This is a genomic window from Viridibacillus soli, from assembly GCF_016612995.1.
Lineage (GTDB): Bacteria > Bacillota > Bacilli > Bacillales_A > Planococcaceae > Viridibacillus > Viridibacillus soli.
The window spans coordinates 1-57,671 of the sequence record NZ_JAEOAH010000013.1 but is presented as its reverse complement, the minus strand read 5'-3'; the positions used below and the strand labels follow the sequence as shown (position 1 = coordinate 57,671).

General features: G+C 34.0%; 60 protein-coding genes, 1 tRNA gene and 3 pseudogenes (1 of these 64 running past the window's edge). 15 read left to right on the top strand and 49 right to left on the bottom strand.

Annotated elements, in window-relative coordinates; all coding sequences use genetic code 11:
• Positions 1-322: the 5' portion of a M42 family metallopeptidase gene (locus JFL43_RS10905; protein WP_200749088.1), read on the bottom strand. 746 nt of this gene lie to the left of the window's left edge; the window shows 322 of its 1,068 coding nt (coding positions 1-322); its start codon is at positions 320-322; its stop codon lies off the left edge, out of view.
• Between the two features lie 102 nt (positions 323-424).
• On the opposite strand from JFL43_RS10905, the gene JFL43_RS10900 reads away from it, so the two are divergent.
• Positions 425-2,002 carry an ATP-binding protein gene (locus JFL43_RS10900; protein WP_200749087.1) on the top strand — a complete coding sequence of 526 codons (1,578 nt, stop codon included), beginning with the start codon at positions 425-427 and terminating at the stop codon, positions 2,000-2,002.
• Positions 2,003-2,045: 43 nt separating this feature from the next.
• On the opposite strand, the gene JFL43_RS10895 is transcribed toward JFL43_RS10900, so the two are convergent.
• A complete protein-coding gene (locus tag JFL43_RS10895; RefSeq protein ID WP_200749086.1) occupies positions 2,046-3,437 on the bottom strand; it encodes an aldehyde dehydrogenase in 1,392 nt (463 codons plus the stop codon).
• A gap of 192 nt (positions 3,438-3,629) precedes the next feature.
• Between JFL43_RS10895 and JFL43_RS10890 the strand changes: the two genes are divergently transcribed.
• Complete coding sequence (locus JFL43_RS10890; protein ID WP_198517885.1) at positions 3,630-3,782, top strand: hypothetical protein; 153 nt, start codon at positions 3,630-3,632, stop codon at positions 3,780-3,782.
• Between the two features lie 60 nt (positions 3,783-3,842).
• On the opposite strand, the gene JFL43_RS10885 is transcribed toward JFL43_RS10890, so the two are convergent.
• Positions 3,843-5,105, bottom strand: a complete 1,263-nt coding sequence (locus JFL43_RS10885) for an MDR family MFS transporter (RefSeq protein ID WP_200749085.1) — start codon at positions 5,103-5,105, stop codon at positions 3,843-3,845.
• Between the two features lie 201 nt (positions 5,106-5,306).
• On the opposite strand from JFL43_RS10885, the gene JFL43_RS23195 reads away from it, so the two are divergent.
• The 4 genes from JFL43_RS23195 (at position 5,307) to JFL43_RS10870 (ending at position 8,548) form a co-directional block, all read left to right on the top strand.
• Positions 5,307-5,888: a YhgE/Pip domain-containing protein gene (locus JFL43_RS23195; RefSeq protein WP_325166668.1), complete on the top strand. Its 582-nt coding sequence runs from the start codon at positions 5,307-5,309 to the stop codon at positions 5,886-5,888.
• Between the two features lie 87 nt (positions 5,889-5,975).
• Positions 5,976-7,475 (top strand): YhgE/Pip domain-containing protein, encoded by a 1,500-nt coding sequence (locus JFL43_RS10880; RefSeq protein ID WP_325166667.1) that lies wholly within the window; start codon positions 5,976-5,978, stop codon positions 7,473-7,475.
• A 136-nt stretch (positions 7,476-7,611) separates the two neighbouring features.
• Positions 7,612-7,684, top strand: a tRNA-Val gene (locus JFL43_RS10875).
• A gap of 240 nt (positions 7,685-7,924) precedes the next feature.
• Complete coding sequence (locus JFL43_RS10870) at positions 7,925-8,548, top strand: hypothetical protein (protein ID WP_200749084.1); 624 nt, start codon at positions 7,925-7,927, stop codon at positions 8,546-8,548.
• 48 nt (positions 8,549-8,596) lie between these two features.
• Here the strand turns inward: JFL43_RS10870 and JFL43_RS10865 are convergent, their stop codons facing one another.
• From JFL43_RS10865 to JFL43_RS10855, 3 genes are read right to left on the bottom strand one after another with little or no spacing between them, the layout of a single operon-like run.
• Positions 8,597-8,737 carry a hypothetical protein gene (locus JFL43_RS10865; protein WP_200749083.1) on the bottom strand — a complete coding sequence of 47 codons (141 nt, stop codon included), beginning with the start codon at positions 8,735-8,737 and terminating at the stop codon, positions 8,597-8,599.
• Positions 8,734-8,907 (bottom strand): hypothetical protein, encoded by a 174-nt coding sequence (locus JFL43_RS10860; protein WP_200749082.1) that lies wholly within the window; start codon positions 8,905-8,907, stop codon positions 8,734-8,736. Before JFL43_RS10860 ends, JFL43_RS10865 begins: the two co-directional genes overlap by 4 nt.
• 19 nt (positions 8,908-8,926) lie before the next feature.
• A complete protein-coding gene (locus tag JFL43_RS10855) occupies positions 8,927-9,748 on the bottom strand; it encodes a helix-turn-helix domain-containing protein (protein WP_200749081.1) in 822 nt (273 codons plus the stop codon).
• 181 nt (positions 9,749-9,929) lie between these two features.
• Here JFL43_RS10855 and JFL43_RS10850 point away from each other — a divergent pair, with 181 nt between their 5' ends.
• Positions 9,930-10,154 (top strand): helix-turn-helix domain-containing protein, encoded by a 225-nt coding sequence (locus JFL43_RS10850; RefSeq protein ID WP_234447730.1) that lies wholly within the window; start codon positions 9,930-9,932, stop codon positions 10,152-10,154.
• Between the two features lie 24 nt (positions 10,155-10,178).
• Here the strand turns inward: JFL43_RS10850 and JFL43_RS10845 are convergent, their stop codons facing one another.
• Both JFL43_RS10845 and JFL43_RS10840 read right to left on the bottom strand, forming a co-directional pair.
• Entirely contained in the window at positions 10,179-10,538 is a 360-nt protein-coding gene (locus tag JFL43_RS10845; RefSeq protein ID WP_200749080.1) for a hypothetical protein, read from the bottom strand.
• Complete coding sequence (locus tag JFL43_RS10840) at positions 10,535-10,756, bottom strand: WYL domain-containing protein (protein WP_200749079.1); 222 nt, start codon at positions 10,754-10,756, stop codon at positions 10,535-10,537. The genes JFL43_RS10845 and JFL43_RS10840 overlap by 4 nt, the downstream gene beginning before the upstream one ends.
• A gap of 465 nt (positions 10,757-11,221) precedes the next feature.
• Here JFL43_RS10840 and JFL43_RS10835 point away from each other — a divergent pair, with 465 nt between their 5' ends.
• Both JFL43_RS10835 and JFL43_RS10830 read left to right on the top strand, forming a co-directional pair.
• Positions 11,222-12,055: a hypothetical protein gene (locus JFL43_RS10835; RefSeq protein WP_200749078.1), complete on the top strand. Its 834-nt coding sequence runs from the start codon at positions 11,222-11,224 to the stop codon at positions 12,053-12,055.
• A gap of 24 nt (positions 12,056-12,079) precedes the next feature.
• Positions 12,080-12,295 (top strand): hypothetical protein, encoded by a 216-nt coding sequence (locus tag JFL43_RS10830; RefSeq protein ID WP_200749077.1) that lies wholly within the window; start codon positions 12,080-12,082, stop codon positions 12,293-12,295.
• Positions 12,296-12,463: 168 nt separating this feature from the next.
• Here JFL43_RS10830 and JFL43_RS10825 read toward each other — a convergent pair whose 3' ends face one another.
• From JFL43_RS10825 to JFL43_RS22560, 12 genes are all read right to left on the bottom strand, one after another.
• Positions 12,464-13,261, bottom strand: a complete 798-nt coding sequence (locus JFL43_RS10825; protein WP_200749076.1) for an N-acetylmuramoyl-L-alanine amidase — start codon at positions 13,259-13,261, stop codon at positions 12,464-12,466.
• Position 13,262: 1 nt separating this feature from the next.
• Positions 13,263-13,664, bottom strand: a complete 402-nt coding sequence (locus tag JFL43_RS10820) for a phage holin family protein (RefSeq protein ID WP_200749075.1) — start codon at positions 13,662-13,664, stop codon at positions 13,263-13,265.
• A gap of 114 nt (positions 13,665-13,778) precedes the next feature.
• The gene (locus JFL43_RS10815; protein ID WP_200749074.1) at positions 13,779-14,078 is read right to left on the bottom strand and encodes a hypothetical protein; all 300 of its coding nucleotides are present in this window, start codon (positions 14,076-14,078) and stop codon (positions 13,779-13,781) included.
• A 141-nt stretch (positions 14,079-14,219) separates the two neighbouring features.
• Positions 14,220-14,936 carry a DUF4145 domain-containing protein gene (locus JFL43_RS10810; protein WP_200749073.1) on the bottom strand — a complete coding sequence of 239 codons (717 nt, stop codon included), beginning with the start codon at positions 14,934-14,936 and terminating at the stop codon, positions 14,220-14,222.
• Between the two features lie 94 nt (positions 14,937-15,030).
• Positions 15,031-16,215 (bottom strand): siphovirus ReqiPepy6 Gp37-like family protein, encoded by a 1,185-nt coding sequence (locus tag JFL43_RS10805; protein ID WP_200749072.1) that lies wholly within the window; start codon positions 16,213-16,215, stop codon positions 15,031-15,033.
• 34 nt (positions 16,216-16,249) lie between these two features.
• The gene (locus JFL43_RS10800; protein WP_200749071.1) at positions 16,250-16,474 is read right to left on the bottom strand and encodes a hypothetical protein; all 225 of its coding nucleotides are present in this window, start codon (positions 16,472-16,474) and stop codon (positions 16,250-16,252) included.
• A complete protein-coding gene (locus JFL43_RS10795) occupies positions 16,471-17,790 on the bottom strand; it encodes a phage tail protein (protein WP_200749070.1) in 1,320 nt (439 codons plus the stop codon). The genes JFL43_RS10800 and JFL43_RS10795 overlap by 4 nt, the downstream gene beginning before the upstream one ends.
• Positions 17,791-18,412: 622 nt before the next feature.
• A complete protein-coding gene (locus JFL43_RS10790; protein WP_200749069.1) occupies positions 18,413-19,516 on the bottom strand; it encodes an acyl-CoA dehydrogenase family protein in 1,104 nt (367 codons plus the stop codon).
• A gap of 5 nt (positions 19,517-19,521) precedes the next feature.
• Entirely contained in the window at positions 19,522-19,995 is a 474-nt protein-coding gene (locus JFL43_RS10785; protein WP_200749068.1) for an SRPBCC family protein, read from the bottom strand.
• 20 nt (positions 19,996-20,015) lie between these two features.
• Positions 20,016-21,263 (bottom strand): aspartate aminotransferase family protein, encoded by a 1,248-nt coding sequence (locus tag JFL43_RS10780; protein WP_200749067.1) that lies wholly within the window; start codon positions 21,261-21,263, stop codon positions 20,016-20,018.
• An 893-nt stretch (positions 21,264-22,156) separates the two neighbouring features.
• Entirely contained in the window at positions 22,157-23,173 is a 1,017-nt protein-coding gene (locus JFL43_RS10775) for an SDR family oxidoreductase (protein WP_200749066.1), read from the bottom strand.
• 66 nt (positions 23,174-23,239) lie between these two features.
• Entirely contained in the window at positions 23,240-23,347 is a 108-nt protein-coding gene (locus tag JFL43_RS22560; protein ID WP_325166666.1) for a DUF5367 family protein, read from the bottom strand.
• A gap of 2,335 nt (positions 23,348-25,682) precedes the next feature.
• On the opposite strand from JFL43_RS22560, the pseudogene JFL43_RS10765 reads away from it, so the two are divergent.
• Positions 25,683-26,330 (top strand): annotated as a pseudogene (locus JFL43_RS10765) (HAD family hydrolase).
• A 61-nt stretch (positions 26,331-26,391) separates the two neighbouring features.
• Here JFL43_RS10765 and JFL43_RS10760 read toward each other — a convergent pair.
• Both JFL43_RS10760 and JFL43_RS10755 read right to left on the bottom strand, forming a co-directional pair.
• Positions 26,392-27,021, bottom strand: coding sequence for a DUF2306 domain-containing protein (locus JFL43_RS10760; protein WP_200749065.1), 630 nt, complete (start codon positions 27,019-27,021; stop codon positions 26,392-26,394).
• A 153-nt stretch (positions 27,022-27,174) separates the two neighbouring features.
• A complete protein-coding gene (locus tag JFL43_RS10755; protein WP_200749064.1) occupies positions 27,175-27,402 on the bottom strand; it encodes a hypothetical protein in 228 nt (75 codons plus the stop codon).
• Positions 27,403-27,709: 307 nt separating this feature from the next.
• Between JFL43_RS10755 and JFL43_RS10750 the strand changes: the two are divergent.
• From JFL43_RS10750 to JFL43_RS10740, 3 genes and pseudogenes are all read left to right on the top strand, one after another.
• A pseudogene (locus tag JFL43_RS10750) lies at positions 27,710-28,222 on the top strand (transposase); the annotation flags it as partial.
• Between the two features lie 420 nt (positions 28,223-28,642).
• On the top strand, positions 28,643-29,422 hold the full coding sequence (locus JFL43_RS10745; RefSeq protein WP_200749063.1) for an SDR family NAD(P)-dependent oxidoreductase: 780 nt from the start codon (positions 28,643-28,645) through the stop codon (positions 29,420-29,422).
• Between the two features lie 107 nt (positions 29,423-29,529).
• Positions 29,530-30,102, top strand: a complete 573-nt coding sequence (locus tag JFL43_RS10740; RefSeq protein WP_200749062.1) for a TetR/AcrR family transcriptional regulator — start codon at positions 29,530-29,532, stop codon at positions 30,100-30,102.
• On the opposite strand, the gene JFL43_RS10735 is transcribed toward JFL43_RS10740, so the two are convergent.
• The 6 genes from JFL43_RS10735 to JFL43_RS22550 form a co-directional block, all read right to left on the bottom strand.
• Positions 30,103-30,534, bottom strand: a complete 432-nt coding sequence (locus JFL43_RS10735; RefSeq protein ID WP_200749061.1) for a hypothetical protein — start codon at positions 30,532-30,534, stop codon at positions 30,103-30,105.
• Positions 30,528-30,947: a hypothetical protein gene (locus JFL43_RS10730; RefSeq protein WP_200749060.1), complete on the bottom strand. Its 420-nt coding sequence runs from the start codon at positions 30,945-30,947 to the stop codon at positions 30,528-30,530. Before JFL43_RS10730 ends, JFL43_RS10735 begins: the two co-directional genes overlap by 7 nt.
• A 706-nt stretch (positions 30,948-31,653) precedes the next feature.
• A complete protein-coding gene (locus JFL43_RS10725; protein ID WP_200749059.1) occupies positions 31,654-32,124 on the bottom strand; it encodes a hypothetical protein in 471 nt (156 codons plus the stop codon).
• Between the two features lie 104 nt (positions 32,125-32,228).
• On the bottom strand, positions 32,229-32,504 hold the full coding sequence (locus JFL43_RS10720) for a hypothetical protein (RefSeq protein ID WP_234447729.1): 276 nt from the start codon (positions 32,502-32,504) through the stop codon (positions 32,229-32,231).
• A 112-nt stretch (positions 32,505-32,616) separates the two neighbouring features.
• Positions 32,617-32,937, bottom strand: coding sequence for a DUF3221 domain-containing protein (locus JFL43_RS10715; protein WP_200749058.1), 321 nt, complete (start codon positions 32,935-32,937; stop codon positions 32,617-32,619).
• A 69-nt stretch (positions 32,938-33,006) separates the two neighbouring features.
• Entirely contained in the window at positions 33,007-33,297 is a 291-nt protein-coding gene (locus tag JFL43_RS22550; RefSeq protein WP_200749057.1) for a helix-turn-helix domain-containing protein, read from the bottom strand.
• 607 nt (positions 33,298-33,904) lie between these two features.
• On the opposite strand from JFL43_RS22550, the pseudogene JFL43_RS10705 reads away from it, so the two are divergent.
• Positions 33,905-34,072 (top strand): annotated as a pseudogene (locus JFL43_RS10705) (alpha/beta hydrolase family protein); the annotation flags it as partial.
• Positions 34,073-34,252: 180 nt separating this feature from the next.
• Here the strand turns inward: JFL43_RS10705 and JFL43_RS10700 are convergent.
• From JFL43_RS10700 to JFL43_RS10600, 21 genes are all read right to left on the bottom strand, one after another.
• Positions 34,253-35,062: an N-acetylmuramoyl-L-alanine amidase gene (locus tag JFL43_RS10700; RefSeq protein WP_200749056.1), complete on the bottom strand. Its 810-nt coding sequence runs from the start codon at positions 35,060-35,062 to the stop codon at positions 34,253-34,255.
• A gap of 1 nt (position 35,063) precedes the next feature.
• Complete coding sequence (locus JFL43_RS10695; RefSeq protein WP_200749055.1) at positions 35,064-35,315, bottom strand: phage holin; 252 nt, start codon at positions 35,313-35,315, stop codon at positions 35,064-35,066.
• Between the two features lie 11 nt (positions 35,316-35,326).
• Positions 35,327-35,683, bottom strand: coding sequence for a hypothetical protein (locus JFL43_RS10690; protein WP_053417648.1), 357 nt, complete (start codon positions 35,681-35,683; stop codon positions 35,327-35,329).
• 455 nt (positions 35,684-36,138) lie between these two features.
• The gene (locus JFL43_RS10685; RefSeq protein ID WP_200749054.1) at positions 36,139-38,058 is read right to left on the bottom strand and encodes a discoidin domain-containing protein; all 1,920 of its coding nucleotides are present in this window, start codon (positions 38,056-38,058) and stop codon (positions 36,139-36,141) included.
• A gap of 66 nt (positions 38,059-38,124) precedes the next feature.
• A complete protein-coding gene (locus JFL43_RS10680; protein WP_200749053.1) occupies positions 38,125-38,700 on the bottom strand; it encodes a hypothetical protein in 576 nt (191 codons plus the stop codon).
• 10 nt (positions 38,701-38,710) lie between these two features.
• Positions 38,711-39,748, bottom strand: coding sequence for a hypothetical protein (locus tag JFL43_RS10675; RefSeq protein ID WP_200749052.1), 1,038 nt, complete (start codon positions 39,746-39,748; stop codon positions 38,711-38,713).
• 11 nt (positions 39,749-39,759) lie between these two features.
• Positions 39,760-43,251, bottom strand: a complete 3,492-nt coding sequence (locus tag JFL43_RS10670) for a hypothetical protein (protein ID WP_200749051.1) — start codon at positions 43,249-43,251, stop codon at positions 39,760-39,762.
• A gap of 14 nt (positions 43,252-43,265) precedes the next feature.
• Positions 43,266-44,987 carry a hypothetical protein gene (locus JFL43_RS10665; RefSeq protein WP_200749050.1) on the bottom strand — a complete coding sequence of 574 codons (1,722 nt, stop codon included), beginning with the start codon at positions 44,985-44,987 and terminating at the stop codon, positions 43,266-43,268.
• 1 nt (position 44,988) lies between these two features.
• A complete protein-coding gene (locus JFL43_RS10660) occupies positions 44,989-46,371 on the bottom strand; it encodes a hypothetical protein (protein WP_200749049.1) in 1,383 nt (460 codons plus the stop codon).
• A gap of 4 nt (positions 46,372-46,375) precedes the next feature.
• Positions 46,376-46,774 (bottom strand): Low copy number virion structural protein, encoded by a 399-nt coding sequence (locus JFL43_RS10655; protein WP_200749048.1) that lies wholly within the window; start codon positions 46,772-46,774, stop codon positions 46,376-46,378.
• Complete coding sequence (locus JFL43_RS10650; RefSeq protein WP_200749047.1) at positions 46,774-47,259, bottom strand: hypothetical protein; 486 nt, start codon at positions 47,257-47,259, stop codon at positions 46,774-46,776. The genes JFL43_RS10655 and JFL43_RS10650 overlap by 1 nt, the downstream gene beginning before the upstream one ends.
• Before the next feature lie 11 nt (positions 47,260-47,270).
• Positions 47,271-48,920, bottom strand: a complete 1,650-nt coding sequence (locus JFL43_RS10645) for a hypothetical protein (RefSeq protein WP_200749046.1) — start codon at positions 48,918-48,920, stop codon at positions 47,271-47,273.
• A complete protein-coding gene (locus JFL43_RS10640) occupies positions 48,917-49,639 on the bottom strand; it encodes a hypothetical protein (protein WP_200749045.1) in 723 nt (240 codons plus the stop codon). The genes JFL43_RS10645 and JFL43_RS10640 overlap by 4 nt, the downstream gene beginning before the upstream one ends.
• Entirely contained in the window at positions 49,636-52,569 is a 2,934-nt protein-coding gene (locus JFL43_RS10635; RefSeq protein WP_200749044.1) for a hypothetical protein, read from the bottom strand. Before JFL43_RS10635 ends, JFL43_RS10640 begins: the two co-directional genes overlap by 4 nt.
• Positions 52,559-52,930 carry a hypothetical protein gene (locus JFL43_RS10630; protein WP_200749043.1) on the bottom strand — a complete coding sequence of 124 codons (372 nt, stop codon included), beginning with the start codon at positions 52,928-52,930 and terminating at the stop codon, positions 52,559-52,561. The genes JFL43_RS10635 and JFL43_RS10630 overlap by 11 nt, the downstream gene beginning before the upstream one ends.
• A gap of 32 nt (positions 52,931-52,962) precedes the next feature.
• Positions 52,963-53,385, bottom strand: a complete 423-nt coding sequence (locus tag JFL43_RS10625; RefSeq protein ID WP_100796233.1) for a hypothetical protein — start codon at positions 53,383-53,385, stop codon at positions 52,963-52,965.
• 44 nt (positions 53,386-53,429) lie between these two features.
• A complete protein-coding gene (locus JFL43_RS10620; protein ID WP_100796232.1) occupies positions 53,430-54,263 on the bottom strand; it encodes a chitobiase/beta-hexosaminidase C-terminal domain-containing protein in 834 nt (277 codons plus the stop codon).
• A gap of 289 nt (positions 54,264-54,552) precedes the next feature.
• Positions 54,553-55,032: an RNA polymerase subunit sigma-70 gene (locus JFL43_RS10615; RefSeq protein ID WP_200749042.1), complete on the bottom strand. Its 480-nt coding sequence runs from the start codon at positions 55,030-55,032 to the stop codon at positions 54,553-54,555.
• Between the two features lie 89 nt (positions 55,033-55,121).
• Entirely contained in the window at positions 55,122-55,325 is a 204-nt protein-coding gene (locus tag JFL43_RS10610) for a hypothetical protein (RefSeq protein ID WP_100796230.1), read from the bottom strand.
• Between the two features lie 304 nt (positions 55,326-55,629).
• Positions 55,630-55,809 carry a hypothetical protein gene (locus JFL43_RS10605; protein ID WP_200749041.1) on the bottom strand — a complete coding sequence of 60 codons (180 nt, stop codon included), beginning with the start codon at positions 55,807-55,809 and terminating at the stop codon, positions 55,630-55,632.
• Between the two features lie 171 nt (positions 55,810-55,980).
• Positions 55,981-56,253, bottom strand: coding sequence for a hypothetical protein (locus JFL43_RS10600; RefSeq protein ID WP_100796229.1), 273 nt, complete (start codon positions 56,251-56,253; stop codon positions 55,981-55,983).
• 713 nt (positions 56,254-56,966) lie between these two features.
• On the opposite strand from JFL43_RS10600, the gene JFL43_RS10595 reads away from it, so the two are divergent.
• Complete coding sequence (locus JFL43_RS10595; protein WP_200749040.1) at positions 56,967-57,323, top strand: helix-turn-helix domain-containing protein; 357 nt, start codon at positions 56,967-56,969, stop codon at positions 57,321-57,323.
• Positions 57,324-57,671 lie beyond the last annotated feature (348 nt).

Genomic DNA, 57,671 nt, shown 5'->3' with positions numbered 1-57,671 from the left:
TTGTACAATATTCTCCTTCAACAGCATTCCAGTTGAATCCGCCAACCATAGACATTTTCAATCGACCATTTGGTTTCACTTCTTTTACCATGGCTCCTAAAGTATCTGTATGAGCTGTTAAGAGGCGATGCTTAGAATCGTCTTTCCCTAATATTGTAGCGATTATAGCACCTTTATTCGTTTTTTTATATGATACGCCCATTTTCTCTAGTAAGCCGGACATAAATTTCATAATGTCTGCTGTATAACCAGATGGGCTTGCAATATTCGCTAATTCCCTTAATAATTCAACTGTTTCTTGTTCTTTAAAACTGCTCGTCATTGCGAAAGCCTCCCTTATTCTTTACATCATATCAAAATATGACATTTTACGACATCGACAAATCATGTATGATGGTATTATAACCAAATTCGAGGTGTCTTTATGAAGCACTCTACTATTTTACGCAAAAGAAATCAATTTGTACTGTTTTTATTTACAGCTGGAACAATTATTCATGCCATTATAAGCATCATTGGCTTATTGAACTACGTTGTGCCGTTTCCACTTATCACTAGCATCTATTGTGGTCTTTTACTTATTTTATCAGCACTGCATTTGAATGAATATGTTATGCGAACCCTATTAATTATTGGCCTGAATGGCTCTAACCTAATTATGATATTGCAATCAGACTATATTTATCATTTAATCTTTCTTTTTCTACTACTTTTTTTACTTCCAATATACCAATCAATTTGGATCAATATAACGATGATTATTATTACAATCATTCAAATCATTTTATTAATAGAATATCACTATTTATCATTCCGTGGTTCTATTAATGATGCGGATATTACTCTCTTTATTTTAATACTATTCTTCCTCGGTGCAATCGGCATTATACAAGGCTTTTATATTAATTATTCTTGGAAGAAGATAGAGACGCATTCCGATTCTTTAGAAAAAGCTTTCTTATCTAAAGAAGGCTACTTAAATTTATTTTTTGAAAATGCTAAAGATAGTATTGCCGTTTTTGATTTAGAAAATAAAATTATTGCGATCAACCCGGCCTTTGAAAAATTATATGGTTGGAAGCCTGAAGAATGTATTGGCAAAGCTATACCTCTTGTACCGCCAGAGTATGTAAATGCAGCAGTTGCACGAAGCAATCACCTAATGAATGGCGGTAGCTTTGATTTGCTCGAGTCAAAAGATATGAAAAAAGACGGCACCTATTTTGACGCACAAATAACGTTATCGCCTATTTTTGACTATGATGGTGAAATTATTGCGACATCCATTATTACACGAGATATTTCGTATAAAAAAGAAGCAGAAAAACTAATCATTCAATCAGAAAAGCTAAAAGCAATAGGAGAAATTGCTGCAGGGGTTGCACATGAGGTTCGCAACCCACTTACTGTAATCTCTGGCTTTGTACAAATGATGAATAACGATAAGAATTCACCTTATGCATTTTATACAAATCTAATTGAATCAGAAATCGATCGTATTAACTTAATTATAGGAGAGTTTTTAGTACTTTCTAAACCACATGCAATGCAACCAAAGGAATTTAAAATCGATAAAGTCATCACAGATATTTTGACTTTATATCGACCCGAACTACAGTTAAGAAATATTTCACTCACAGAAAATTGGCATGCGAATGATTTAACTGTGAAAGGCGATGTCAATCAAATCAAGCAGGTCTTCATCAATATTATAAAAAATGCAGTAGAAGCGATTGAAAAGGAAGGCGACATTATAATAACGATTGACAAAACAAGTAATCATTTCTTTACCATTTGTGTGACTGATAATGGCAGCGGGATGAAAAAAGAAGTGGTTGAAAATATTTTCAAGCCTTTCTATACGACAAAAGAAACAGGTACTGGTCTTGGCATGATGATTACAGAGAAGATCATTTTAGAACATGAAGGCCAAATTACGATTAATAGCGAGTATGGCAAAGGCTCTAGTATAACGATTAAACTACCTTATATCAAAGCATAAAAAAGGGCAACCACCTACATGCAAGTGGTTGTCCTTTTAGCTTTTACCTCAAAATCGTTTTCACTAATTTTACCTTTTGCTTATACGGCGGGAACAGTAAATTATTTGCAAGCTTTGTTGATTTTTTCAAAATAGATTTTGGATGTGTAAAGCATTCAAAACTCGCTTTACCATGATATGCATTGACACCCGAATTACCGACGCCTCCAAATGGTAAATATACGCTAGCTACATGCGTAATCGTATCATTCACACAACCACCACCAAACGGTAATTCCTCAAGGAAATATTGTATCGCTTTCTCTGTTTCAGAGAAGAAATATGCCGCTAATGGCTTTGGATATTGGCGCACTTGATGAATTGCTAGTCGCAAATCATCGTAGACGATAATCGGCAAAATGGGTCCAAATAGTTCATCTTCCATAGATGGACTATTCCACGTAATATTTTGCAATACAGTCGGCTCAATATATAAATCATCACGGTCAGATTTCCCACCAAATAATACCTGGTCTTGCTCCCGCTCTAGAATACTTTGCAAACGATCAAATTGGCGCTTATTTATAATACGACCGTAATCCAGGCTTTCTCGTGCGTCTTTACCATAAAATTTTTGTAGCGTTTTTTTCAAATTTCGAATGAAGGGTACTTTCACTGATTCATGCACTAGGATATAGTCTGGAGCGACACATGTTTGGCCTGCATTCGTAAATTTTCCCCATGCAATACGCTTCGCGGCCACTTCTAAATTGGCTGTTTGATCGACAATTGCAGGGCTTTTCCCGCCTAGTTCAAGCGTATGTGGCGTTAAGCGTTCTGCTGCTGCTTTCATCACGATTTTCCCAACAGCCACACTACCTGTGAAGAAAATATAATCAAACGACGCATGGATTAATGCAGTGGTTTCATCCTTCTCCCCTTCGACAATACGTACATAATCCATTTGGAACGTTTCTTGCACTATTTTCTTAATAATTTCTGCAGTAAATACCGACGATTCAGATGGTTTTACAATCGCTGTGTTACCCCCAATAATGGCGCCGATTAATGGCTCCATGACAAGTTGGAATGGATAATTGAATGGCCCGATAATGAGCACAGCACCATATGGCTCTCGGACGATAAAGCTCTTCCCAGGCTGAAAATGAAGTGGTGTTGGTACGGATACAGGCTGCAGCCATTCTTCCAAATACTTTTGCATATAACCAATACTATCTAGTACAATTCCTACCTCAGTGGAATACGCCTCGAACTCACTTTTTCGTAAATCTTTATGTAATGCTTGTAAGATTTCCTTCTCGTGTCTAACAATAGAAGCTTTTAATTTTTTTAATTGCTCTTTACGAAATGCCAAACTCTTTGTTACGCCTGAAAAGTAAAATTTCCTTTGTTCTGCAATCATAACTTCTACATCTTGAGCACTAAAATTAGCCATAAAAAAACCCTCCATTTTAATCGAAATATTTATCTAATTTTGTTCATATGCTTGCATAAATACATCATGATTTATCCATACTAAAATTGTTACATAACTTCATAAGAAAAAGAGCCTTATCTGACTCAAATTGTACCATTTTCAAGAAGGTAGCTGTCAAATGTTGAAGACTTCTGAAAGGGGGAATGTTACATGTTGAAAACAGACACATGGTGGGAATCTATTTTCACAGGGCCTTTATCACACGGCTTACATCCACAAAAACAAGAGGAATTAGAGGATGAATCATTTTTATTCTTTCAATACAATGATGCAGCCTCAGAAGAAAAGGATCAGCCATCTTGAACGAAATGTAGCAAAGAGAGCTGTCTGTTTCATACAGACAGCTCCTATTTTATATATATTTTAGTGTGTTTTTCGAGCGAATAAATGAAACATGTAATAATAAAGGCAAGCACTGATGACAGCAATTACTGCTAGAATAATGAAAGTCCAGTAATAGCCAACCCACACTGCCATTGGAATCGACATTGGTGCAATCATTCGGCCAATTGTATAACGTAAGCTCGCTGCCGCAAAATATTGACCCCTCATATGCTCGGGTGCTAATTTTGATATAAAACTTTGCTGAATGCCAGTCACCATAATTTCAGCTAAAGTAAACAATGTCATAGCAATAATAAACACAAAGAAGTAGTTTGTCGACGCAAAAATCAACATTGAAATAGCATAGAAAATTGATGAACAAAAGAACACATTTTTCTCTTTAAAACCCAGCATAATCCGCGTGATCCACACCGTAAAGAGCGCCACAATTAACCCATTTTGCGAAATAATAAAACCAAATGCACTCTCCCCTGTCATTATCCACTCTTTTCCAAAAAACACTCCTAAAGACTGCTCTCCAATAACATCCATAGAATAGACTGGCAACAATAAATCCAACTGCATAAAAGTCTGAGCAATTAATATGCCCGATACAATAAAAAGCATGAATAGTTTATCTTGTAAAATAACGCCATAATCTTTAATTTGTGTAGAGATAGCCGCCATCATACCTGAGGCCTTTTCTTTCATCTTTAAAGACATTTCAATTGGTAAAGTTTCATGCGCAAATTTATATAAAACAAACCCTAAAGCAATACAAACAAAGGCTGCAGTTACTATTAATCCAAAGCGATATTTGAAGAAGAAAATACCACCTAAAATAGGTCCAATGACAACCGCAATATTATGCATTGTATAAAAAATCGCAAATACATCACTTCGATATTTTTCAGGCACTACATCTGCCACCATCGCTTCACTAGCCGGCCAGTAAAAAGAGCCAAATACACCTGCAATAGAAAAAGCGATAAAGCCAAGAATTGGTGATGTTAAAATGGGAGAATTTGCGAAGGCAAACAATAAAAAAGCTGCTCCCTGACCATAAGAAGAGATAATCATCATCGTTCGTCGGCCAAATCGATCCGCACAATAACCGCCAATTAAATTGGCAGCGACCGAAAATACTTGGGACACAACTAATAGCAAACCCGCTGTACTTTTACCAAACTCCTCAGCAAAGTAAATCGCTAAAAACGGAAAGAACATCCAGAAGGTGATGTTCATAAACGCTTCTCCAATTAGTCTCACTTTTAAACTTCGATCCCAATCTTTAATCTTCATGAAAAACCTCTCAGTTGTTTTTTGATAATCATAACACTTTCTAAAATTAAAATGTCAGAACATTCAACAAACCCCTAGTTATTCATTCAAAAAACTATACTAATGCTCAAATATATCGCTAGTACTCCTTAAAAGAGGGTATGACTTATTTACATATACCATCATCTATACTCTTACAGTTTTTTAGAATGGAGGCCTGACATGAAAAAGGTATGGAAAATTTATACGACGGACATTAAAAGTATTTTCTCAAACTGGGTAGCAGCAATTCTTTTAGGTGGACTCATTATTTTGCCGTCATTATATGCATGGCTAAACATAGCTGCTTCATGGGATCCCTATGCACAAACCGATCAAATTCCCGTCGGCATTGTTAATGAAGATACAGGTGCAACGATACAAAATAAAGCTATCAATGCTGGTGAGGAGCTAGTTAAAACGTTACATACCAACCATGAAATGGACTGGCAATTTACAAATCGAAAAAAAGCAATGGAACATGTTCGAAATGGAGACTACTTTGCCGTCATTATCTTTCCAGAAAACTTTTCAAAAGAACTTGCTACAGTCGTTTCAGGCAATCCTAAAAAGGCTGAAATGGAATATTACGTAAATGAAAAAATCAACTCAATTGCACCGAAAATCACCGGAAAAGGAGCTAGCGTTCTAGCTGAAGAAATGAGCAGCAAATTTATCGGCTCAGTAAACGGCACAATCTTCGACATATTCAATCGTATTGGAATTGAAATGCAAAATAACTTACCCGATATCGAAAAATTATAAGATTATGTATTCACATTAGAAAAAGACTTACCCGGTATTCATACTGAACTGAAAAAAGCACAAAAAGATGCCAATTCAGCAAGTCGTATGATTGACAATGCTCAAAGTGAAATCCCACAAGTCAAAAAACTGACGGAAGATGGACTAAAAACAATTGAAAATACAATCAATTTCCTAAATAAAGCTGAAGGTCGTCTCAATGAAATGAGCCCTAGAATCAAACAAGATTTACAAACCGTCCAACAAATTTCAACTAATGTGAATACACTGTTGGAACAACTACAAAATACAAAAATTGATTTTACAGAGGTCAATAATGCAAAAGCTACTTTAAACAAACAAGTATCAAGCGCTATTGAAAAAGTTTCTAGCGTAAATCAAGCTTTAGTAGACTTAAAGCAATTCAACGATGAAAATGGCATTCTAGATCAAACAAAACTTCTAGATACAGCGATTCAACGCACTAAATCGTTACAAGCTGTATTAACCGAAGCACAAACAAATGCACGCAATATTAATGAAGTACTTGGTGGTAAAGAGCAAGATATTACCAATACCATCAACTCATTACAAAATATCGCTGCAACTACAACCGTCAGTCTTGATGGCTTCATAAAGAAGTATACTCAATCAATCGAGCCGACCGTCTTTTCTGCAATTAATAACGTTCAAAACACATTATCTACCGCAAAAAATAAGTTAATTGTTATCCAAACGCAGTTACCGGAAATCGAGCGTATTATCCATAATACTGACGGTTACCTCTCTGATGCACAATCTGGACTTAATACAGCAATTGGCCAGTACCCTTATGTCAACACGAAGATCAAAGAACTCGCCAATAAAATCCGTGACTTTGAAAAAGAAACTGATATAAATAGCGTCATTCAACTACTTAAAAATAATCCAAGCGCCGAGCAATCTTTCTTTGAACAACCAATCAAGCTAAATGAAAATGCCCTCTTCCCTATTAAAAACTATGGCACTGGTATGACACCTTTCTACACGGTTTTAGCAATTTGGGTTGGATGCTTGCTCTTAATATCACTACTATCCGTAGACGCTAAAAACACAGGGGAATTTACCGTACGTCAAATATATTTCGGTAAACTATTAACATTTTGGACAATCGGCATACTGCAAACACTGATTATTACAATGGGTGACCTTTTCATCCTGAAAGTATCCGCTCATAATCCTGTCTGGTTCGTGCTATTTTGCTTAGTCATCAGTCTCGTATTTATGAGCGTTGTATACACATTAGTCTCTGTTTTCGGTGACGTCGGGAAAGCACTGTCAATCATTCTTCTTGTATTACAACTAGCCGGTTCAGGCGGAACTTATCCTGTAGCTTTACTACCAAAATTCTTTCAAACGATTAACCCTTACTTGCCTTTCACGTACGCCATAGAAATGGCAAGAGAGGCAATCGGCGGTATCATTTGGAACAAAATTATCGTAGATGTTATCGTCCTCGGAGTAGTACTCATACTGGCACTCGCACTTGGTGCCACCTTCAAAAAACGTTTGAATGTTATCACTACTCGGATGCTACAAAAATCTAGAAAATCTGGTTTATTTCATTAATAAAGCAGCTTGTTTGGTTGTCATACCCAAGCAGGCTGCTTCTGTTTTATGATGAAAACAATGATTGACTTTTCTTATTTACCATCATATGATAATAAGTAATTCTTACATAGATTCAATAATCTTAAATTCTCCCGATTCCTTAGCTCAGCTGGGAGAGCGCCACCTTGACAGGGTGGAGGTCGCTGGTTCGAACCCAGTAGGAATCATAATGGATAAACATTGATAACACGCTGTTTCTAAGTAATTTTAGACAGCGTGTTTTCTTGTGTTTACACATACTCGTGACCAAGTTGTGACCAATTTACAAATAATAGATTTAGACCGTTCATCCGAACGGTCTTTTATTTACCTTCTATCTTAATTACACTTTATTGAAAAGGTTAGTGACAATTCACCTATTTACCTCTATAGTTAAATATAAACATTTATAGAAATAGATACTCTAAATGAAAAAAACTTGGTTATTAGCGCCTATGGCTGCTGTGCTATTATTGGCTGCATGTGGGGGTGCTGAGAAAGAGACAAAAAAAGAGTCAACCGATGTTAGTGCTGATGCAAAAGAACAAACAGCTAATCCAAAAGTCGATTCAAAAGAAGTGGAAAAAGAAACTACTAAATCCGAACTCGGGAAATTAACAGTCGTATACAAGAATAAAGAATTAAAAAAATCCGTAAAAAATGGGCCGGTAAACTTAGATGTTAATGCCATCCAAATCGCTACATTAGAACCTTCTGAAGCATACAAAGATTCATTTGACGGGAAAGAAAAAGTAACTATAGCCACTGTCGAAATGGCTGTTGAAAACACAGTAGATGATACAACTCATTTTTATCCCGATCAAGCGACTTTAACCACTGATACAGGTGAGCAAGTTGAAGCTAGGTTGATTTTATCTGACAATATAGGAGGAGACTTCCTTGGTAAAATTAAAAAAGACGGGAATGTTATTTTTGTATTGAAATCAGAACCTGAGAAAATCGGAAAAGTTACTCTGCATATAGATGGTGCAAGTGATGAATCGTATGTAAGTGTAGGTAAAGATATTAAGATGGAGATCCCTATCAAATAAAACCAAAGGCCACTCATTGCGAGTGGCTATTTTTCTGTCCACCACATCTTATATAAATACAGCCATCAAAGCGATCAACGAACTTAACGGTAATAGCGAAAGCCACATCCATTCTTCTGTTGCTACATCCCCAGGAACGATATCGTCATCTACAAAGAAGTAAAAAATACTTAATAGTAGATTTCTCATCTCCCTTTCTCCTCACACTTTTGCATAACTGCACTTAAAACAAACAGTTCTAATAAATGTTTTTTTCTATAGCCTTTCGTACCTTCGTATTGCTTAGCGTACTTATCAAAAGCTATTTGTACATCAATACCAATCGATGTCAGGACCTCTAAATCCACATTTACTTTCATAATCCACACTCTCCTTCTATTATATATCCCATCCATCCACAGCTATCGACATTGCCTTAATACTTCGTGTCACACGCTTGATTGCTGTATACACGACAGATTCTAAACATTCTACTTTCCCACGCTTGTACGCGCTCATAACGGATAATAATGCCTTACGATATTTACTTTCTTGATGTTCCATGACAATTGATTTATCCACAGATGCTTTTGCTTTATACACTACCCCTGCTAGGCTATACAGCTTGTTGTGGTTGAAAAATGGTGCTAACACTCTTACTGGTGATGGCAACTTATCCAACAAACCTTCTTTGAGCGCTGATTGTTCTTGTTCTTTACGTTCTTGCTCTTTTATTCCCTTATCTTGAACAGCCGCACTTGTCGGCAACTCACGATTCTCTGTATCTCTTGTATTATTAATATCTCTTAAACTAGTTTTTGCAGGAGCTTCTTTGGGCAGACATTCCGGTAGGACATTTCCATTCTCATCATCTGTGGACGGTGCTAGAATAACGATTGCGTTAGTTGATTGGCGTTTATCACCGTTGTGCCGTTTAGTCGAGTGCTGCTTGATAATGCCCAAGTCCTCTAGTAAATTACACGCTCTACGAACAGTACGAATGTTTATATCTAACTCTGTAGCTATGTCAGATTTAGCGCGGTAAGAGACTCCTGGGTATACGCATGAGTAACGCGCTAATACATCCAATACATTTCTTGTGGAAGGAGTTAAAATTTCTGCATGTAGATCTCTATGTTGAATAACTGCAGCATTTAAGTCTTCCACAGATTTAAATGATTGTAATTTTGCATAGTTTTCACTCGTATTTAATAAATCCATTTGTCTCGCACCTCGCTTTCACTTTTCGTATTTTAATTTAATTTAACGAAATCAAAATACGCTATATACATCTTAAATACATAATACGATACAAAAATTCGTTAGTCAAATGTAAATTGTGTAATTGAGTTAAATATTATATAATTGTAGTACGAGAAATATATGTAGAGAGGTGATTTTGTTGGCGAAGGAAATAAAGTTAAGATTACGTGTATTGCTAGCGGAGCGTGAGTGGGAACAGAAAGATTTAGTAGAGAGAACGAATTTAACTAACCGTGCGGTGAGCGATCTATATAACGAAAAAACTAAAAGTTACACTAAAAATACTCTAAGCGAATTAGTAAATGCTTTTGAAATAACCGACATGAACGAACTATTTAAAATAGTTGAAACAGAAAAAGAGTGACGGCCACTAATCGGCTATCACTCTTTAAATTTCTCTATAATCCAATCCAAGTCTCTTCTTAACTTCTTCATTTACTTTATTCCTAAGTGCAACTACAGAGTATCGCCTTTCCTCATCATTACCTTTTGTTTTGATACTGTAAGCAATAAAATATTCATCAATCTTTTTCGTGCCTTCTAGCACCTTGAAGCCTTGCATCCCTAATGTTCGGTTCACATCTCTTAGATCTCTGTGTAATTTCTTTAACTCCTCATCTATCCACGCTGTAAAAGCAAAATTAGTTTTTAATTGGTCCAGATGTTTTTTATCACGTTCTAATGTACGCATAGTAAGTTCTAATATAATTGCTTTGTGAACGTGAATCTGCTGGTCTTGTGACATCATACTACTTCATTCTCCCTATAGATTTGTGGAACAGCTGCAAGAACATTATCAATAATAAAAGTACGTTTCGCTTGTTTTGCAAAACAGTATGCTTGGAACGATTCAGCTGTCATTTTAATGATCTTCACACGCCTTTTAGTTATCTCTCCACCTTTCGACATATACATTAAATCAATAACTTGGTTACGCTGCATAGCTTTGATTAGCTGTTCTTTCATGATGTTCACTCCTTTTTTTATTAGTATATAGAACATTTGTTCTTATGACAAATAAAAACCCGGTCGCTATTGATAGCAATCTGATTAACATTTTCTAATGTTGATTTAACAAAATCTATTTCTAACTGTTCATTAAACTTTATATTTTCTTGATTTCCTAACTGATAAAAAGTTGTTAATTCTTTATCAGAACAAGCAACTAATAGAATAGTAAAAGAAGCTATTATTTTTAAACTCAACATTTCCCCTATAGCTAATTTCCATTAATCATATATTTATAGTAATATTTGGTATATAATATATTTATTAAGTTCTTCATCCTATTTGTTTTATTAGACTGTGTATTGTGATGACGTATTTAATTTAATTACAAAAGATAGAGGTGATAAATGAGGATGCACTAAAATTGATAAATCCAATAGCGCAAGAAGGATAGTAGAAAGAAAATATTAGGAGGGTTAAAAAATGAGGAAAGGTAAATTTTTCACTGCATTTCTAATTGTTATATTCAGCTTATTATCATTTAATATTCTTGGGGCGAGTGCTGCAGAAAATGACGGACTAACAGAAGAACAAATGGCTCACATGAGACAATTAGGTTTTATTGAGGAAATTATTTCAAAAATGACGATTGACGAATACAAAGAATTTGAAAATGCAATACCTACGGAACCTTTCAAGCAAGAAACTACAGTCTATAAAATCACTTCTGATTCCAGAGGTATTACTGAAGTTAATGCTTATAGTGAAGAAGTAGCTGAGCAGTTAATTAAAGAAGAGGAAGTCGAGGAATCACTAATTAAACCGTTTACTTATGATAACAATGAAAATAGTTGGTTATCAATGACTACAACCAGTACAAAGTTAGGTAGCGGAAAAACTATGTTACACAATAACTTTTTTTGGATGACACAACCTGATATTCGCTTAGTAGATATGGTAGGATTAACTTACAATAGCAACGTAGTAATCGATCCTTCTACTATCAAATTTTCTTATAAGTATAGTGATAAATCTGGTAATACGCACAGCAAATCATATAAAAGCATAGATCGTAATGTAAATGGTATTGCTGTTCTTTATGATATCATCGTAAAAGGTTATGATCATAACGGTTATGTTTCTGTAGAAGTGTCAAAGGCCAACTCAAAAGATATTTCTGCGAACGCATTTGGTCACTATACTCATACGATTTTTAGTTTTAATATGGCAGTTTCAATTAGATCCCAAGACATTGCTTTAGGCTTAACAACAGCTGAAAAGAAAATGACTAATACTGCTATCAAATTTAATTTCTAACATTTTTTATAGGGGGAAAAATGAATGATTATTGACGTCATTATTGCCGCATCATTTATATTAAATCCTCTCTGCGCTTTGCTATTTAGTTTAAATCTATGTTTTCTAATTATCAAAGTTTCTAAAAATCAATATGAGCATATTAAAGGGAATATAATATTAATTTGTATTTCTAGTTCGTATATTATTTTTAGTTTGACATGGTTGTTTGCTGCTTTAGAAAACAGTTTAGCTTTGTAAAAAAAGATTGATTAAAATCATCTCACCTCAATAGATTTCTTAGAGGTGAGATGATTTTTTATTAGATATTTATGTTGATATCACTATAAAGCTTGTGAAGAAACATTGCATGAGAGCATTCGAGAAATCGTTTTACGTGTTACGGTCCAACTCGAATTGTCTCACAGACTACACTTTTTCTACATATTCCTTTTTCGCTGTGATGTACAGACCGCTCTTTGTCTTTAAACGATACGCATTACTAGTCTTAACAATATCGACAATTGTATACTTCTCATTTACTTTTAATGCCTGTACCTTTTTTGATTTACCGAATACTACTCCGTTATATGCTAAACAAGCTTTTTTTATGCGGTATAAGCCTGTACCCTTTTTGTAGTACCCTTCATTATTATTTGTGGACGGCTTGCTCACTGGTTTTGATACAGTCGTCACTTTCACCCCTAAATGATCTGCAACCGCATCCGCAATTGCTTCACAGATTGAATCAAAGCTCTCTTTATAAATTCGTACATCTTCCACAGATGATACAAAGAAAGGTTCCAACAATACAGCTTGTTTTTTTGTACAGCGTAAAAATGCTAATTCTTTACGTTCCTTAGCACCTCTATTTTTAAAGCCTGTAGCCACACATATTGCATCTGTAATTTTTTTGGCCAAACCAACTGCATCGTAATAGAGAGTTTCACAGCCAATACCTTCTGTTTTTCGAACAGTTGAATTAAGATGGAATGATAAATCTAAATCACGTTCCTTAGAATTGTGGAAGGCAACAATTCGGTCAAGGTTAGTGCTCTGATTTTTTGAAACCATATCATAAAACTCATGGACTGCAATACCTTTCGCTCTCAATAGCTTAGCTACTTGTTTTGCGATTTTCCACGCTTCCGTTACTTCGTCCACAATATCTTTTGCTCCTGTACATGGTCCGTAATGGCCACCGCTGATTGCTACTGTTTTTGTCATATTAATTTTCTTTCCCTTCTGTTTTAGATTTCACCATTGATAACAAATCGGATACAAACGGAGGCATTGGCGCGCCCATTTTTACACCATTTTCTGTGATACTAATAAATTCGATAGCAATATAAGCGATCGCAATACCATCACCCACATGTTCAGAGCCAAACAAAATACTTTCGACCAAGTAAACAGCCGCAATAAGTAATAAAATGTATAGTTTGCGAGCAAAACCTGTTGTGCCGATTCGGCTATTTAGTTGCTTATTTACAAATGCGGCAATCAAACCTGTAGCATAATCAAGCGCCATGACTGCTAATAAAATACTCACTGCCATTCCCACCCCATCGACTAGATATGAGACTAAAAATCCAACTGTACCTGTAATTCCTGCAATCCATTTTTCCATTCTTACACCTCTTTTTCTGCATAATAAAAACGCACCCTATATGTGGATGCGTTAAAAATCTGTATATAAAAAGCACACCCGATTTGGATGCGCTTAAATATTTACCTTTAATTTTTAATCAAAAGCATAAAACTCACATTTCCATTCATGAAGCATATACATATCTACTGTTTGTTTCAGATATTTAATATCATCAGATTCAATAGAAAGAGGATCTAAATATACAAAACATTCATTACGTTCGTAATCAATAAATACACTACTTACTTCTACTTCCTCATCTCTTTCAAACGCTGTCGAATAGATAAAGTCTCCTTTGCGTGGAATAACATCTGATTCAAAGGTTTTTGTGACTGATCTTGAATTAACAGCATTATCAAATAAAATTATTAATCTAGATATTGTAATTTCCAACCGTATCCCTCCTCTCTATCTACTAAATTTCGACAAAGAGTGAGAGTTTACCTTTAATAAATTTCTGTGCTTTTTGACAATAAAAATAACTGCATAATAAAAACGCACCCTGTATGTGGATGCGTTGAAAATTTGTATATACTAAACTAAAGAATACTTTTCTAAATCAAATATATTATGAAGAACATTTTCAATAATCTCTAAACCCGATTTAACCGCTGTTCTTCTCGGGACTTTTAACTCATGGGCTGTTATATTTCCAAATAATCTAATTTGATGTAGAATTTCAGATTGTTTATTTGTTATTACTCCAGCTGTTTGTAAACCATTAATTTTCCCTTCTAGATTTGCTCGTGTTGTCTCATTTCCTTGTTTATCTCGAACCTTTTCTCCATGTTCATTTAATGTAAAACCTTCTTTTACATCTAATTCTTTACACACACCTTCCACTATCATTCTCAATCCTACAGCGCATAATAAATAATGCCTTGAATTATAAGAAGAGACTACTTGGTTATATAAATCATTAATCAAACTAGGAACTTTTTCGAATTCTTTTATTTCACGTCTAATTTCTTTATATTCTGATAGTTTTGCAGGTTCTTCAGGATATACGGACTTTTCAGTATAATATACCCAGTCACCATCCTCATCATAATCCAGCATAGTCTCGTCCCCATATTCTCTTAGAAATGCAATTGTGTCGCATCCGAGACATTGAATAATATAAAAATGCTCTTCAAATTGGAATTCTTCATCATCGCCATCTACAGAATGTTTAATTAGATATCCATGATTTGTCTTTTGTTCACATGCCTTACAATAAATTTTCTCGTCAATTTTCTCTTGTATCGCCATAATATCACTCTCCTTCACCTTCTATATTTCGACAGAAGGGAGGCTTTTCCTGCTTATTTTAACAATAAAAATAACGCTAGCCGATTGACTTCATTTACCTTCTAACCTCACCACTTATCTGCCCCAACTCCTGCTTAATCTTTTTAATCAAAGTAGGACGATTATTTCCGAATGTACCTTCAAGTTGGAATCCAGCAGGCTCATAAACTTCTTTGACCTCTGTAATCCGTGCATCCAACGTCACTCCCCATTCTTTATTTTGATTGGTAACGATATCACCTAGATCATAATCTATCCCATACTTAAATGGGCTGTTAGTCAGTATCTGGCCTTCTAGATAATGCTCTTGTAAAAACTCCTCCATCTGTTGCTGCCCACGATTTGTTAAATCAGCAATAATTTCTTTTTCTGGTCGTGGTACTTTTTCGGTAGTCTTATTCCCTTCTAGGTCAGTGACTTCCACATCATCTTCTTCTGGTATGTCCCTTGCATCGATAAATACTTCATGACGGTTTAATCCTGCATCTGTACCAAGCTCTATGACACGTCTATCAACACCTTCACCTTGTCCTGCAACATAAGCGATATTCTTATAGTTCAATTCACTTTCTGTATAATGTAATGATTTCAGTGATTCAAACTGTGGACTGAAAATGACAGGCGGTAGAATACTTTGTCCGGCTATTAAATTTCTACCTTCCATCACATCAAATACAAATTTCTTGCTGTGGATGTCCAAAGAAACATCCCACCCTAAACCTGTTGTTAATGAGATAGCCGCCTCTTCTTCAGCTAAATTTTTATAGCGAGAGGACCAAGAAACTGATGGACCACGATTCAAGTTTGGTGCAATTACTAATTGTGGCATCGTCCGTCTACCATCCACGGGATTGACAATGTTCTGATTAACATAATGCTTCATTACCGTTTCAGCATTGCTTTGCTTGTTATCATAACCAGTGTGTGGAGGTGGGACAGTAATCCTTTGTGCAATAACAGACTTCAAAGACCATCCTTTAATAAGCCAGTTTTCCGTGATTTTACCGCCTTGGTCTAATTCAATTTCTCGATGCTTAATCATAAAAACCTTATTAAAATCGTTTCCGACTAAAATAAGGTTTCCTCTTTGTAATTTATCTGCATCTTTTTTATATCGATTCATACGGATTTCGATTTCACCTATGGTATGCCATCGACGGATGAAAAACATGGATTCGTAGTTGTCGATTTCAGCTAGGATATCGATGGATTCTGATAGAATTCTGATTGGCTTTTTCATTTCATCACCTTAATTTTTGACATAAAAAATACGCTTATTCAGCGTTATGTTTTGATACTTGGTGTTCAATTGTCGTAATCATTTCATCCTCTTTAGCCGCGAAAGGTAACTCACTTGCCATAAAACGGAACTGACTTTCATTTCCTTCTACAATAGCAACAATACGTCTAGCATAGTAATGATCTTCCACTGCTCTTGTTGGTTGTCCGATAACCGGATTTTTAAATTGTAATTTTGATTCTTTTAATGTGATATTCATTGCATTACCTCCTCAAATTCTGTTACTTCTGTTAGTTCCTCCACCTCGAAAACGTTCGTTTCACCCAACCAAGATTCACCTATTTCTCTCTCTACACCTTTAACATACCAATCTTGGACGTTATCATCATTCCGAGTGCCGATGATAAGAACCTTATATAATCCTATTTTTTCACATGTTACTTTCAAAATATCTCCCTCAACAACACCGAAAGCTCTACCAAAATGTAAATGAGGATTAACCCAGACATCAACGTTAGCATTTAAATGTTCGAAGTAATCGGGTAACTGCAATTCTACAACCTGCCCATCTTCTCTTGCTTCTACTGTATAACGATAAAGCGTATCGCCTGTTGTTGGCGATTCTACCGCACCATGTCTAATTACATGAGTATGTTTTTTATCTGGATGCGGATGTGGAATTTCAAAGTTTTTAGTTCCTGATACTGATAGAGACCCTGGTATTTTCCATTTTGTAGTGGAAAAATCAGAAGATGACCCTCCCAGAACACCTTCATTAATGTTCAAGGCAATTGCGTTAGTGCCTAGCGCAACAGTTGCAAAAGCACCGGTTGTAGCTCCTGCACCTATCGCTACCCTCTGACCAAATGCATCACCCACTGCGGATGCACCTTGACCTAGCAATACATTCATATTGATTAATTTATCATTCACAGTTTTCAGAGCATTTGGAGTCGATGCTTCGTTAGTGCTTGTACTTGATACAGTATCATTTAATTTGACCACGCCTTTTCGAGTTGTTGATGCGTCTACAAGTTCGTTATTAACTTTACCAACTAAGTTTGCTAATTCGTCATTATCAAAGTTAGGTAATATCCTACTACCCGCCCATGGACAAATAATATTTGTACCACGTTCACTCGTAACATTATTAGAAGCTATATAAGTTTGACCACCAATTAATTTTACTTGTGCAACAGAAATTTCATAAACGTTTGGTGTTTGAGTTAAAACAGGAGCGACAGGTGAAGCACTAGCTACACCCTTTTTAACAAATGATTTTACGTGACGTGCTTCTGTACTCAAATCTAATCGAATAACAACACGATCAATACGACTTTTCCCGACTACCTCAGTATCATGCGTAAGATTTAACACACTGTCATTTGCATAATAACGCCCTTCCAAAAATGCTATACCTGTAGACAATTTCGACATCATGCTTGAGCCGTCCACACTTACGACCAACTGATTGCCTGCACCTTTCATAACGCCAGTTGTAACTAATGTAGCAAAATAATCCGTAAACTCTTGTGCGTTATACTCCCTGTCAAATACTCCGTTCGCATCTTCCACTGGGTCAAATATAAACTTTATTTAGAACATCATTTTGATACACGGAGGGAACAGTTTACAACTCCAATTCATCAATAGGATTACTATCATCTTTTTTAACGCTAGTAACACCTTTTGATTTATTAAGTATCATAATTTGCTTCTGAATATCCAGTAGTAATTTAATTGCTATTTCATCGCCCTATTTTTTATTGTCTTTATTAAAGGCTTCTAAACGGCTTTCATAATTCTGTCTGATCCGCTCATTCTCCGCATGCATTTCAGTGACTTTATCATTGTACTTGTCATTTTGGTCCTGTAACTTCGCCTGATACGTTCGTTCTGCTTCTACCAGGGCCTTCTCGCGCTCCTGCATGATTTAGAGTTCACGCGTATAGTTCAGCTGGGCGCTTTCTAACGTTGTTTCTAATTCACGAATACGCTCATGGGCTTGCTGCAGAATAAAATAATGACACAGAAAACTCCCCCTTAAGATAAATCAGATTTTTATTTTTTATCTGTCTACCTTAAGGGGGAGCATCAATATTATATTGTTTCTAATACTTAAAGGTGCTGTTCAATTAGACACCTTCCACGCAGAAATGTTTATTGTAAAAAAACTCTTAAAAATACTCGATTTAGCTTAAAACACTTTCTGGTGAATATTTAAAAAGTTATCCATTATTTGGAAAGACTCTTGTTTTGCTGGTGGATGAGAATGAAGTAACTGACAGACTAATAATTGATAAGATATCTCTTTATTCATTATAAATTGCATTCCACCTAAAAGTCTTGTTGCATCAGAAGCAACACCCTTAATAATATCTTCAATGCCTTTACGTACAAAAATTACTTCTGACAACACATTTTCAGTATAATTCATGCTAAACTTGTGTGCTAAACCTTCAATTGCATTCATCGCTGTCTCAATCAGTGATACCATGTTCCTTATTTCATAGGGAGGCAAATTTCCTTTTGAAATTACTTTCTCAATTAATGAGGAACAAACTCCAATATATGATGTAGAAACTATTAATTCAAACCATATTAATCCTCTTACAATTGAAGGATTCAATTCTTCTTCATTACCTGCAACAAACATAGACTCTTTTGGTACTTTTACATCTGTTAATACAATTTCTTCAGACTCACTACCCTTTAATATCCAATGTTTCCAAAAATCTCTCACTTCGATTCCCTGACTATCTTTAGGAATTGTGAAAACACCAAGTCTTCCATCAGGTAGCTTTACACTACCTGTTAAAATATCCATTGATTTCGATAAAGTACACGGTTTTTTTGTACCGTTAACAATATAATACTCTCCTACGTCTTCAGCACTTACTGAAGGAGAAAAAGTATTGTTTGTATTTCCTTCCGCAAAACTAGAAGATAATAATAATTTTTCTTCAACTATTAATTTTAATACACTATCTAAGTCCCCATTTGATTGAACAATTTCTACTAAAGATGCAACTGAAAAATGGTGCATTGTATATGCTATTGCTAGCGATGGAGATCTTGTTGCTATTGCTCTTTGAATAGATAGACTTTCAATAATATTGGCTCCAAGACCACCATATTCTTTTGGAATCAACAAAGAAGTGCCATTTATGTTTCTAAACTTATTTATGAGTATTTCCGTTTCTTCTTCACGTTTTTCAAAAGTGAAAGATGTTAAATAATCATCAAAACCCGGGAAATATTTTTCTAATACCGCACGTTCTTTTGCTAGAAATTGTGTCATTAAATCTACTCCTTCAAGGCTAATGTCTGTATATTAATACTCCTAAAATGAATATTATCAAAGAGCCCTTTTAATATTTCTTGTATTGTATGTGCAAGAATATCACCTGCAATTGGATCCAGTATATCTTCTAATAAAGACATGCCCAAATCATATTCTGCTTCAAATGTTATTATCGAATCATCCTGTTCCTGTGACACACTCCAAATCCCAATAAATTTATCTATATCACCTTCGTATTTTTCAAAATTAATTCTTAACGCAGCCCTGTCAAAAGAATCTTTTTCTTTCCAGCACAGAACTCCATTTTCAAAATCTACTTCCCACTTCGATATACTTGAATTATCGTTAATTACTTCTACTGATATATCTCGTATCACATCTATAAAGTCAGAATACTTACTGAAGTCTGAAATTTTAAGATAAGTTTCTAGTGCCTTTGTCTCTGGTATACAAGATGTAATAATAATTTTCCCCATTATATAACTCCTTCGTATAATTATATTCTCACTCTGGTATTCGCAATTTGGTTCACTACTTCTTTGATAGAATTTTCTATATAAACTATTTGTTCATCCTCTAAAATAGCAGGTGGTGTAATACGAACGACTTTATTAGAATTCAAAGAATTTGATACTATGATCTTTTTCTTCAAAAGCCCCATCATAAATCTCCCAGATAGCCCACTATCTTTAAATTCGAATCCCCATAGTAATCCTCTGCCTCGTATATCGGTAAGTACGACTTTATTTTCTTCAAGAACTTCTTCAAAGATTTTTTGAAATCTTTCTCCTATTATTTTTGCTTTTAAAATAAGGCCTTCTTCTTGAATCACACTAATCGTTTCTTGTACAGCTACCATTGCCAAAGCATTCCCCGAATATGTAGAGGTATGAAGCAAAGGATTTTTATTCAATTGCTCAAATGTTTTCTTATTTGCCAAAACGGCAGAAACGGGCATAATTCCACCGCTTAATATTTTTCCTGTTAGCAACATATCAGGGATAACCCCCTCTTGGTTTATCCCCCACCAATCACCTAATCTACCCAGACCCGTTTGTATTTCATCAATTATTAATAATGCTTCATATTTATCACATAATTCTCTAACACCTAGTAAGTAACCTTGTGGCGGTATATTTACCCCACCTTCAGCTTGGATAGGTTCCAATATGACAACTGCATTTGCCTGATGGTTTTTTAATGTTGCTTCAAGGTCTTCCAACGATCCATATGTAACATGATAAACATTTGGTAAGAGTGGTTTAAAAGGTTCTTGAAACTCTTTTCTACCGGTCGCACTAAGTGCTCCAAGTGTTTTCCCATGAAAACCTTGTTTTGTAGAGATTATTGTACTTCGATTATTAAGTCTTGCTATTTTCAATCCTGCTTCAACTGCTTCTGTTCCTGAATTTAAAAACAGCACGTAATCCAAACTCTCGGGAGTAATTTCTACTAATGCCTTAGCAGCTTTACCTATTTCTGGATTTATTAATAGCTTATTTGTTAGTGAATCCTTATCTAGTTGTTGCTTTATTCTTTCAATAATACGGGGATGAGAATGACCTAATAAAAAGACACCGTATCCTCCACAATCTAAATACCTCTCTCCAGTCTCGTCATACACATAAGGTCCATTGGACTTAACTTGTAAGGGTACTTGCATTAGTTCAGACAATTTTGCAAAACCACTACTCACATGATCCCGATACATATTTATTACAACTTCTCTCTCAATTTCACCCATAAGATTCTCCCTTAATAAATGTTATTTTAACAACGGTTTGACCCTTTTTTAAGTGACAAATAAATAATCTACCACGAATTCCGTAAATTAGTTTTTAATTGTTCTATTATTTAAAATTCCAAGAATCAGATTCACTATAGATACTATCAATAACAATTAATTGACCTTTAAATTCCATATAATCAATATTAGATCCCTTTGATGTTAATGACAAAGTACTATTCCCATGTTTCTTAACATCAATCTCATATTTTCTACCGTTACGTCTATTTACAAGGAAGGTTCTGGAAGTTGTCGATATTTGGAATAAAAATACTTGTTATAGTATCACCTTCTCAGTGTTATTTTCTTGTTTTTAGGCAATGAAAGGTTCTACTTAGGCCACTTCAGCGAGACGATAAAAGTCATTCACCGCTTGAACCTGATATAAACTGAATACCTTTTTTACATAATGCATGGAATCTTTAGCTATGTTCTCTAAATATCCCATGTAATGTGGTCATTTCAAGCGCCGTTTAGTTTTTTTCAAAGCCTTTAAAGCTCCCCCAATAATCATCCAGTTATATTCGATTAGTTCAATACCGACGAGGATTTTGCTTTTTCGCATATTCTACGTACAGCCAGAATTAATAAAATACTTTAAAGCTTACACTTAATTACTTAAAAAAGTTTAGTTTTTAAACTGCGCGCCCTTATTCATCAATTTTGACTTACTTTTTTCGATAACAATGCATATGACCACTGTATTTTAATGACTTAATTAATATATTGATTAGTATTATATTGAATAAACCGAGTTCTTCTTTATGAGAATCTGTCAATTTGACATTGATAAAAATGCATCATACAAGATTTTTTTTGAGACTCTCTAAATCCTTTAAACAGGTATACTCCTATACAGAAGCTTTTAATAATTCATTTTCTAAAATATTCTTTACATTACTATATATAACATCCTTTACATCTGGATGTTCTTCTATCCCAATGGTATTTCTCAGAAGTTCCATTGAACTAGGTAAAGAGCCACTAATATTTATGTACTTAAACATATACAATGCAACTTTTATTTCTCTTCGATATTGCATGGGTAGTTTTGGTAAAAATACTGGTTTAATTAATCGGTCAAATACCTCACCAGAAACTATTTTCGGTATTGTAAGCGCCTCGCCTGTAATTTCTATACCTGAATGTATAATATTACTGACTACTTCCTCCAATTTCGGTGCATTATTTCCCAGTGTCACAAAAAATTCGCCTTCTATATTATTACTTCTTATTAAATGAGAAATAACATCTGCAACATAATCTTGAGATACTATGTCTATTTTTGCATCAGCATCACCAGGTATAATAGGTATTCGATCTTGTAATAATAATTTGGCAATAAAGTGAAACCCTTGTTGATTAGCAATTTCTCCAGTTTTAGAATCACCTAAAATAATTGAAGGTCGGATTACTGTTAGAGGGACATCACTGTCACTCAAGTATCTTTCAGCTTCTATTTTTGAATCCTCATAACCGTTGCCCGTAGTAATATAAGAATCCTCTTGATTGAAATTGTGAACATATGCAGTGCTAACATGATACAAAGGTACTTTTGCATCTTTTGCTAGTTGTAAAATATTCAATGTCCCAGTTACATTTGTAGTGCAAACTTTTTCATATGACATATTAAAATTTGTAAGTGCAGCCATATGAACGACCAGATCTATTTTTTTGCACAATTCTGAATAATCTTCATTATTTAACCCTAATTGTGGTAAACGTATATCTCCGATAATCGTATTAACATTATTTTTTTTTAGAGGAGTATTGTGAACTAAACAATGTAAATTAAAATCATGTAGTTTCTCAATAACAGAGGTTCCAAGTACCCCACTTCCCCCAGTAATAAATATATTATTATACAAGACAAACCCTCCTATTTTTTTATTATAGAATCCAGTAAAGAGAATTAATGGATATGCCCACATTAATCATGATGGGAAAAATCTATCTGTTTTGACAGACAAATTTACAAAAACTTGATCAAAATAGATTAATACAACGGAGTCTATTAGCATTCCAGGAAGAGCTATAAACACAGCGGCTTTTATTCTAACCTCATTCTCTTGAATTTTTTTAAACTTCTAAATTGGGAATGTAAGAACTAGAATCAACGGAACTACAAAAATATAAGACGATACAATTAATAACGTGTCATCAGGAATAAAAAAACTCGACCTAAAAACCTAAAAATAAGGCTTGCACCTAACCACATAAGGAATCCCCATAATAAGAAGAATGGTATTTTAATACTTCCCTATAAAAACTGATATGTCAACGGGTTGAATTTTTTCTTTAAGTAGCAAAGAAATTCATATAGTATTTTTCGATTTCTTTAATCCTTTGTAATTCATATGGTATTCGAAAAAGGTACAATCTTTTGGATTGTAGAAGAACGTTTCAATGTACGGATTTTCTGTGATTATAAAAAGCACTATAATATCCAAAAGTAACATCATTTTGGTGCTCGATAATGATCTTAATCATCATTCAAAGCATATTTATCCGTTTTTACAGAGACCAGCAGAGTGACTTATGTCTCCTCATAGCCTAAATTTAAAAACTATTAAAGGGCTAGGTAAATGGCTAAATCCTCGCATTATCTACAAGGTGTTTTATCCGTCATTTCAATGTTTTCAAAAGCGTGTCCACGTGTTTATACAAGTTTTAATTGAAAGCACGGAAAAATGATCAATCGAATACTTTTAGCGTATGCATCTTTAGTTCTTTCTTAATATTTTTGTATAGGTGAGGTGAGGTGAGGTCTAATCACTTTTTCACCCCCTTCCTAGTTAGTCCCTAACTATCTCAAACATCAATATAACATTTAATTATTAATATGTAAATCTGTGTTATTTTTACTTTTAAAATTACTATTTTGGAATTTTAAAGTTGTTAAAGTTAGTCTAGAGATTGTATTTGAAGTAGTTTTCTAAAAAACCATCCAGCAATACATTTACATAAAAACCTCTTTTATCAATAACTTTCTCGCACTTTAATAACCTATCTATCTGGGCTCATTTATATTTAGTTATGGGATTATTAAGTACCTTGCTTAGTAAAGATAACAGGCGTGTTGATTAACCAAAATTATACAGTATCAACTTGATTCATTTCACGGTGAAATGCGAGTATTTCTTTCAACCCAATTCGCCATTCAAGCGATAGGTCATCACAAAGAAACAGGCGTGTAAAACCTGCGAAAGATAAGCGTTTGACGTTGTTTTTCTTGTGCCCCTGTGTGTGAAGAAATTTCAGTAATACATAGGCAAACAAGGCCGAAAAAAGCTTATTAAATACCGCATTTTTAGTCGTGCCAAATAGCACTGGCACATTTAAATTTTGCTTGATTTAGCGAAAGAAGGATTCAATTGCCCAACGAGATTTGTCCATGTTCGCGATTATTTCGGCTGTCGTCTCCATTAAACTAGTCACGACGCGAATTTCTTTGCCATCGTGGTCGGTAAATTGAACGATACGGTGGCGCTTTTTTGTTTGTTTTTATTTTGTTCCTAGAACACAAGTGAAATCTGCTGTAACGTTTGAATTCATGGTACGACTGACTTTGAGTGAATTTTTTCGATTTAATTACATATTTACTTTGATACGTAACACAAAATCTTGGCCATCCATTTTGTAACGATCCACTTTATCAATTGAAAAGTAGGCTCTATTGTATTATTCAAGATAAATTTGGCTCTTACGCACTTTTGGTGTATGTCTAAAGAAATAAATCGTTATTTCAGAAAAATATCAATACCGGAATAGTACTCTTTTCTCTAATAAAGCCACGCTGACACGACCGTATAAACGGCGTTTTTCTGTTTTTAATCGGTTGACATGCCCTTCCACAAAGTCGTTATTATAAGGGTGGAATGGTAACATTTTTGGACAACTTTTTTAAGGTGGATAAGTGGCTCTCTTAAAGTATAGTGGGCGCATAAGTTGCTTGACATGGATCCTCTATGGGCATGATTCGTTGCGCCAAGAAGCCAGCTAAAGCCAAACGAGGCTATCATGCCCATTGCTCCATATAAAGCTCTTCTTCGTCGAAGGGCTTAGTAATTGCTCCGTACTCTCTATAAAGACCGTCCAACTAAGTGTAGCCTATCCAAAATGAAGATTCGTCAGTGATGGGATCTAGTGTCACAGGAACAATTGTTAGTTTGGTAGTTGGCATAAAGAAGCACCCCCTTTAATTGATACGTTTATCGTACCGGAGGTGCCTGGTTGTTTAAATGCGTTATTTGATTACGGGCTTACATTTCTCTGGCTGACCTTATAATACGAACGGGGCAGTGGTTAGTTCAACAAGGAATTTGGATTAAGTATTACGAAATAGATAATTATGTAATTGTTAGGGAGTGGGGAAAAGTGATTAATGCAGTGATTTTTGATTTAGATGGACTTTATTAAATAGAGATGCTTCACTACAAAAATTTATTGATGGACAATATGAAAGATTAAATAAATGGGTAGGACATATACCAAAAGAGAAATATACATCAAGGTTCATAGAATTAGATTGTCGAGGTTATGTTTGGAAAAATAAAGTATATCAACAATTGGTCGGCAAATTTGATATTACAGGGAGGATTTACTTCAGGCTTACATAAGCCAATTTAAGAATAGTTGCGTCCCGTTTCCAAATCTTATTAGCATGTTAGAAAAATTACTAAGTAACAATCTTGTTCTAGAAATGATTACAAATGGAAAGGGCCGTTTAAGTTAGATATTATAAGGGCTTTAGGTATTAAAAAGTATTTTGAAACGATTTTAGTATCTGAATGGGAAGGAATTAAAAAACCTGACACTCAAATGTTTAATAGAGCCTTGGAGCAACTGAATGTTTTGCCTAATGCAAGTATATTTATTGGTGACCACCCAAAAAATGATGTGAAAGCTGCTCAAAATGTAGGGATGAAAGGAATTTGGGGTAGCGTCAGGAAAATGCGGATTTACAGCGATAAGCATATTTTCAAGACGATTACCCCGATTTTAACAACGTTAAGGAATTCTTAATGGTCTTAAAGAATCTAAAGAGATCTTTTTCTCCAAATTAAAATGTCAAAAAGGCTCGTAATTATTTAATATCATATAAGTATTTTTTTCTAATCACAATTTCTGCTATTGCTAAATTGAAAATCCAGCAAAGCCATACAGCAATCGTATATGAAAGACCATAGGAAATATCTAATCCATTATGTATAATTGCGACAATGATATAAAGAAACATATTGGCAAAGGATAGAAAGAAACTTCGGGTGATCCATTGACTATGCCGTAAGAGATCTTTTCTTTTTATATATATAAAACCGAATATTGTTGTTATAAGCCATAGTGTATTTAAGATAAGAAACCCTATTGTATTTGGCCAGCCACCTGTCGCAAAGAACGAAACGTATAAACCGGGAATAAAGTTTAACACAATAGATAAAATATAGACTCGACCATTCCAACGATGAAATGTTAAAGATTTCAAACGTAATCGCTTAATTATTCCGAGGGGTCCTGTAAGGAGTGCAATTATCGCAAGAATAATATGAACTCGTATCATCAATACCCATAGCATTTGATTAGAAAGACGTTCATCTTTTTTTGATAGGAATCCCTGAAAACTTGGATCAACTACAAAATTCTTTGTTAGTGTATGCACTACCCACATTACTGAAATAATTGATAAAATCGTAATTAGGAATTTGCGTTGCTTCATATATCTATCCTCCTCAGTTTTATAAAAGTATAGTAGGATTAGTCATTATAATGGGTGCAAAGAGTATGCAAGCGAATAATGCCCAACTATACAACTTAAAACTTTAAAATTCTTCTTCAAAAAATCCTCTGGTTTTTCTGAATCCTTTATTGTCTAAGTTTTTTTAAAATCATGCCCATAAATCAAATTGGGACCATCACCATACATATCTCCAGCTCCACCCGGAACTAAAATAAAACCTTCAGCGTTCGGATCAATTACTCCTGTTGCTTCAAATTCTACGTTAACGCTAGTTTTGACTAGTCTTTTCCCTTCAGCTGTTACCAACTCTACTATTACATTTTTAGGTAAAAAAAATTGCTGCAGGTGCAAAAAAACCAAAAGTAATTGTATCCATTTAATCGAATCAATCAAATAAAACAATTTGAAATTTTATTATCAGACTGAACCATTATATACCTAGATTATTCATACCTCAACACAAAATCCCACAGGAAAGCTGACTTGTCGGCTTTCCTGTGGGATTCTCTTTTTCAATTAAAACTCGGCTTTCGCATGTGAAAATTAAACTTCTCCTATTTTACCAAAATCACTTTTTTAAAACCTAGATTATTCATCAATTAACACAGAATCCACTTCTGTTAAGGTTAAATCGACTAAGAACTAACCAATAGAAAGGATTCTTCTAATGAGTAGATTACCGCAAACGACGCTTCATTTCAATCGCCAACTGAAATTATCCAATGATGGCGGCGAATTATCTTCTGATACAGGACATTTTTTATTCCGTGAGTTTGATGAGAAAATCGGCTTCTCCCAAACGATTGCCAAATACCTTCATTTAAAAGATGAATGCTCTTTTTGTATTCATCCAAACGAACATCTACTTCGTCAAAAAATTTATCAATTAATCGCTGGCTATCACGAGGATGACGCAGCGGATCAACTTACACATGATCCCGTCTTCACACAAGTTCTTGGCACACCAGCGCTTGCCTCACAACCGTCATTATCGCGTTTCTTCAAACGTTTTGACGCACAGGCACTTGACCAGCTTCAAGCGGCCAATCAAGAACTGCTTGACCGGGTTCATCATGCCCGACAATCTGAAACGCTGATTTTTGATTTAGATTCGACGCATGCGGATACCTACGGCAATCAAGAAAGGTCTTCTTATAACGCGCATTACCGGACACTCGGCCGCAATCGTCGATGGCACACGCGAAATGTTTGTGCTTCGCGATGTCGATACCGATCACTAAAGTATTTTCAGAAACTTGATTAATTTTTTCATTCGTATTATCTTCATAAGATAGACCTCTCATGGATGCATTGAGTCAATAGCCTTGACACTCAAACATCATACGGGAGGACTTTTTTTATTTCAAGCCCTTGAAAATCCTTTTAACAGGAATGCTCTCTTTGCTAAATTCTAATGAATTAATAGAGGTACGCCCTTACGTTAATGGTTAAATATATAATTGTTTACAAAATAAGCATGTACTTTTTCTGGATGTGCGATATACTTAAATGTAATAAATTCCTAATTTTTTTCAAATGGGATTTTGGTTGTATGAATATTAATATATGGAGGAAAACTTATAAAAGAGAGGACTATAAAATGAAAAAGAAAACAGTTTTATTGACAGGAGCTAGTGAAGGGATAGGATTGGAACTAGCAAAAATATTTGCTGCAAATGGTGATAGATTGATTTTGATTGCTCGTAACCATATGAAATTAAATGAGGTGTTTCGAAATCTTAATCAACTAACGGAAGTAATTATTATTGAGAAAGATTTATCAAAAATTGGCGCGGCAAAGGAAATTTATGATGAAATAAAGTCTAAGGGAGAACAAATTGATATACTTGTTAATAATGCTGGGATGGGGTTACAAGGGTATTTTCACCAAATGTCAGAGCAAGAACAGCTACGTATGATTCAATTAAATATTATGACTTTAACTGAACTTACTCATTTATGCATTCAGGATATGCTTAATAGTGGATACGGTCGTGTTATGAATATAGCTTCTATTTCATCTTTTGTTGCGACTCCCAGTATGGCTGTCTATGGAGCAACTAAAGCTTATGTATTGTCTTTTTCAGAAGCATTAAATATAGAACTTCAGAACAAAGGAGATTTTTCTGTAACAGCTATTTGTCCTGGACCCACTAAAACAAACTTTTCAAAAAAAAATAATATGAATAATTTGGATAAAATAGCGAATATTATTGGTACTCGATCAGACAAGGTAGCAAAAATAGCTTATAAAACATTAATAAAGAAAAAAATAGTTAATATACCCGGTAAACGTTACAAAGCTGCTATTTTAGGTACAAAGTTATTACCAAGATATATGGTGCAATTTTTTATTGGCAAATTGATGCTAAATAAATAAGTTAGTATAAGGTTTGATAGGTAATTGAAAATTTGAATTCATCATAATAATTTCAGATAAAGTTAGTTATCTAAATAACTAACTTTATCTGAATCGGAGGTGTTTTAATGGCGAAACCAACGGGGAAATCAAAGCAGGAATTAATACAGGCGGCAATGCAATGTTTAGTAGATAAGGGAATTGCAAATTTTACATTGAAATTGGTCGCTTCATATGCTAGCGTTACACAAGGCACTATTTATTACCATTTCAGGACAAAAGAACAGGTTCTGTTAGAAATAATCAAATTCATTTGCGAGGATTCTTGGGGAAAATTACTTGCAAATGATCAATTCACAATTAGCGTTGCTCTTGAATCTGTAAAAAGTCGTTATGAAAACGATGTATTCTATCATAAATTATTAATTGCATTGGTTGTACTAGGATTTAATAATCGGTTAATAAAAGAACAACTTGGACAAGTTTTAACGAATGAAAATGATAGTTTGCTTATTGGTTTGAAAAAAATATGGAAATTATCACCAATTGAAGGTGTATCTTTAACTACATGGAGCATTTTTTTTAATGCATTGATTGATGGTATAGCAATACAGCTTATTACATGTGAAAAATTCCCATTAGATACTTTCTATAAAGAACTAGAAAAAATACTTAATACTATTCATCAATTAGATAATTAATCAGTAATGGAGGATATGATCTCGATACATATATCTATTTATTCCGATATTCTCCTTCTTATAATCATTGATTAGGCTAGGAGAGAAAACACCGTAATTAATATCATCTTTATTAATTTCTTCATATTTCCATTCTCTATATTTATATTTACCCCACATATTTACTAATAAATTTCTTTGATTTGCTAGGTCCGTAATTTCTCCAAAACTATCAATGTTATAAGGAGTAATGTTCTCATGGTCAAAATCTACTGCATTTTCAATAGAATTTTTCCCTTTAAAATACAAAAACCTAAATAAATTATCCGCTATTTCGATTAAGGACTCTTGTCTATCTGATTCAGAAATTTTGATACCTTTTACGTCATCAGCTTGTAATTTAGCTACTTCATATTCCATACCAGTTAAAAATTCCTTATCTTTTGTTACCATCTCTTGCGATAATCTATGTTGATCCTCAATATAAATGCAAAACATTTGCAACTGTTCAGAAAGGAATATTCAAAAAATGAATTCTTTTCTAACATCTCTAGGTTACTATTAATATTTTGATTAATAACTTTAATTACTTGAGTCAATTCAATGTAATCACTAGCATATTTTAAAATATCATCAATATCAACGCCTTTGCCCGTTAACTGCGCAAATCCAATCAACAATGCTCGACGAAGAGTATCAAATTTCTCATTAGAAAAAGATATTGCGATAGGTTCAGGCAAACTATTACTTAAGAGTAAACTTTTTTTGAAAGTATTTGGGTTTTGTATAAATAAGTTGACTAGAATTGCAGCTGCTTCGTCCACATTAGATTGGCTTAGAGCATTTTTTAAATTCTTTAAATCCATTTTTATCTTCTCCATAGTGTGTTAAAAAAGAAATGTAATATCCGATTAAACTCTATTGAATATTAAATACCTCTTTCATTATCCTCTTGAAATTCATATGATTCATATCTACAATCACGTATTCTCCATTATTACCTCGATTCGACTTCAACCTTGCAAACAAAAATTGATTAGTCAATTTAATTGCTTTAATCGCATTTCTAACGGTACGTTCCGATACTTTAATATCGGTATTATCGTGAATGGATTTAATCAAATCTGACGTACTAAAACTACAAACGCCGTTGTAAACATTGTTCCAATGTATAATCTGCTCCAAAACTAAAAATTGTTTTGCTGAGAATAGTTCATCTATACAAAGGTCATTTTCAACTAGCATTACTTTAAGTTCATGTAATCTCTTTTTGTTACTTTTTTAATATCATTATTTTTAAGTCGTTTATTATTGGTGATATAATATTGAACTCTCACCTCATGAATATTGTATATTGTCATAATTTCACTCCACTTTTATCCATCTATATTAAGTATAAGTAGCGATGTCATTTTCATCAAATTCAATTTTCCATGAAATTCAATTCCTGAAATACAAACAGCTAATTCCAAACCATCTTGTAAGGGTTGTTCAATACATTTAAACAAAAAAGACAAGCGATTTGTACTACCGCCTGTCCATTTTTATTATAATTTATATATTGTTGTTCACCTACAGAATATTTTTCATGATACTTTCTTTCCAATACTCGGTATAGCATAGATGACCTTCATCTTTTTCACTATCATATAAACTCTCACGAATCTCCTCTTTACTTTGACCATTTTCAAATTCATTACATATCATCTCGGTCTTTGAATCCCACCATTGCCCAGTATCTTCATCAAAAAATAATGGCTCAAGATGGTGTAGTAAACGGAATGTATCGGAAGTAAATGCAATTTCTTGATCGCCTAACTCATTACAATATGCCTTAATAGCTTTATTAACTTCCGTAAAGAAATTTTTACGAATATAGCGTAATTGTATTATGGATGAAGAAGAAGCCAATTTTACAGGAACGATAGCACTTGTTAATGTATGTCCTTTCCAATCCTTTAATATCATCACGTTATTTGAATTGATTGTATAATTGATTGCAAAAAATTCCTCGTCTTCAAATGTACTCAATGCTGTTTGCATTACTATTCCTCCCAAAAATCAATTGATTGCGGTAAAATTGTTTTCAAATAAATCAACTACTATATATCGGTAACTTAAATTACATAAGCTTTTTAACAATACCACTAGGGGGTAATAACTTTTACAGATACTTCCCTTTTAGTACGTGTTTTTGTAATTAATGTATGTTCTGTTTCTTCCTCCGAGACAACCTTAGTAACAACTTCCATGCCCTGTACAGCGTGTAAAGTGTCTCCTTGACCAATTGTGCCGTTTACTGCTCCGCTCGCTAATAGTAGCGCCATAGATCCTTGAGCTTTTGTAATTCCCCCACTGTTAGACATATACATTAGATCCAATAACTGATTACGTTGCATCGCTTTTATCAATTGCTCTTTCACGATGTTCACTCCTTTTTTAGCCACTACGCAGAACATTAGTTCTTATAAAAAGTATTTTAAAATCTATATAACAGTAAAAGGGACCTCCTAATATTTTAGAAGTCCCTTAATACTAATTGTATAAGTCTTTTGGTGTTGTGAATTCAATGTTTAATGCTTTGGCAGATGCAGGTGATGATGTATCTATTCCACCATCTATCCAAACTACAACATTTTCTCCTTCTTCGTATCTTTTGATGTTTCCATTATCGTTTAACGATATCCAAATTAAACCTTTGTCTTCATCTTCGATTAAAATGCGATTTTCTTTTTCATCTACTTCGATAATATCTCCCTTAATGTCAAAACCACCAAAAGGTTCATCTTTATCTTTTCTATTACACCCTACTAAAGCGAGACATAATATTAACAAAAAGATCAGATACTTTTTCAATATGTTCCTCTCCCTCTAACCCCATTAAACTTCCAAGGCTATCTATTCTATTTCTATATGCGAAACAAGCTAATCATTTTCATCGCTTTTAAAATCAATTAGATCTCGTATATCCTCTAATTCAAATGCAGCTGCAATTTTGGATAACACAATTTTGGGTATACGTGCCATTTTATTATTCACTAGCGTGGAGATAGTGAGAGTAGACAACCCTGTTATATCAGCGAGTTCTTGATAAGTCATTTTATTCTCAATCAATAATTTGTATAGTTTTAATTCGATTTCATGATTTTTCATCACTATCCACTTCAACATTTTACGGTAAATGCAATATTTTACTACTACTAGATGGCCTTCCACATTAACTTCTCCCCCACTAATTCAACCTGGACATCATAAAATCCTTTAATATCAACCATTTATCCTCTATTTTAAATATTCCAGATTACTGCAACTCTTACTACGTAAGATAACCACTGTGGCGAACTTAAACTTGAAAGAAGATGCAAATTGATTTTTGAATTTGTAACTACAACTTTGATGGGTGGAATTGCTTTAAAAGCTTTTTTGAAAAAGCAAAATATAGCCTCAAATGAGTCGGGTAAAATAACGGATTATTTCACTTTCCGGATTAAATGTGAAAGATGGATCTAACACTTAACCACTCAACTTGTCCGTAAGAAACAATACGAATGGGGGTGGGAATATAAATACCGCATTCCTCTTGGGCGAAATTTTGATGATTACCTTAACAAACAAAGACTTCAAGATGGTTTAAATAATCGCAGGAAACAAATTACCTTAAAAAAATAGACGACCAAGAGCTGATTGACCATATTACGAATGAAAGCGAACATCAACCTGTACAGCTGATGTGTCGTATTTTAAAGATGTCTAAAAGTACGTATTACCAGTCTTTTCATAAGAAGCCGAATAGCTATCATGTCGCTAACGAACAACTATTACTCGCGTTGTTCAGAAAGAATCAGACCAAATTGTCAAAGCATTAAAGGAAAAAGGGCATGCCGTGGAATACATCATCTTACCTGATGAAGGCCGCGGCTTTTCCAAAAAGCAAAATGAAATAAAGGTTTATCGGAAAACGCTCGATTTCTTTGATCGATTTATCCAATGATATTTTTTAACGCCTCATCACTTACTATGAGTTGTTTTTTTTAATAAAAAAAGCCCTCTCCAATTAAGGACAGGGCTAATTTTGTTACATATTTGATTTTCAAGTAGTGAAGAAACATTGTATGAGACGATTCGAGAAACGAGTTTACGCATAGTTATCCATCCCAAAATGTTTGAGAGACTATACTTTATCAACGAACTCCTTTTTGGCTGTGATGTACAGACCGCTTTTTGTTTTTAATCGATAAGCATTGCCGGACTTAACAATATCAACGATTGTGTACTTTTCATTTACTTTAAGAGCCTGCACTTTTTTAGACTTACCAAAGTTAACCCCGTTATATGCGTTGCACGCTTTTTTGATACGATATAGGCCAGTATCTTTTTTGTAGTATCCTTCATTATTGTTTGTTGATGGCTTGTTAACTGGTTTTGAAACAGCTGTTACTTCCTTCTTTTTATAACCAAGTTCACTCGCAACCACTACAGCAATACCTTGGCAAATCGCTTCAAACTTTTCATTATAAATTTCTGTATCCGCTGTAGAATCTACAAAGCATACTTCGATTAAAATAGCGGTTTGGTTTGTACTATTTAAGAAATACAACTCTTTTCTCTCTTTAGGCCCGCGGTCTTTTAATCCACTCACACTTGCGATTTCCGCACTAACTTTTGCAGATAGCACTTTTGCATCGTAATACAAACATTCAGCACCACGAGGATCACTAGTTTTGGATGCTGCATTAAAATGAACGCTGATATCTAAATCACGGATTTTGCTGTTGTGGTATTTAACAATAGTGTTCAGATTCTGATTTTGAGTTGTGGATGTATCGTCATGAAATTTATGGCCCTCACCGTTGTATTGCTCTGTTAAAATTTCATATACACAATTCGTGACTTTACGTGCCTCGTTGACCTCTTCAAGAATTCCTTTTGCACCACATACTTTTAAGGCATGTCCACTTGAAATTACAAATTTTTTCACCATATTATTTCAATCCTTCAGATTTTAATGTTTTTTCTTGTTCACGTGCTTTTTTCGTTAATAAATAAGTATTTTTATAGATACCATAAACAACCAATACGAAAGGTACTGCTGCTAACAATGCATTTACAAAAGCGTCTATTGTTTCATTGGTAAACCCAGTAACTATGATCCCTAACGTCTGCAAAAATAAAAGGACCGCTGATAGCAGGCCCCCAAATAGTGCGATATATTGTGTTAATTTTTCCGTTGTCATTAAATGACCTCCTATTGCGCTAATATATTGAATAAGGATTGTAAAAATAAATAAAGAACGCTTCCAGCCCCACCGTATTTTAATAGTAGGTCGGCATTGCGTTCCATTTTAGTTTTACGTAAATCATAAGTACGAACCTTTTCACTCTCCAATGCCGTATCTCTAGACTTTATAAGATCCCATTGTTTATCCATAGTAGATTGCAAGAAAGAACGGGTTTCACGATTTTCTTGTAAAATGATATTCTCTAACTTCACATAATTTTGTTCAATTTGCTTTAATCGCAGTTCTTGTTTCAAATCACTTTCTTCGAGCGCAACAATTCGCTCTTCGTGATTTCCTAAGCGATCATCAAATAGATTTTCCATCGACACTCTCCCTATTTTAGACAAAATAAAAAAGATATTCTAAGCGAATATCTTTTGAATGTTATAAAGTCTTGTTTGTTGCTATATAAATATATTTTAGAATTTTAAAAAAACAATACACTAAATCACCTTCCAATTTGCCCCCCCTTTTTCTTCCTTATTGTTAGAGGAATCTACTATTTGGGATGGGTACTAACCATCCTTTTTGACGCACGATAACCACTAACCCTATCGAGTTCTTTGATTAAAACGAATAAAGCCGTTCCCCAGCAGCAATGGTTGAATCTCCTTATCCAAATATAAATAGAGCTGCAATAATATAACTAGCTATTCCAACAATAGGATGATATTGAAATTGTGCTAAACAATAGAGTAAATCTTTTGCTGCATCTGATATCCTTCCTTTTAGGCAAAATAAAAAGGCACCTCATGTTGCACCTACTGTTTCCATCTTATTAATAATTAATTTTATAATCACCATTTGCGTAGATTGTTACTAGCAATTCGTCGTTGTTTGGATATTCGTAGGAGTAATCTTTGTCATGTACTGCCTTTTTCCAGGTACCTTTCATGTCCATTTGCGTAATAAGCGAGTCAATCTCTCCGACGTCTGTTGTATCTTCTTTAGATAGGGCGTACGCAAAGCGTATTGTATTGCTGTTACCTCGTAGTTCTGCCCACTGTTTATATGTGACAGCTTCTAATTGGATGGGATCCATTCCACTGGATAAAACATCCCAGGTAGTTTCATTGACTTTAATCCACTCTACATTGTTATGTGCTTGCCATGTTATTCCTTTATCAAATGAAACGATTACCTTAACAAGTGCGTTACCGGACACAGCTGTTTTAAGTATTATAGAATCAATATTTTCAATAGAGCGTATGTTAATGTCTTTTGTTGGTAATACAAGTTGATTGTGTGGAATCGCATCTACGATTAATTTTTTCAAAAGATTTTCCCCGTCAGTCCAATTTAGTAGTTCTAACATATTAGATGCTAATTGTTGGATACTTTTATTTGTAATAGAAGTTAAATCATCCATACCATGAACGTCAAACATTTCTTTTGTTGCTGGTATGTACCCAACAACAGACCAGACACCTTTAATTAATACAAAAAACTTAATGTCAGATACGTTCCAGTAATAGTAGTTACCTCCAAAAAGCTCTTTAGGATTCGCATTTGCAAGTAACCTCCAAAATCGACTTGGATTGTTGTTCATAAGAATAAATTCTTGCGCACTGGTCGTGTTCTGTAACGAAAGCGTTTTAATAGAAACCCAATTAACCCCATCGTCACTACATTGTAGAATAATACTTGATATACCTATATACTTATCATAATCCATAATTGTTTGAGTGATAGAAACTTTAGAAATATTCATAATACTCCCTAAATCATACCCTATATAACTTTTACCTAATACTGCCTCTCCATGTTCTTGAGATTTCCAATATGTTGACGCTTTATCATCAAATGCATTTATTGATATACCTCCATTTGTTAAAGGTTTCCCATTTATACTTACATTTTCATAATAATCTACAATATATTTCTTTATTTTTTTTCCGTCTCGAAAAAGATACTTGTTTTTATTTAATATAAACCCCCAGCCGTATGGTCCACCACATACCCCAATGTTAGAACGACTTTTATTTGGATCAATGATGGTTACATTTCCTTTATCGACTAAATCAATAGGTAAATATTCTAATACAGAATCATTCAACATAATACTTCGTTGTAAATGGTTGGTTGCAGTTCCTCCACCATGAGGATAATCAAACAAACAATTATCCCATTGACCATGACCTGAATAATTCGATGTGTATCTTCCGTTACTTTTTATAATACAATTCGTTACTTTTGGACCCTTGGTAGTTTGATTATTATAATAACACGTAGACCAATTTTGAGTAGAAAGATTTTCTATAAATAAATTTTGAAAATACCCGTTACACAACCTAAAAATCGAATTACTATAATTGGTTGATTTACCAGGATAATAATTAATTTTCATGTTTGAAATAGTACTTTCACTATTATAAATTGCAAATATACACGCATCACGCTTTACACCTTCAGAACCATAAAAATTAATAATAGTTTTTTCATTCTCACCCCATACCGTTAATTTTTTACTAATGTCATAAAAACAGATTGTTCCATAATTATCTAAGTCAAAATGTAAACTTTGATACGTTCCCGATTGGATAAAAACACCATCTCCACTAGCAGCTTCTTGCATTGCTTTTCTATGTGATGCATATGGATTATCTTTACTCCCATTTCCGGTTACATCATTTCCGTATGGACTTACATACCATACTTTCGAAAAATCTTTTATATTCGGTAACGCTAATTTTGTCATTAACCTGTTACCCCTACTTTCTCAATACTTTTAATAATTTCTAATCTATATTTTTCACATTATTTCCTAATAAACATTTAATTTGTTAATCCCCAAAAATTGACTATTATCAATATTCACACTGAAGACCGAACCTTCTTCAGTCCATGTTTCATTTCGGTGCATGGGAAATTCATATTCAGTTTTTAATCTCAATTTTCCGTCAAAAATAACATTATTATTCTCAATAAAATTGTCCGCATCTGTATTGTTGAACTCAATTTGAGTGGCTACTACATCGTGCTTACCTTGTGTAAATTTGAGAATCTCCAAAGGAGCACGTATAAATGATGTTGTGTAGTCAATTGGGATTTGATACTGACGAGGCGCAGATGTTGATGCTGTTACTCCTAATTTCGTAATTTGTTGATACCCCTGTTCCACCCCATTATTATTACTACTCCCACTAGCGAATGGAATGTATTCAGTACCATTCCAAATACATAAAGTTTGCCTATTGCTATTCGTTATATCTACTCTTATGACATAAAGCATGTTAAGAGTTCCTATATCAGGTAAGGCATCGCGATTATCAACAAATGTAACTTCTTTTAATTCCCCACTGCTGTTTGGTATATTTTTTATTACTTGAACCTTTGTCACTTTTACACCTCTAATCGTGTGTTATATCAATATAGAACATGAATGATTCTTCTTTTGAAAATGATATTGGTTTAACCAACTTTACCCAAAATTCAATTGTTTCTTTAGATGCTATTGTTCTGATAACAAGTTCATCCTTATATGTAGTTGAGGAACCGTTAACGTCTAGTGCGATTTCTGTCCATGTATATCCAAGATCAGTACTATACTGCTCTATTTTTAATTTAGCATTTCTAATTTGAATAGTTGTTGGATTATATAGTTCCAATTGCATTTCTAACTTGTCGTTTTGAATTGTTCCAATATTATTAGGATGCCATGTACTTAATTCAATACCCGTTTTACAGACGATTAACTGCGAGCCAATATAATATTCATCACCTGTAATAAAGGTATCTGTCAGTTCATCAATGACATCTCCATTACTATTTAAATAAAATAGAGTTCCTATCATTTCGATATGTGGTAATTCGATAAAAGCGATACCTTCGCTATTTGGGGTAGCGTTATATGTTCCACCGGTAGTTACTAATTCAATAATTGTATCTGCTTGTAATCCAGTAATCTTTAGATTGCTGGAAGATGCAGCTATGAATCGATTAACGATAAATTGTTCAAAGTTAACATCACCTTGTTTAGCTACAAAACCTATCTTTAAAAACTCGAATTCAATTGAGTCAATGAATTCAAACGCTCCATTACGATACATATATAAATCATATTGATTACCATTGCGAAGAACTTTAATATTTTCAAGATTGGTTTGCGCAAGATCCTTTACTTCTAACAATTCAATGTATTCTTCTTTATTTTTATACAAAATTAAACCGCCAGCATCTCTACTGACGGTTGGGGTATATTCAACTATTGCTTCAAAAACTGTTACATCGTTTGGTATATCCCTAAATACTATCGTATCTTTTGTAGTGTCGTGTGAAAGCGATAATATACCGCCCTTGGAACTGGTTTTAATAGGATTAGTAATATCCCAAGTTTGTAAATTAAATTCCTCATCAAAAACAAGGCCACTACTCTTTTTTATTAACAAGAACCCACCTCCTAGCGCGTTTTTTTTGTAAACCATTTGCTATACCAATTCGCGCGTGCTGGTATCAACCATATTTTCTTTTTCTTTTTAGCTTCAGGCTGTTCAAAATTAACTGAATCAACAGCATCCACATCAGTTTCAAATTCTCGCGGTACAATATCGTCACTTTCCATAATAAGTGCAAGAAGATCATTTTTGGCTTCTAATGATTCCGTAATAAATAGAGATGTATAGATTGTCGTTTCACTACGAACCTTTTCTAATAAATTTTCTAATGAATCGATCATTGTAATTGAATTAATATTTTCGTCTAATTGATTTAGAACATCTAAAATTCTTGGTGCAATATAGGTGTCTTTTAAATACCCCTTAGCAATTAATATATTTAGTGGCTTATAAGTTTCTTGAGTTTCTTCAACAACATCAAAAGTTGCAATAGATCCAAATGAATCTCCATTATTTCTTGCTGCTAATAATTCCGTAACATAGTATGCTTTATCAGACTCTTTTAAATCTGCAGTGATGTATAAATTTTCAGGAACGACTAACTGCTCCTCTATAAGTTTTCCCAAGATATTCTGCAAAACAACACTACTGGAAATAGATTCCAACGCATCGGTATCAACTATCATCTTCTCTAATTTCATGACATCCAAATTCTCATCGATTGCTCCAATCGGCTGTTCTGTCGCGTTGATTACATCTAAGCCGATGATTTGTATATCCAGTGCGGCTTCTTGTTGTCCTTGGAGTTCAATGATATCTGAAAAAATTTCGCTAGCAGCATTTCCAAACCTACAATCAATTTCAACACCTTGATAAACGTTTATCGAATTACTAGACGAGACAAGTTTAACGATTTCTGATTCAATTACATCACTTTCATTTGAATAAATTTCGATGTTCATTTCATTTGATTCTAAAATACTTTGATTTTTAATTTGTATATCTTTTAATGCGATATTGATATCAACTATCACCTTGTCTGATTTCATAACATCTAAATTCTCATCGATTGCTTCAATCGGCTGTTCTGTCGTGTTGATTACATCTAAACCGATGATTTGTGTATCAAGTGCGGCTCCTTGTTGACCTTGGATCTCAACGATATCTGAAAGAATTTCGTTAACAGCTTTTCCAAACCTACCATCAATTTCAACACCTTTATAAACGTTTATCGAATTACTAGATGAGACAAGTTTAACAACATCTGATTCAATAACATCACTTTCATTTGAATAAATTTCGCTGTTCATTTCATTTGATTCTAAAATACTTTGATTTTTAATTTGTGTATCTTTTAATGCGACATCGATATCAACTATCTTCTTGTCTGATTTCATAACATCCAAATTCTCATTTATTGTTTCAATTGGCTGTTCTGTCGCGTTGATTACATCTAAACCGATAATTTGTGTATCAAGGGTAGCTTTTTGTTGACCTTGGAGCTCAACGATGTCTGAAAGAATTTCGTTAACAACTTTTCCGAACACACCCTCGATTTCAATTCCTTGATAAACGTTAATCGAATAACTAAACGAGACAAGTTTAACAACATCTGATTCAATTACATCACTTTCATTTGAATAAATATCAACATTCATCTCATTCGTTTCTAATACACTTTGATTTGTGATTTGTGTATCTAATGATAAAACTGCTGAATTGAGAGTAGTTTCATTTTTATATGCATCTGTAATGTGTACGGATGTATCCATTGCTGTTTCTGTTGTTTGACCGTCATAATTACTTACAACAACATTAGCTGTAGATTCTGAGGAAGTATTCTCGTTTTTTTGTTGAACCGAATTTAAATATGATTCAATGGTAAAGATACCTTCTTCTTTCTTTTCGATAATAATAGCTTTTCCCACAATTGAACTATCTGAAATTATTTCATTACTCATAATAACTAATTCTTTTTGAATCGCTTTATCTTTTGAAATTCTATCGCCTTCTATAATTAATTCAAAAAGTATGGAATTATCTTCTGTTTTTTTAATACATTCAAAAATCTTATCCGTTGCTATTTTGCCTTCTAAATAGAATGAATAAGCTCTTAAAATTTCTTCGCTTTTTGTATAATTATCTATATCATTTAAATTGACTTCAAAAAATTGACGTACTGTATTCTTTATTTTTTCTTCTAGTTTTGTATTTAGAACCGTGTTCACTGAATACTGATCTAATTTAATCAGCTGAGTATTAAGGGCAGCTTCTTGTTGATCATCCAGATTGACTATATCAACTTTAAGATTATTAATGGCATTTCCGAATTTGCAATCTATCTTGTTTACTTCATACTCATTTTCCGAATGGAGAACAGGTGATAAGTCTAAAATACGTGGATTAATTAAATTACCGTCATTTGAATATGATGCAATTTTAAATTTTTTCGCTTCCACCTCTCTCTGAGTTGCATTTTTTGTATCATTCGAAACAACTGCTAAATCAAAAAAAGTTTCGCTTGTATAGGCATCTACGTCACACTTCATTACATCTATAGTAATTTGAGATATTTGACCTTCATAGTCGTTTAAAACCATTTTGAGCTTTTTTCGTGATGATGTGCTTTCATTTTCTTGTGGATCTACATTAACAAATAATTCACTTGAAAATAACTCTTCTTTTTCTTCAATTATTTTAATAACTTTATCTGTAGTTGCGATGTCTACATATATTTGGTTACTATTCTTAACTACTTCTCTTTGAGCCGTTTTCTCTTCTTGATAACTAACACCATCGAGTACAATCTTTTTCGTATAATTATTATTTCTTTTTACAATAATATTTATCAATTTTCGTGACATTGATTTAATTTCTTGTTGTTTACATACATCAATTTTATTTTCTGTTGAATAATGGTCTAATCCAAGTATTTGCGCATCGAGTGTAGCTTCTAACAATTTATCTAGATCGACAACATTTATTTGTAGAGGAAAATGCTGTTGTTTGTAGCTGTTATAAATATTCAAAACACTTTTGTTAATATTCTCGGTGTTAAAATCATCAGTTATTATAAGATTGTTTTCTAATATAATTTGTCTATGTGACAAATTTCTTTTATCTTGTCCAGTAACTTCAATTACCGGTACTTGATACTTAAATCTTTGCAACATATACTCAGTAGCTACAATGGATGGTATTTTATAATCGAGATTTTCATGTCGAATTGAAGCAACTTCTTGTTCAGTAACTAAAAAAACACTTCGTAAATCTAATAATTTTGTAGTTATGACATTATCCTTTACAATGTTATCTTCTATATTAATTAGATTCACTTCAATTACTTGTTTTTTAAATGTCTCAATAAAAGGTATCTCAACAACATTTAACACCATTGTAAACTTTTCATAATCCATCTCTACTAGTATCACATTAAGAATCTCTTCCAGCTCTACTTCAATTAAATATCTCTGAGTTTTATGATTAAGTGGAGCGACGAACCCATATTGACTATGGGTTCGACTTGATTGTGCGATGAACGGATATGCACTTTTCATTCACTCCACCTCAATCATATTTTTTCTTTAAAGATTCCCCAGCCGATTGGCGCATAAGGTGATGTGCTTTCTAACCGCATTGGAGTAATGGGTGATTCAGCTAAATTATACTGATACATATTGGCAGCAATATAGGAAGAAGTTATTTCAGTACCGATTGGCGGTGCTGTTGAAAATTCCACTGCTTTATAATCATTTGAATAAGTAAAATTAGTTTGTTCTTTGCAATCGAAATAAATTGAGGGTTTAGTATCTGCCGTGCGTTGAAATAGATGAAATACTTTAGTTATACCATCACCTATACCAATTCGTTCATGCACAACTGTTTTTTCGACTTCCAGCTCCGCATCGTGTTCCAAACCACTTGGATGCACTGCATATACATCATCCAATACTCCAACTTCTTTGTCATATGGATGAACGATTCCCATTAAAGAATCGTGGTACATATCATCATATACAGATGGACCGCGACCAGATTCAGGTCGTTCAATTGCCTTGTCATGAGTAATAAATGCTAGATAATGTTTTTGATAGTAAGAGCCCCCGATTGATTGCTGTAACATTGCAAAGTTATTTCCATTCGCTGTATCCATTCCATAATCAACTAAATGATTGCCTAATTTCTTGTCCTTCGTCCATACACCGGCTTTTCCTGCTCGGCAACCACCAATTAACACTGTGTTTTGACGTGGTTTTTTACCTGCGTTATTTAAGCGGCCTAGGTATAACGGTACATGCCAGATATTATCTGGATTACTAGCAGCATCCATGCGTAAAAATAAAATTAACCGATCCTTGCTAACAGATCCCCAAGCATGTAGTAATGAGTCACGCCCAAACGCTGGATTAAAGTTATCTTCGTTCGTAAACGTCATAACTGTTGGTATAGAAGGCTTTATAAATGTCGCAGCACTAAAAGCTAAATTTCCTAATCCATCTGAAGTATTAAGATCGCCACTTCCCGTTGCGATTAAATCACCGTAGTCATTACCTTCAATTGGTTGGCGAATTTCTGTATACGATGCGCTAATTTCACCTGTTGTAGGTGCATCGTAGAATATCACTTCCCCAGTACTATTTTTAACAGTATAGGACAAGTCGTCAGCGAGTACGTTATTTACATAAATCATTACGCTACCCGGTTTTACATTTGTCACACCTAAATCGAATTCCTTTAATTTTCCGTTTGCTGTACCAATCCCTTTTTTTAAAATTGTAATATCAAACGACACATCATCGAACAGGAAAATACCAAATGTATTTGTTGGTTCAAATGCTTTAGTAGATAAACTGTATGTCGCTTTAATAATACCTGTAGGAGGCGTATTAAACGTGATAGTTCGTCCCAAACGATCAATTTTATACTCTGCATCATGAATATCTGTATCATTAATCTGTATTCGTTCAGTTCCAGGTAGAACGTATTCGGAAAGAAAACTAAAGGTCTTCCTTGCACCGTCACCCACACCGATATTTGCAAGATTTGATGTAAAAGGAATTGAACGATTATCTGGAAATGTTGGTTTAGCTAAATCATATGCATTGATTATTCCAAAATTACGCAATACCTTATCAGATCCGATAGTTTTAAACAATCGAACTTCCGCATATTTCGTGGCATTCTTCGATCTGTACTGTGCAAATTCTTCCCAACCAACAGATTCCAAAATTTCGGCAATAGTATTAGGAAAACGTTGAAGCATGAATTTTTCATTTATCCATCGTAACGTCATATTAATTTGTCTCCTTTTCGTAAATAGCTAATCCCATTGGACGTGATACAACACTAGGGCGTTTTGTTATGGGTGATACTGCATCGGCTACAAAATATTTGTAGTATTCAAATACATCTGGACAAGCAATTTTTTTAAGTTTTAATTTTGTACCGTTACGGATTCCAACGGATGACGCAATTATTAACTTTTTTAAATAACCTCGGTCACGTTCATCCGGATGCGTAATATGCGCTCTTGTTACTGCTGCATTATCCGTATACGATGACTTCGGAGGATATGTGTACTCGTCGTTCTGTTCGTTTTTCCATGCACTTACAAATTGACGCCCCGCATTATCTTTTCTATCTGGTGGCATTAGCTCAGGACCACTATATATTTTGAAGTAATACCCCTGATAGTAAGCACCTTGAATTCCGCGCTTTACAATGATATTATCAATCCCATTACCTGGGTATTGAGGGTATTTTTTATTTAATGGCATTAGAATGTTACTCGTTGCGATATGTGGTGTTGTTGCATCATATTTGTAATTTGGCAAACTAGTCGCTGTACCTGCAAATAATGCTGCAGTCTCTGTATCCCTTGCACTCAAAGATACGACCGAGCCAAAATACAAAGGAATCAATGGTACTTGATTATCAAATGGTGCTGGTGCACTATCTGCACGTATCATTAATGCTAATACTTCGTTATCGATATATCCTTCCACTTTCACATATGAGTCAGGCCACCAGTTAGTTAGCCAGCCATTATTATTTGTACCTGTTTCACGTGTTGAAATAGGCGTTATTGGTGATTGCATCATTTTCGATTGATTTGCAATTTCATTGTACGAGTATCCAGGGCCATATTTTTCCTTGTAAGGCTTATAATCTTGCAATTCAATATCTAATACGTCGACAGCTTTTACAGAAGATGAAGGATATGTGATTTCTGCATTTTCCTTTACGTCAGGCACTTCATCTAGCATATATACATAAATTTTGGATGTATCAATGTACTTTATATCCCATTGATCGTGTATCCATTCATGTAATTCTTGGCGTAATGTAGCATCAGAATTTAGTTTAGCTTGGTCAGGAATAGATCCACTTTTAAATTTCATAGGTAAGTCTCTGTATTTATATGATCTATCGCAAATGCGTGCGATACCGAACAAATCACCTACACTATTTCTAATAATGTTATGTTCAGTAATTTTGATTGGAAATACAACTTCATCTGGCTCTGTAAAACTTCCTGTACCATAAAAAAAGCTTGTAAATGTATATGAAGCTTTATGGAATGTCTTTACTTTTACCCATCCATTTTTAGTGGCTAACGAGACTAGATCATTTGCAAGGCTTTGTTCTTGAAAAAATACTGGTTTAATGTATGGCATATTATCACTCTTTTCCTATTAAAAATTGATAGTTAATATAAACATTTTTTGATCTACCTGAATTATTTTTATAACGTAATTCGACTATATTTCCCGATTTAAGAGGATGTGCAACCATTAAAAAAAGCCCCTCTGGGAGCTCTTTCGTATAAACGGATTCGACAATCGTCTTACCTCCTACAACTAAATCCCAGTTATCAGAATCATCGTAACGATCACAAGCTATTGCGATGCTGATTAACTCAGATTTCTTCGTAATTGTATATGTGTTAGTAACAAATGAGTCGTTTTTATTTACTACAATTCTGATACCTTTAATGAATGGCTCTGTCAAAGTCGGAAAAAAAGGTGCATCAAATCGCCCACCTGCTGTATAAGTGGTTATAAATCCTTGTTTTGCCATCAAATATCCTCACTTTCATCATCTGAGAAGTCATGTTCGCTCTCATTATCTGATATTGGATTTAAATCGATGTCTGGCTCATCTATATCTTCACCGCCGCTTGTATCGTTAAATACTTCTTCTTCGAAATCATCCTCTTCCTCATCGCCTTCCGAAATAATATCGGGGACAACTTGGACTAATCGATTTTCTGTGTAATATAGATTCCAATCGATGACTTCTCCGGTTATCATATCCTCATCTTGGACTGATACTAATAATCCTTCATTATCAAATGTAAGCGTAGCAAGCTGTCGCTCATCACCCTCCACCATCGCTAACCGGCTGTTTTCATCGTAGTGAAGAGTTACACCTTCAATCGTGTCATCATCTTTCATTTTACTGATTGTATCTGTATCCAAACCGCCTGTTAATAACCGTTTTCGGATACTATTTTCAATCATCCGTTTGACTGGCGTGTACGTATTATCGCGTCTTGATGTCATTTCCTCACCTCTTACACTCTATGAATGACCCAGTTTCGAACAGGTCTTTTACTTGTGATATAACGTCCTGTACTCTCAGAGGCTATATTTTCGCGTGGCATATTTAAACTCGGTAACTTGCCAGCTGGATAAATAATATTTCCTGAACCACCTGCCACTTTGAAACTTGCTGTTAATTTCTGAAGCTTACCAGCAGATATGCCGACAAATTTAATTACATTTGCTCCTTTTTCAAGGTCAATCTTAATATCGGTTCCCTTGTTTCGGACAAATAAGTTGTTTACTATCTTACGTCCGTTTAAATAAATATCCATACGATCACCATCTTCAATTTTGAAGTCGAATATATTGATTATTAAACGGCTTTCAGTAGTACTAAATTCGGGCATATCACTAGGTGGTGGTGGTGGCGGCATTACAATGTCTAAATCAAATCTTGTGTTATCGGCTAGTTCAATTACTTGTGTTAATCCTGTACCCGAATAAGAGGTACGAATACCGCGTACATACATACGCTTATTCACTTGTGTAATGCGTTCACGGACAGACACGACATCTAATAATTCCAACGGCAAATAAGCTGGGACGCCAATACTGAGACGCTTCCAACCCATGACCATTTTTGTAAATAGCGCTTTTGCTGTATTAAATTGTTTCTTCGGCGTATTTGCCCAGCCACTTTCAACAATCAATTCACGTCGATTGCCTTGCAATATATCCGAACGAATTTTGGCTGAAGTAAATCGATTTTTTATGGTACGTGTAACTTTTTTACGTTTACCATTCACAATTTCATATTCTTTGGACTTTGAAACGACGGTAATCGTATCAAAAACCTCATTGTTGTCCATTGAATAATCTGCTTCCGTTAAATCGATATAATCATCGAAAGTAACGATTGCCTTACCTAACTTTTTAAAATCTGGTAATTTTTTAGATTTTACTTTACCGTTCGAATTTTCAATTAGTGCGTAATAAGTTGTAAAAGCCATATTACCGACGTGATCGTGCGGATATTCGCCCCTGATTCCCATTTTCTCACCAACTTTATAGCTCATACCGGTGAATGGCTCTTTAATATTTGGTTCAATATCATTTGGAATATTAACATGATCTAAGAATTTCTTTATAGCCACACCAACATTTATATCTACATCATCGATGATGTATTTTTTTGACTTTGGCATACATGTATTTACTTGTGCTTTTTTATAATTTGAACGGCCATTGATTGTAATGGTACGACCATCAGCGCTAATGCTAATTTCATCGATAGAGCCAATCAACATTTTTAGTTGGTTGTCGCCATAACCAAGACTAATTTCAAGTTCAGTATCTGGCACTAGTACATTACGCCAAGGTGAGCTAAGTGGGATTTGATAATTTAATCTGCGTTCACCAAACTTCCCCTCCTTGTAATCCGGAGATAGCTGCCCGTCTTCATTCGAACAAACGATTGTAAAGCTTTTCGCTGTCGTATCTATATCCTCATCGATCTCAATACTTATAATATTTGGCAGTCTTCCTTGACTGACAAAAAAGTTTTCAGCTGTTATCGGCCGTTTAATATTTACATATTCAGAAGGACTTCGAAAATTGTTATTACCGCTCTGGAATTGTGTTGTGAGTGCCCTTATTAGTGCTTGATTGGTTTTTCTCACATGCCATCAACCCCCACCCCAGCTCGTTGTGGAGATAGTAATTTAACACGTAATAATCGTAATGGTCCATCGGTGCTCGGATCACTCTCTGTTCCAGCCAAATACCCTCCATAAACGCCATAGTTACATTCAAGAACCATGTAACTGTCGTGCCTTGAGCGTACAAAATTTCTATATTGTGACTCGGTTTTAAAATACAAAGTCATTTCGATTTCACAACCCTTATTTCCGATACGTTGCAACCTCATCGTACCTTCTAAGGTATCGAAAGTTTGTATACCAGAAAGTTGCTTTGGTGGCTTTAAAGAACCAATTGCATCAATGTTTGGTGATACTATATAGTCATGGTAATAGAAGTCTTTCATGTATACTTTGTCGGCATTACGATAATTTTCGTCTGTTATAAAACCGATTTGATAATTGCCATGATCTAATGGAAAAAAGGCACGTGTCCATGTTCTTGAACCTCGCACCTTCATACGTTCTACAACTTTTCCTGTGTCTACATTTTTAACAACAATTATCATTTGTGATTTTCTTACTTCACCAGTCGCTGTTAACGCAACAGAACAAGCAAAGTCGAGCGCAATCATGACTAGTTTATCGCTAGCCACTGAGATAGTCCGTGAAAACCAGGTTGCAGAGGGCCCCTCACAAACAGTTTGTTGTGGATCATACATTATTACTTCTTGGTTTCTCGTATATAATGTTGTTTTCATCGTTCTTTACGTCGGACCTCCTTATTAATCCTGTCTGTTAACGCTGTATTTAGGAAATCGATATCTGCATCAGTCGAAGCTTTCTTGACATGTACATGTACATCCCCGACATTTACTTGTTTTCCTGTATCTTTGATTGACGTTGGTTTCTTGCCGTTCAATCTATTTTTAAAATCTACTTTTTTGGCAGCATTTCGTATTTTCGGTGAAATCGATGATTGTATGATTGCTGCCGTTGATACGTTACTAGTGTCGAAACGAACGCCCTCTACATCTGGAATAAAATTATCTTTAATAGAGTTACCGAGGTCTCTCGTAGCTTTACCAACACGTTTTCGTCCATCAAGAATAGCATTGCGTACGCCATCAGGAATAAATGAAGCAAGCTCGTACATTACACGAGAAGGTGAACGGATGATCATTTTCCCGATAAAGCCACCTGCGATTTTTCCACCCAATTCCTTAATAGCACTTACTGCACCAGAAACCTTATCTTTTATACCGCCTATGATACCTTCAACAATGTTGGCACCCCAGTCCCATGCTTTTTTAGCTAGCCCAATAAAGAAAGAACCGATTTTACCAAATATTTTTTGGATATACTTATAGGCGTTAGATAGAGTTGTACGTATTTTGCTATAAATGCTGTTGAATACAGTCACAACACTATTTAATATACTGCCCAGAATTGTTGAGAAAAAATTTCGAATACGTCTCAATATTCTAGATAAAAAACCCCAAACATTTGACATAACTTTAATAATAAAATTATATATCCCATTAAAAGCCCATTTTATCGAGTTGAAAATAGATGTTGCCATCCGAGAAAATGCCTTTCTAATACGTCCTAAAGAACTAGTTATAGAGCGAACAAACCGACTTAAAACACGACGGATACTGTTAAAGAAATTTTTTATTGCTATGCCTAATGGTGCAAAAATATTTACTAATAACTTTACAGCACCTTTTATCCCGTTCACTAAACCTTCCACAATCCAACGTCCAAATTTATAGAATAGTTTCGATGGTGAGTTGATTCCGAAAAGCTTTTTTATTGGTTTAATTATATATTTATTAAAAAGTGAAATAGGATTCCATTTTTTTATGAAATTAATACCTTTAATAAGACCATTTACAATAGCTTTTCCAATCTTTCCTGCTTGTTGGCCTAGCACTTTTCGATTCTTGTATAAATAACGAGCAACAATAGCAAAAGCAGCTATAATGGCTACACCTAACAAAACAAGAGGATTTGTTAGTAAAGGCAACAACATTGGCAAGAAATTAACAAGTACACCTTTAATACCTCCAAATAATTTCTTTATTAATCGAAAGACCCCCATCAGGACTTTTCCTAATTTAGAGAATATGGTCTTTAATTTCTCAGAATTCGTCCCAGTGAGTCCAAATAATCCAGAAACAGTATCAAATACTTCTATTAGTGGTAATAATTTCGAAGTAATTAATGCTACACCTATTGCTAACGCTCCGAAATCAGCAACTATTTTAGCTATGCCCGGATGAGCTCGTAGGAAGGCTGTTAGATTATCAAAAAGTATAGACAGTCCATCAGCAACTTTGATAACAGTTGGTTCTAGAGCTTTCCATAACTCTAATAACAGGTTACCAAGTTTACCAACTGTTATTTCTAAATGAGCAAGACCCCCACCATCTATACTATTAACCATTTTTTGATACGCGGTTTGACCGTCAATTAATACCTTACCAGTCTTCTTCCATGCGTTTTGGTTCTCCATTACGCTTTCGGTAGCCTTATTAATATCACCTTGATACTTTTTCATTGCAGCGGCCATGATATCCGCAGCTTGACCTTGCGAAACTCCTAGTTTCTTTGAAATTTTATCTACAGATGAGATAGCACTTACAGCATCAACGTCCCAAACTTTTGCGAAGTTTAAGCCAATTTTTGCAGAGTTTGCAATATTACTCTTAGTTTTACCCATTTCGTTATGTAAAACTGCGAATAACCCACCAACTTTTTCTTGCGATTGTCTAGTTTCAGCTGAAACATCCGATATTTGGTTCTTATATTCACCCATCAATTTAGTATTCATGAGTGTCTGTGATGCAAATTTGCCCCAACCTTGTTCAGCATCCTTAACAACTTCTCCAAACTTACTTGAAATATCCAAAAGTACAGGAGTTACAATTTCGTTCAATTGTTCTCCGAGTAATTTTAATTGCTCTAACTTCGATAATTCATCCAAATCAATATTTGATGCTGAGGATGAGCCTGAGCTGGTACTAGTTGGAGGACTATTCGCTGGTGGAGTACCATTCGGCGTAGTTTGCTGATCTATTGATCCAGAACTTGGATAAGATTTAATAGCCGCTTGAAGATCAATGGCTGCTATTTTTTCACTAAGAATATTTAATTTCGAATACAATCCATCTAATTTGGCACCAAACGTATCAAAACTTTTAATTAAATTACTAAAACCTTTATCGCTTAATATTTTTATATTAATGATTTTGTCTTCTAAAATAATGTTTAACGCATTAGCTTGGTCCTTGATTTGATTTATCTGCGTTTTTACTTGCGAAGTATTAATTTTAATAGCAATTTCAAGTGCTGCTATTTTAGTATTTAATGTGTTTATTTTAGTAATTGCGTTGGTTGTATCGATTTGTAAATGTCTATTAGCTACCACTTTATCAAACATCACATCTAAAGCTTTTTTTAATGTATTAATATTTTCTTTTGCATCTTTCATATTTACAGTAATATGGGGTTTAGACTCTATCTGTGTAATAATATCTGAAATCTCTTTTAATTTTTCTTCTAGCTTATTTGCCAATAGTAATGATCTATTCTCTAGATTATCCATTTTCTTCAAATGCTTGGCAGTTTCAATAATAGTCGTTCCAACCATTTCAACTAAACCTATAAAGCCAGTATTATTTGACAATTCCATCCTCCTCTCTATCTTTTAATGGAGCACAATTGAATAACTCATCAATATAATCTAATGCTTCTTGTGATGATGTAATTTCAGTTTCGTTTTCTACTTGTACATCACCAAACCCAAATTCATTACAGTATTCTTCAAATGTTGGAATGGTCTCCGTTGCAAACATTCCTTCAATTCGCCATGTTAAAAATGCCTGTTTACGATATTCTTCACGGCTTTTTTCAGTTTCCCATAAAGCAGTATCCACCATCAGTTGGAGTAGACGAGAATAAGGCATTTCAACAATATATTCATCAGTCCACTTATAACGCTTTTGTACACGATCAATTGCTCGATAGAGTGTATCAGAGTCCTCCAAGGGGTTTATTTCATTAGTATTAGTGTTGTTTTCTAAACTGTTTTCTGGTCCGTTTGTTTGCTTAGAACTCTCTGGACCGCCGAGAAAAAATCCGTTAAATCCTTGGATGTAAAGACGGCTTCAACTACTTTAACAAATGCATCTAATGGCATATTCTCAACATCTTCTTTTTTCTTACCTACAATTGATGCTATAAATTCATAAATTTCACCTTCAGCTTCAACCAACTCGAAGATTAAATTAAAAACAACTTGTAAATATTTCACTCTCTTTTCTTCTTCTGTTTCCTCTTCAACGGAATTTAAGTCCGTCATCAGTTGCATGAAATAACCAACAATCTTTGCTTTTTTGAGAATTGATACAAATCTAAATAGGTGTTTTAAACCAAGTTGCTTAATCTTTATTTCTTCACCGTTAATAATAACCATTTTTTCAATACCGATAAGTGTGTCCACTGTGATTCCCCCTAATAATAAAAACCCCCTTAAAGGGGGTTTTTTTATTGATCAATTGAATATGCAAATGATACTGGTGTAGATGTATCGTGACCTTTTGTAGCAACTGCAGTAATCGTTGTAGTCGTTGAAACTGTAATTGGCCCTTTATACTTAATCCCATTGCTTGGAGTAGGATATGAGCCGTCTAATGTATAGTAGATTTCGTGATTTACAGCTGCATTTAAGCTAACTGATTGTGCTTCTGAATATGTTCCAGGAGCTGGTGTCGCAACTGGTGCAACAACATTAGAGCCACCTTTTGGATACAGTATATAGAACGGAATACGTGTAAAGTTATCTTCAGCATAACGAGCTACAAACTCTGCCTTTAATACAATATCATCCTTACCTGTACCTAAAGGCAAATTGAAAGAATCAATACAACGGGCACGTTCTAATACAAATACAACCGGTACGGATTTACCTGTAATTGAGCCAAAAATTGCTAATGTATCAGAGCTACTAGGTGCAATTGAACCATTATGACGAATCATATCGTAATTATCATCATGAGACGTAACATTGAATACAGGTAGTTTTAATTGAAGATTTTCCTTTGTCATTTCTAGAATATTAGTAGATAGCTTTGCATTTGCTTTTACTAACCACTCCATATTATCAATAGTACCAAGTGCACCATCTACTTCAACAGAATGCCACTCTGTTTCGACACTAATTTCATTACCACCTTTAGTTGCTCCAATGTATTCGCCCCAAGTAGAACGGTCTTTTGGGTCAAATGTAATTGGATTAAATCCTCGCGTAATAAGCCCCGGTCCAATTACTAAATTTCTTGAAGAACCTGGACGCGCCCCATTCATCATTTCATATGCCATAATTTGTATTCCTCCTATTTCTTTAATTCAAACTCTTCAACTTTTTACTTCCTATCTCAATAAATAACATTTGAATAAGCTTTTCTCATGATAAATACTAAATTCAAAAATCTCATTTTTCCACCTTACAATTTTCACCATTTCCCTTTATAAATACTGTAATATTACTTATTGCTACTTTGAAAATGTTTTAGCTGAATAAAGAGATTCTTGAAATGAAAACTTAGCTTACTTAAAAATACCTCCTCACATATATGAACTACGTACGACAACGTACGACAGTAACCGCTTAGAAAACCCGATTATTCACTTTATTCTTTGCCCGCTCAATATACTTTTGAACTGTACTTTTCCCTATATTCAAATCATTAGCGATAGTTTGTAAACTTTTATTATTAACAACATGCTCAATATAACAATGACGTTCTTTTAATGACCAAGAAATAAATATATCCGCAAGTATGCTTTTTTCTTCACTAGTCATATACAACTGTTTTGAATCTATATCATATAGCTGATCAGTGATATCTGGAATGACATCTATGCTCTCAAAAAATTGCTTATGATAAATGGATTTTTTATCAATACCACGATGTGAATCAGGGTTCCTACCTGTTTCCATCCAATTTATTGCAAAAGTCATACTATCAATCATGCTATTTATTTGTTTTTCAACTTCACGCTCATCTTCCTTTAGTTGACCTTTCATACGTTGTAATTCTTTTTTACCTTTTGAATATTCAATTAATAAATCATGTGCCCAATTCATTTAATAACCACCTTTTTTCAAATATAAAAGAGCACCAAACAAACGCTTTTACACGTTTATCTGATGCTCTCGATTTTTCGACTAAGCAATTATTTTCTTTTTACCGTAATTCTATATGCTGGATTTCCAATTTTATAATTTTGGCATGGAATTTCTAAGATACCGTAAGCTGGTAAAGGTATTGCTTCAACTTTACCATCTTCCACAATATACACCAGTTTGTTCTCACTAGCGTCGATTTTTGCAGTTAAGGTTTTTGTATCAACTTCTATTTTTTTTGTTTCTATATCCAATAGTCTATCCCCTAAAAAAATTTTACTTTCTTCTTCATTTCATTCTGTAGCTAATATTTTAAATTAAATCCTTGTCGAAAATATATGTAATAAGATTACACCTCTTGATTTGGAATGTGGATAATTTTGGCATGATATACAAAACTCAAAATTGATAAATTTTCAGCTTTAATCTATTCTGATACTCACCGAATATTTTTTTACCAATTAAATAGCTGAAAATTATACAGTGAATTTCCCAAAAAGTGAGAACATGCTTCTAAAACCATTTCCATATAATTAACCTTCATGAACTCTTTTTCAATTAATTCTCAATCATATTGTATATAATCAGTGCGGATTCATATAGATTACATTCTTCATCCATTACCGATGCATACTTAATATCAATAACTTCTATACTTAAATTAACAGTTAACCAATCATTGATTTCTTCACTTAATTTAGTGTCTATTGATGAATAAATTGAGTGTGTCTTAATCATTCTCTAATCTCCCTAATGTTTACAATATTTTCTTGAACCATTATTATTCTAGTGAAAGGTTCTCGAATTATAATTCCTATAATTTTTTACTATATAAATGTCATCCTTAACGATAAACCTAATATGAAACGATTCGTCCTTCATTTTTCGGAAAGCACTAACCATAATGATTCAATTTGATGCATTTATCTTTACCAACTCTATTTCAATCCCTTGTCTAGTTAAGTTTTCAACTAACTGAACTAATTTATCATGTTCACGTTTTGCGCCTTGCATTTTACGTATTTCTCTTATAGATTCGATTATTTCTTCTGCACAAAGCTCTGCAGCTGCGTAATTGCCTTGCTTGGTATGATTAATTAGTTCATCAGGTATTTGTTCAATAATCTTTTGTTCTCTACATGCATTTTCAAAATCTTCTTCTCTAAATAAAGTTAATTTCATCTCAACAATCCTCTTGCTTTCAAAATAGTGTTTGTTTCTTATGATACTTCTTATAATCATGAAAATTATTTCGACCTTCTAAATAGAACATTTTATAATTTCATTTATATTCAACAACCCTACTATTACATCTGGGAATCTTTTTTGTGATTAAATAATTATTTCAAGAATATTCTAACTGCTACCCAAGACCTGCTAAACGTCAGTAATGATTATTTAGCTTTAGCTATTCTTCGTAATCAATCAAAATCCGTTATTCATCAAATAGGTTCTTATTTCTCCAATAATCGAAATTAATATCAAATAATATAATTTTTAAATCCATTGACTGGAATCAACACCCCGTAATGTTCTAATAAAAACAATTGCTATTTCAGCAATCATTTAGATAGAATAGTAAATATAACTCTAGTTAGAATTAGCATATATTTGTATGATTACTTAAATTAAAAGAACATGCCTTTTTAATCTAGAAAAATAGAGCTTTATTTTTCAATACAGGTTTAAAATGTAATGTTTAAATTGAATATAGTTTTGTAACCCCCTTTATAAATTGCTATTTTAGCAAGTAACCAAAATATAACATTGCTATTTTAGAAACGCAAGTTAAAGTTGTTATTTTAGTAATAATTTTAATTCTAAAGTTAGCACATGATAGAATTAACATATCTAAGAAGATGAAATATTATATTTTAAAGAAAGGTGGTGGCTTAATGGACATAGGAAAGAGAATCATCTTATTGCGAGAAAAAAAAGGTTGGAGTCAAAGAGAATTGGCCAGCCGTGTAGGGCTCAATCCAAGTGTAATGAACCGTATTGAATCTGAGAATCGTCCAATAAAAGATGAAGAACTTTTGAAATTATCAAATGTTCTTGAATGTACTTCAGATCACCTCCTTGGTAGATCTAATTTCCAAAATTCAGCACTCGTAGATAAGAATGAAGAAGATTTCCAAGCATTTGCAAATAGTCCCGACTTACAGAAGTGGTATAAAGAGCTACCAAAATCTAAGGAAGAAGATTTACGCTTATTGAGAGAAATGTGGGAAACAATAAAAAGGAATAAATAAATACACAGTATATTGTGCCCTTAAAGGTGAGCTGTTTTACAAATGAAGATACTGCAATTTATGCCTGAAATAAAAGACTCCTGTATAATACGAGGCCACTGAAAAACTTACGTTTTTAACTATGGAATTGTTTTTTGAATAAAAATAAGGCACTTTCTGTTCGATTTGAACAGAGAGTGCCTTATTTCATTGCCTATTCCTTACTCTTTTTCATTTAATAGCTTTAATATTCGCTTTAGATTCACAGCGAATATTATTGTGGCACCTTGAATTTCCATGCCAAATAGACCCGCTGATTGGGCCGTATCGTACCCATGCGGATTTTTCAACTCACTATTTTTCGCTTCA

Bases quoted from the DNA above. Each gene is read 5' to 3' on its own strand.
- JFL43_RS10780 (WP_200749067.1), bottom strand. From the start codon at position 21,263: ATGGGTGAAATTGAGAGAGAAGTTGTAATAAATATGTATCGGGATCAT.
- JFL43_RS10830 (WP_200749077.1), top strand. From the start codon at position 12,080: ATGATTATTGACGTCATTATTGCCGCATCATTTATATTAAATCCTCTC.
- JFL43_RS10665 (WP_200749050.1), bottom strand. From the start codon at position 44,987: ATGACGTTACGATGGATAAATGAAAAATTCATGCTTCAACGTTTTCCT.
- JFL43_RS10595 (WP_200749040.1), top strand. From the start codon at position 56,967: ATGGACATAGGAAAGAGAATCATCTTATTGCGAGAAAAAAAAGGTTGG.
- JFL43_RS10790 (WP_200749069.1), bottom strand. From the start codon at position 19,516: ATGACACAATTTCTAGCAAAAGAACGTGCGGTATTAGAAAAATATTTC.
- JFL43_RS10890 (WP_198517885.1), top strand. From the start codon at position 3,630: ATGTTGAAAACAGACACATGGTGGGAATCTATTTTCACAGGGCCTTTA.
- JFL43_RS10605 (WP_200749041.1), bottom strand. From the start codon at position 55,809: ATGATTAAGACACACTCAATTTATTCATCAATAGACACTAAATTAAGT.
- JFL43_RS10685 (WP_200749054.1), bottom strand. From the start codon at position 38,058: ATGACAAAATTAGCGTTACCGAATATAAAAGATTTTTCGAAAGTATGG.
- JFL43_RS23195 (WP_325166668.1), top strand. From the start codon at position 5,307: ATGAAAAAGGTATGGAAAATTTATACGACGGACATTAAAAGTATTTTC.
- JFL43_RS10845 (WP_200749080.1), bottom strand. From the start codon at position 10,538: ATGATGTCACAAGACCAGCAGATTCACGTTCACAAAGCAATTATATTA.
- JFL43_RS10620 (WP_100796232.1), bottom strand. From the start codon at position 54,263: ATGGCATATGAAATGATGAATGGGGCGCGTCCAGGTTCTTCAAGAAAT.
- JFL43_RS10730 (WP_200749060.1), bottom strand. From the start codon at position 30,947: ATGGATTTAAAGAATTTAAAAAATGCTCTAAGCCAATCTAATGTGGAC.
- JFL43_RS10695 (WP_200749055.1), bottom strand. From the start codon at position 35,315: ATGACAACGGAAAAATTAACACAATATATCGCACTATTTGGGGGCCTG.
- JFL43_RS10660 (WP_200749049.1), bottom strand. From the start codon at position 46,371: ATGCCATACATTAAACCAGTATTTTTTCAAGAACAAAGCCTTGCAAAT.
- JFL43_RS10785 (WP_200749068.1), bottom strand. From the start codon at position 19,995: ATGGGGAAAATTATTATTACATCTTGTATACCAGAGACAAAGGCACTA.
- JFL43_RS10700 (WP_200749056.1), bottom strand. From the start codon at position 35,062: ATGGTGAAAAAATTTGTAATTTCAAGTGGACATGCCTTAAAAGTATGT.
- JFL43_RS10725 (WP_200749059.1), bottom strand. From the start codon at position 32,124: ATGCAAACAGCATTGAGTACATTTGAAGACGAGGAATTTTTTGCAATC.
- JFL43_RS10835 (WP_200749078.1), top strand. From the start codon at position 11,222: ATGAGGAAAGGTAAATTTTTCACTGCATTTCTAATTGTTATATTCAGC.
- JFL43_RS10880 (WP_325166667.1), top strand. From the start codon at position 5,976: ATGATTGACAATGCTCAAAGTGAAATCCCACAAGTCAAAAAACTGACG.
- JFL43_RS10805 (WP_200749072.1), bottom strand. From the start codon at position 16,215: ATGAAAAAGCCAATCAGAATTCTATCAGAATCCATCGATATCCTAGCT.
- JFL43_RS10690 (WP_053417648.1), bottom strand. From the start codon at position 35,683: ATGGAAAATCTATTTGATGATCGCTTAGGAAATCACGAAGAGCGAATT.
- JFL43_RS10670 (WP_200749051.1), bottom strand. From the start codon at position 43,251: ATGAAAAGTGCATATCCGTTCATCGCACAATCAAGTCGAACCCATAGT.
- JFL43_RS10740 (WP_200749062.1), top strand. From the start codon at position 29,530: ATGGCGAAACCAACGGGGAAATCAAAGCAGGAATTAATACAGGCGGCA.
- JFL43_RS10895 (WP_200749086.1), bottom strand. From the start codon at position 3,437: ATGGCTAATTTTAGTGCTCAAGATGTAGAAGTTATGATTGCAGAACAA.
- JFL43_RS10640 (WP_200749045.1), bottom strand. From the start codon at position 49,639: ATGAAAACAACATTATATACGAGAAACCAAGAAGTAATAATGTATGAT.
- JFL43_RS10825 (WP_200749076.1), bottom strand. From the start codon at position 13,261: ATGACAAAAACAGTAGCAATCAGCGGTGGCCATTACGGACCATGTACA.
- JFL43_RS10855 (WP_200749081.1), bottom strand. From the start codon at position 9,748: ATGGATTTATTAAATACGAGTGAAAACTATGCAAAATTACAATCATTT.
- JFL43_RS10735 (WP_200749061.1), bottom strand. From the start codon at position 30,534: ATGGTAACAAAAGATAAGGAATTTTTAACTGGTATGGAATATGAAGTA.
- JFL43_RS10600 (WP_100796229.1), bottom strand. From the start codon at position 56,253: ATGAAATTAACTTTATTTAGAGAAGAAGATTTTGAAAATGCATGTAGA.
- JFL43_RS10820 (WP_200749075.1), bottom strand. From the start codon at position 13,664: ATGGAAAAATGGATTGCAGGAATTACAGGTACAGTTGGATTTTTAGTC.
- JFL43_RS10650 (WP_200749047.1), bottom strand. From the start codon at position 47,259: ATGACATCAAGACGCGATAATACGTACACGCCAGTCAAACGGATGATT.
- JFL43_RS10900 (WP_200749087.1), top strand. From the start codon at position 425: ATGAAGCACTCTACTATTTTACGCAAAAGAAATCAATTTGTACTGTTT.
- JFL43_RS10760 (WP_200749065.1), bottom strand. From the start codon at position 27,021: ATGAAGCAACGCAAATTCCTAATTACGATTTTATCAATTATTTCAGTA.
- JFL43_RS10860 (WP_200749082.1), bottom strand. From the start codon at position 8,907: ATGAAAGTAAATGTGGATTTAGAGGTCCTGACATCGATTGGTATTGAT.
- JFL43_RS10800 (WP_200749071.1), bottom strand. From the start codon at position 16,474: ATGAATATCACATTAAAAGAATCAAAATTACAATTTAAAAATCCGGTT.
- JFL43_RS10865 (WP_200749083.1), bottom strand. From the start codon at position 8,737: ATGAGAAATCTACTATTAAGTATTTTTTACTTCTTTGTAGATGACGAT.
- JFL43_RS10810 (WP_200749073.1), bottom strand. From the start codon at position 14,936: ATGGCGATACAAGAGAAAATTGACGAGAAAATTTATTGTAAGGCATGT.
- JFL43_RS10885 (WP_200749085.1), bottom strand. From the start codon at position 5,105: ATGAAGATTAAAGATTGGGATCGAAGTTTAAAAGTGAGACTAATTGGA.
- JFL43_RS10840 (WP_200749079.1), bottom strand. From the start codon at position 10,756: ATGAAAGAACAGCTAATCAAAGCTATGCAGCGTAACCAAGTTATTGAT.
- JFL43_RS10870 (WP_200749084.1), top strand. From the start codon at position 7,925: ATGAAAAAAACTTGGTTATTAGCGCCTATGGCTGCTGTGCTATTATTG.
- JFL43_RS10655 (WP_200749048.1), bottom strand. From the start codon at position 46,774: ATGGCAAAACAAGGATTTATAACCACTTATACAGCAGGTGGGCGATTT.
- JFL43_RS10615 (WP_200749042.1), bottom strand. From the start codon at position 55,032: ATGAATTGGGCACATGATTTATTAATTGAATATTCAAAAGGTAAAAAA.
- JFL43_RS10745 (WP_200749063.1), top strand. From the start codon at position 28,643: ATGAAAAAGAAAACAGTTTTATTGACAGGAGCTAGTGAAGGGATAGGA.